This is a genomic window from Acinetobacter sp. Lyrl_1 (assembly GCF_051948795.1).
GTDB classification, from domain to species: Bacteria; Pseudomonadota; Gammaproteobacteria; order Pseudomonadales; family Moraxellaceae; genus Acinetobacter; species Acinetobacter towneri.
Genome location: NZ_JAYJLK010000014.1, coordinates 1 through 53,794, shown reverse-complemented (window position 1 = coordinate 53,794; position 53,794 = coordinate 1). Strand labels below are relative to the sequence as shown.

At 41.7% G+C, this 53,794-nt stretch carries 47 protein-coding genes and 1 riboswitch; of the genes, 33 read left to right on the top strand and 14 right to left on the bottom strand.

All coding sequences use genetic code 11. The features are described 5' to 3' along the window. Positions 1–267 precede the first annotated feature (267 nt). The 5 genes from VF675_RS06655 to VF675_RS06635 all read left to right on the top strand — a co-directional run bounded on the left by VF675_RS06655 (position 268) and on the right by VF675_RS06635 (position 4,460). Positions 268–1,161, top strand: coding sequence for an ELM1/GtrOC1 family putative glycosyltransferase (locus tag VF675_RS06655; protein ID WP_440204978.1), 894 nt, complete (start codon positions 268–270; stop codon positions 1,159–1,161). A gap of 126 nt (positions 1,162–1,287) precedes the next feature. Then, a complete protein-coding gene (locus tag VF675_RS06650) occupies positions 1,288–1,992 on the top strand; it encodes a polysaccharide deacetylase family protein (protein ID WP_440204979.1) in 705 nt (234 codons plus the stop codon). Beyond that, entirely contained in the window at positions 1,989–2,759 is a 771-nt protein-coding gene (locus VF675_RS06645; protein ID WP_440204977.1) for a glycosyltransferase family 2 protein, read from the top strand. The genes VF675_RS06650 and VF675_RS06645 overlap by 4 nt, the downstream gene beginning before the upstream one ends. Beyond that, complete coding sequence (locus VF675_RS06640; protein ID WP_440204976.1) at positions 2,756–3,799, top strand: glycosyltransferase; 1,044 nt, start codon at positions 2,756–2,758, stop codon at positions 3,797–3,799. Before VF675_RS06645 ends, VF675_RS06640 begins: the two co-directional genes overlap by 4 nt. Further along, complete coding sequence (locus VF675_RS06635) at positions 3,792–4,460, top strand: SGNH/GDSL hydrolase family protein (RefSeq protein WP_440204975.1); 669 nt, start codon at positions 3,792–3,794, stop codon at positions 4,458–4,460. The genes VF675_RS06640 and VF675_RS06635 overlap by 8 nt, the downstream gene beginning before the upstream one ends. A gap of 94 nt (positions 4,461–4,554) precedes the next feature. Here VF675_RS06635 and VF675_RS06630 read toward each other — a convergent pair whose 3' ends face one another. The 3 genes from VF675_RS06630 to VF675_RS06620 all read right to left on the bottom strand — a co-directional run bounded on the left by VF675_RS06630 (position 4,555) and on the right by VF675_RS06620 (position 7,632). After that, positions 4,555–4,773: a hypothetical protein gene (locus tag VF675_RS06630; RefSeq protein ID WP_440204974.1), complete on the bottom strand. Its 219-nt coding sequence runs from the start codon at positions 4,771–4,773 to the stop codon at positions 4,555–4,557. Between the two features lie 115 nt (positions 4,774–4,888). Next, complete coding sequence (aspS, locus tag VF675_RS06625; protein ID WP_440204973.1) at positions 4,889–6,673, bottom strand: aspartate--tRNA ligase; 1,785 nt, start codon at positions 6,671–6,673, stop codon at positions 4,889–4,891. Between the two features lie 209 nt (positions 6,674–6,882). Next, positions 6,883–7,632: a DUF4184 family protein gene (locus VF675_RS06620; protein WP_440204972.1), complete on the bottom strand. Its 750-nt coding sequence runs from the start codon at positions 7,630–7,632 to the stop codon at positions 6,883–6,885. A gap of 148 nt (positions 7,633–7,780) precedes the next feature. Here VF675_RS06620 and znuD point away from each other — a divergent pair, with 148 nt between their 5' ends. After that, on the top strand, positions 7,781–9,922 hold the full coding sequence (gene znuD, locus VF675_RS06615) for a zinc piracy TonB-dependent receptor ZnuD (protein WP_440204971.1): 2,142 nt from the start codon (positions 7,781–7,783) through the stop codon (positions 9,920–9,922). A 105-nt stretch (positions 9,923–10,027) separates the two neighbouring features. Next, positions 10,028–11,491, top strand: coding sequence for a phospholipase D family protein (locus VF675_RS06610; protein ID WP_440204970.1), 1,464 nt, complete (start codon positions 10,028–10,030; stop codon positions 11,489–11,491). Positions 11,492–11,559: 68 nt separating this feature from the next. Here the strand turns inward: VF675_RS06610 and VF675_RS06605 are convergent, their stop codons facing one another. Next, positions 11,560–12,012 carry a hypothetical protein gene (locus tag VF675_RS06605; RefSeq protein WP_004975032.1) on the bottom strand — a complete coding sequence of 151 codons (453 nt, stop codon included), beginning with the start codon at positions 12,010–12,012 and terminating at the stop codon, positions 11,560–11,562. Between the two features lie 180 nt (positions 12,013–12,192). Between VF675_RS06605 and VF675_RS06600 the strand changes: the two genes are divergently transcribed. After that, a complete protein-coding gene (locus tag VF675_RS06600; protein ID WP_440204969.1) occupies positions 12,193–12,663 on the top strand; it encodes an RcnB family protein in 471 nt (156 codons plus the stop codon). Positions 12,664–12,814: 151 nt separating this feature from the next. On the opposite strand, the gene VF675_RS06595 is transcribed toward VF675_RS06600, so the two are convergent. From VF675_RS06595 to VF675_RS06580, 4 genes are all read right to left on the bottom strand, one after another. Then, entirely contained in the window at positions 12,815–13,312 is a 498-nt protein-coding gene (locus tag VF675_RS06595) for a phosphate-starvation-inducible protein PsiE (RefSeq protein WP_291333749.1), read from the bottom strand. A 143-nt stretch (positions 13,313–13,455) separates the two neighbouring features. Then, entirely contained in the window at positions 13,456–15,237 is a 1,782-nt protein-coding gene (locus tag VF675_RS06590) for an acyl-CoA dehydrogenase C-terminal domain-containing protein (protein ID WP_440204968.1), read from the bottom strand. Positions 15,238–15,456: 219 nt separating this feature from the next. Further along, positions 15,457–17,259, bottom strand: coding sequence for an acyl-CoA dehydrogenase C-terminal domain-containing protein (locus VF675_RS06585; RefSeq protein ID WP_131260791.1), 1,803 nt, complete (start codon positions 17,257–17,259; stop codon positions 15,457–15,459). A gap of 335 nt (positions 17,260–17,594) precedes the next feature. Then, positions 17,595–18,218 (bottom strand): hypothetical protein, encoded by a 624-nt coding sequence (locus VF675_RS06580; protein WP_440204967.1) that lies wholly within the window; start codon positions 18,216–18,218, stop codon positions 17,595–17,597. Positions 18,219–18,354: 136 nt separating this feature from the next. Here VF675_RS06580 and baeS point away from each other — a divergent pair, with 136 nt between their 5' ends. Next, positions 18,355–20,007: a sensor histidine kinase efflux regulator BaeS gene (baeS, locus tag VF675_RS06575; protein WP_440204966.1), complete on the top strand. Its 1,653-nt coding sequence runs from the start codon at positions 18,355–18,357 to the stop codon at positions 20,005–20,007. 20 nt (positions 20,008–20,027) lie between these two features. After that, positions 20,028–20,714 (top strand): response regulator, encoded by a 687-nt coding sequence (locus tag VF675_RS06570; RefSeq protein WP_168418565.1) that lies wholly within the window; start codon positions 20,028–20,030, stop codon positions 20,712–20,714. A 108-nt stretch (positions 20,715–20,822) separates the two neighbouring features. Here VF675_RS06570 and VF675_RS06565 read toward each other — a convergent pair whose 3' ends face one another. The 6 genes from VF675_RS06565 to VF675_RS06540 all read right to left on the bottom strand — a co-directional run bounded on the left by VF675_RS06565 (position 20,823) and on the right by VF675_RS06540 (position 27,760). Continuing rightward, a complete protein-coding gene (locus VF675_RS06565) occupies positions 20,823–21,209 on the bottom strand; it encodes an MmcQ/YjbR family DNA-binding protein (protein WP_317028320.1) in 387 nt (128 codons plus the stop codon). Positions 21,210–21,315: 106 nt separating this feature from the next. Continuing rightward, positions 21,316–22,761 carry a protein adenylyltransferase SelO gene (locus VF675_RS06560; RefSeq protein WP_440204965.1) on the bottom strand — a complete coding sequence of 482 codons (1,446 nt, stop codon included), beginning with the start codon at positions 22,759–22,761 and terminating at the stop codon, positions 21,316–21,318. Between the two features lie 124 nt (positions 22,762–22,885). Next, positions 22,886–24,052 (bottom strand): acyl-CoA desaturase, encoded by a 1,167-nt coding sequence (locus tag VF675_RS06555; protein ID WP_004975053.1) that lies wholly within the window; start codon positions 24,050–24,052, stop codon positions 22,886–22,888. A gap of 291 nt (positions 24,053–24,343) precedes the next feature. Next, a complete protein-coding gene (locus VF675_RS06550; protein WP_440204964.1) occupies positions 24,344–25,057 on the bottom strand; it encodes a glycerophosphodiester phosphodiesterase in 714 nt (237 codons plus the stop codon). Between the two features lie 155 nt (positions 25,058–25,212). Beyond that, on the bottom strand, positions 25,213–25,797 hold the full coding sequence (locus tag VF675_RS06545; RefSeq protein WP_168418570.1) for a cob(I)yrinic acid a,c-diamide adenosyltransferase: 585 nt from the start codon (positions 25,795–25,797) through the stop codon (positions 25,213–25,215). A 139-nt stretch (positions 25,798–25,936) separates the two neighbouring features. After that, a complete protein-coding gene (locus VF675_RS06540; protein ID WP_440204963.1) occupies positions 25,937–27,760 on the bottom strand; it encodes a TonB-dependent receptor plug domain-containing protein in 1,824 nt (607 codons plus the stop codon). 36 nt (positions 27,761–27,796) lie between these two features. Further along, a riboswitch (cobalamin riboswitch) is annotated at positions 27,797–28,020 on the bottom strand. A gap of 192 nt (positions 28,021–28,212) precedes the next feature. Between VF675_RS06540 and VF675_RS06535 the strand changes: the two genes are divergently transcribed. The 23 genes from VF675_RS06535 (at position 28,213) to der (ending at position 53,708) form a co-directional block, all read left to right on the top strand. Continuing rightward, positions 28,213–28,866, top strand: a complete 654-nt coding sequence (locus VF675_RS06535; protein WP_440204962.1) for a phosphoribosylanthranilate isomerase — start codon at positions 28,213–28,215, stop codon at positions 28,864–28,866. After that, complete coding sequence (trpB, locus tag VF675_RS06530) at positions 28,838–30,082, top strand: tryptophan synthase subunit beta (protein ID WP_004975067.1); 1,245 nt, start codon at positions 28,838–28,840, stop codon at positions 30,080–30,082. Before VF675_RS06535 ends, trpB begins: the two co-directional genes overlap by 29 nt. Positions 30,083–30,256: 174 nt before the next feature. Further along, positions 30,257–30,778, top strand: a complete 522-nt coding sequence (locus tag VF675_RS06525) for a DUF1543 domain-containing protein (RefSeq protein ID WP_096901526.1) — start codon at positions 30,257–30,259, stop codon at positions 30,776–30,778. Positions 30,779–30,981: 203 nt separating this feature from the next. Then, entirely contained in the window at positions 30,982–31,974 is a 993-nt protein-coding gene (locus VF675_RS06520; RefSeq protein ID WP_004975070.1) for a DUF2804 domain-containing protein, read from the top strand. A 179-nt stretch (positions 31,975–32,153) separates the two neighbouring features. Further along, on the top strand, positions 32,154–32,960 hold the full coding sequence (locus VF675_RS06515) for an enoyl-ACP reductase FabI (RefSeq protein ID WP_004975071.1): 807 nt from the start codon (positions 32,154–32,156) through the stop codon (positions 32,958–32,960). A 176-nt stretch (positions 32,961–33,136) separates the two neighbouring features. Continuing rightward, positions 33,137–35,881: a bifunctional [glutamate--ammonia ligase]-adenylyl-L-tyrosine phosphorylase/[glutamate--ammonia-ligase] adenylyltransferase gene (gene glnE / locus VF675_RS06510; RefSeq protein WP_440204961.1), complete on the top strand. Its 2,745-nt coding sequence runs from the start codon at positions 33,137–33,139 to the stop codon at positions 35,879–35,881. Between the two features lie 34 nt (positions 35,882–35,915). Further along, positions 35,916–36,842: a branched-chain amino acid transaminase gene (locus VF675_RS06505; RefSeq protein ID WP_004975074.1), complete on the top strand. Its 927-nt coding sequence runs from the start codon at positions 35,916–35,918 to the stop codon at positions 36,840–36,842. 752 nt (positions 36,843–37,594) lie between these two features. Then, positions 37,595–38,122, top strand: coding sequence for a hypothetical protein (locus VF675_RS06500; protein WP_096901523.1), 528 nt, complete (start codon positions 37,595–37,597; stop codon positions 38,120–38,122). Between the two features lie 98 nt (positions 38,123–38,220). Continuing rightward, complete coding sequence (locus VF675_RS06495) at positions 38,221–38,937, top strand: fimbrial biogenesis chaperone (RefSeq protein ID WP_440204960.1); 717 nt, start codon at positions 38,221–38,223, stop codon at positions 38,935–38,937. A 76-nt stretch (positions 38,938–39,013) separates the two neighbouring features. Beyond that, the gene (locus VF675_RS06490) at positions 39,014–41,242 is read left to right on the top strand and encodes a fimbria/pilus outer membrane usher protein (RefSeq protein ID WP_440204959.1); all 2,229 of its coding nucleotides are present in this window, start codon (positions 39,014–39,016) and stop codon (positions 41,240–41,242) included. Positions 41,243–41,273: 31 nt separating this feature from the next. Further along, positions 41,274–41,699, top strand: coding sequence for a hypothetical protein (locus tag VF675_RS06485; protein ID WP_004975083.1), 426 nt, complete (start codon positions 41,274–41,276; stop codon positions 41,697–41,699). Between the two features lie 266 nt (positions 41,700–41,965). Further along, the gene (locus tag VF675_RS06480) at positions 41,966–43,249 is read left to right on the top strand and encodes a glycosyltransferase family 4 protein (protein ID WP_440204958.1); all 1,284 of its coding nucleotides are present in this window, start codon (positions 41,966–41,968) and stop codon (positions 43,247–43,249) included. A 25-nt stretch (positions 43,250–43,274) separates the two neighbouring features. Further along, entirely contained in the window at positions 43,275–43,826 is a 552-nt protein-coding gene (locus VF675_RS06475; RefSeq protein ID WP_004975087.1) for a phosphatase PAP2 family protein, read from the top strand. A gap of 101 nt (positions 43,827–43,927) precedes the next feature. Further along, positions 43,928–44,128, top strand: coding sequence for a Fe-S cluster assembly protein IscX (gene iscX / locus VF675_RS06470; protein WP_004975089.1), 201 nt, complete (start codon positions 43,928–43,930; stop codon positions 44,126–44,128). A gap of 161 nt (positions 44,129–44,289) precedes the next feature. Continuing rightward, positions 44,290–44,721: a nucleoside-diphosphate kinase gene (gene ndk, locus VF675_RS06465; protein WP_004975092.1), complete on the top strand. Its 432-nt coding sequence runs from the start codon at positions 44,290–44,292 to the stop codon at positions 44,719–44,721. A 136-nt stretch (positions 44,722–44,857) separates the two neighbouring features. Further along, entirely contained in the window at positions 44,858–46,090 is a 1,233-nt protein-coding gene (gene rlmN, locus VF675_RS06460) for a 23S rRNA (adenine(2503)-C(2))-methyltransferase RlmN (RefSeq protein ID WP_004975094.1), read from the top strand. 75 nt (positions 46,091–46,165) lie between these two features. Further along, complete coding sequence (gene pilW / locus VF675_RS06455) at positions 46,166–46,954, top strand: type IV pilus biogenesis/stability protein PilW (RefSeq protein ID WP_373683867.1); 789 nt, start codon at positions 46,166–46,168, stop codon at positions 46,952–46,954. After that, a complete protein-coding gene (locus VF675_RS06450) occupies positions 46,945–47,754 on the top strand; it encodes a helix-turn-helix domain-containing protein (RefSeq protein WP_004975098.1) in 810 nt (269 codons plus the stop codon). Before pilW ends, VF675_RS06450 begins: the two co-directional genes overlap by 10 nt. A gap of 22 nt (positions 47,755–47,776) precedes the next feature. After that, on the top strand, positions 47,777–48,898 hold the full coding sequence (gene ispG / locus VF675_RS06445) for a flavodoxin-dependent (E)-4-hydroxy-3-methylbut-2-enyl-diphosphate synthase (protein WP_004975100.1): 1,122 nt from the start codon (positions 47,777–47,779) through the stop codon (positions 48,896–48,898). Positions 48,899–48,901: 3 nt separating this feature from the next. Then, complete coding sequence (gene hisS, locus VF675_RS06440) at positions 48,902–50,197, top strand: histidine--tRNA ligase (protein WP_004975101.1); 1,296 nt, start codon at positions 48,902–48,904, stop codon at positions 50,195–50,197. A gap of 30 nt (positions 50,198–50,227) precedes the next feature. Further along, a complete protein-coding gene (locus tag VF675_RS06435; protein ID WP_096901519.1) occupies positions 50,228–50,929 on the top strand; it encodes a YfgM family protein in 702 nt (233 codons plus the stop codon). Further along, a complete protein-coding gene (gene bamB, locus VF675_RS06430; protein ID WP_004975105.1) occupies positions 50,929–52,077 on the top strand; it encodes an outer membrane protein assembly factor BamB in 1,149 nt (382 codons plus the stop codon). Before VF675_RS06435 ends, bamB begins: the two co-directional genes overlap by 1 nt. Positions 52,078–52,295: 218 nt before the next feature. Continuing rightward, entirely contained in the window at positions 52,296–53,708 is a 1,413-nt protein-coding gene (gene der, locus VF675_RS06425; RefSeq protein ID WP_154320373.1) for a ribosome biogenesis GTPase Der, read from the top strand. Positions 53,709–53,794 lie beyond the last annotated feature (86 nt).

Below are 53,794 nucleotides of genomic sequence, written 5' to 3'. Positions count from 1 at the left end.
AATCTATTAAGGCAATTTGAACCGTACCGGGTTTGTCGGAGACTCAATATTCTGAGAGACTATTCCGATGAAAAAACCAAACTATACCCCCGAAATTAGAGAAAGAGCGGTTCAATTACTCATTGAATCTGAAAAGGCGGATTCAAGCCCTGTGACAGTTCAATGAAGTTTATATTTCGAGTCATTGAGGATATGTAGCTTTGCTTACTTTAAATGCTTTGATCAAGTAAAATAATGCGATTCTTGCTTTAGATCTGGTGGGTGAATATGCATATTATATATGTGAGTGATGGCAAGGCTGGTCATCGCTCTCAGGCATTAGGTCTTTTTAAGGCAATGCAAAAGCAAACAGATATTGAGCTCACTTTTGAAGAAATTTCGATTGATCAGTTAGCACTGTTGAGTTTGCTGGCCGCATATAAGAAACAAAAACTTGCAGCAGTATCGCAGCCACCAGATTATATTGTTGGGGTAGGCAGTCATACGCAATTCCGTGTTTTTTTGATGGGCAAGGTTTTTCCGCAAGCGAAAACTGTCATTTTAATGAAGCCAAATTTTCCATTGTCTTGGTTTGATCATGTGATTATTCCTGAACATGATGGTGTTACTGAACAGGGCAATGTGATTGTTACACAAGGTGCGCTGAATCCAATTGAAAATGAGCAGCGACACATAGCAAACCGTATTTTAATTGCATTAGGTGGTTCATCTAAACGGCATGTATGGAATGCAGATAAGGTGTTGTCTGCGATTGGGCAGATCGTGCAGCAGAATATGCAGTGTGAGATTATTTTGACGAGTTCTAGGCGTACATCTGCAGATTTTTTAGCGACATTGGCTCAGCAAAGTTTTGCTTCACGACTACAAATTTTTCCAGTTGAAGAAACGCCGCAGGGTTGGATTTTTGAAGAGATGCAAAAAGCGGAAGCGGTATGGGTGACTGAAGATAGTGTGTCTATGATATACGAGGCACTCACCGCAGGTTGTAAAGTAGGGCTTATTCAGATAGATCGAGTGAAAGAGGATCGTATCACACGTTCGGTACAGCATTTGCTTGATCAAAAACTTGTATCGAATGCCAGACAAATTGCTGAATTATATTTTACGCCTGCTTTTAAAGAAGCAGAGCGTGTGGTTGGTCTAATATTAAAAATTAATTAAAATATTGATGTTGGCATATAATATTACCATTCATTGTAATTATTACTCTGAACATTCAGTTTAAGAGGTATATACTTAGTGTTGGTTCTCCATCTAATTATCTTAATTATCTTAATAGCTATCACTATGTATTTATTAGGTAATTATACCTTTTGGTTACCATTACGCAGTGCAAAATTGCCACGTATTGTGATGTTGCATCAAGTAACCCCCCATGCAGAAGCTTCAGGTATGAATATGCCACCGGCTAAATTTGAACAGTTGTTGCAGTATTTGGTAAAAAAACGGGCTATTTTTTGTTTCGTTTCCGAACTTGACCAGTATGAGGGGCAGAGTAATGTTTTTGCCTTATCATTTGATGATGGCTTTCAGGATAACTACCAGTATGCATTTCCTTTACTCAAAAAATATAATGCGAAGGCAACAATTTATTTAGCAACACAAATTGAAGGTATTGAGAAGTTAAATACAGCACAAATTCAAGAAATGTCAGCTTCTGGCTTAATTGAGTTTGGTGCACATACTCAGCATCATGTAAATTTGCTGAAATTGTCTGATGAGGAAGCATTTGCAGAAATGCAGGCATCAAAAAAAGATGTGGAAGTTTTAGTAGGGAAATGTCCAAGCTTTGCTTATCCATTTGGGCGTTTTAATGACAAACATCAACAAATGGCAAAAAAAATTGGTTTTAAAAATGCTGTATCTACACGTAAAAAAGTAGAAGCTTATACAGAAACTAATCAATTTAATATTCCACGTGTCAGTACACATGGCGCAATGAATGCTTTGCAAATACGTATTGCTTTAGCCAAAGGACGTTATAAATTATGATTCCTTGTAGTGTTTATATCGTAACCTTAAATTGTGCTGAATGGCTTGAGAGTACACTCGAAAGTGTAAAAGACTTTTCAGAGGTCATTATTTTAGACTCAGGCAGTACAGATCATACTTATGCTATTGCAGAATCATTTCCCAATACGCGGATTTCTCATCAAGATTGGCAGGGGTATGCGGGTCAAAAAAGCTTAGCTTTGGCGCAATGTAAAAATGATTGGGTTTTAAATTTAGATGGTGATGAAGTTTTATCTTCTGAATTAAAAGCTGAGATTGAGCAAACGATTCAGAGTAATGAGCTTGATGCTTTAATTACACCAATTAACGATGTATTTTTAGGAGTACCTAATAGTAAACATACAAAAAAACATGCCAAGGTGCGTTTTTTTCGTAAGTCTAAAGGGCGATATGACTTAGAAAACAAAGTGCATGAAAATGTGATTGTAGATGGTCAGAGTGCCCGTGCAGAAGGTGATATTTACCATTATGGTGAATCAAGTATTTTTGTTAAAGTTGAAAAGAATAATCAATATTCTGAATTAAAAGCACAAGAAAAATACCAAAAAGGCAAAGTGCCGAGTTTATTAAAGTTGGTTTTAGTTATGCCTCTTACTTTTATAAAGTCTTATTTTATTAGACGCAGCTGCTTAAATGGATGGAGAGGCTTTGTAAACAGCATGGTAAATGCTTTTTATGCATTTTTAAAGGAAGCTAAATTATTTGAGCAACATCAAAAAATAAAAAATAAACAGGATAATCTATGAAGATTGTTCAAGTTTTGGCAACAAGTGGTGGTGTTGGTGGTTTAGAGCAACACACCTTTAATTTGGTTAATGAATTATCTCAGCAACATGAAGTACATATTATTGCACACCCTTGCTACGCGGATAAATTTAATACGCATGTATGTTTTCATGCTGTAGATTTTTCTCGTAGTCGTTGGAATATATTTTTACTTTGCCAGCTAAAATCTATTATTAATAAAATTCAGCCAGATATTGTACATGCACAAGCAGGAAAAGCTGCTGAATTGATCTCTAAAATAAGAACATGGCTAAAACCTGTTAAATTTGTAACAACAGTCCATGGTACGAAAAAGAACAAATCAATTTATACTTTTGCAGATGCCGTTATTGCAGTAAGTCAGGCTTTAACGCAGGGAATTCCTAGTGGAAAAGCGTATGTGGTTTACAATGGTGTAAATACACAACCAAATCTATCTGACGAACAAAAACAACAACTAAAGTCGGAAATCTATACTCAATATTCTTTATTAAATTCTTCTAAAAAAATAGTAATGTGTATTGGGCGTTTAGAACCCGTAAAAAATATAAGTTTATTGCTTCATGCAATGTCTAATATAGATGCACATCTTTTTATTATTGGTGATGGGTCATTGCGCTCAGATTTAGAGCAACAAACAGCAGCACAAAAAATGCAAGACCGTGTTGCTTTTTTAGGTTTTAGAACAGATGCTCGTGATTTAATCCAAATCGCTGATGTTGTTGTATTGTCTTCGGATCGTGAAGGATTTCCATTGGTGATGGTTGAAGCTTTACAAGCAAATAAAACGATGGCATCTACTCGTGTAAATGGTGTTATTGAATGGTTGCCTGAGCCATATCTTGCAAATATTGGACAAGCGAAAGAGTTGCAACAAGCAATAGAAAATGCTTTAACTGTACAAGCACAGGCAGATTTTTTACCTTTATTTGTTAAAGCAAGGGATGAGTTAACCTTGTCAAATATGAGTCTAAAAACCTTATCAATTTATCAACATTTATTGAATTATAGATATGATTGAACAATATAAATATGTGGCATTAGGTGATTGTGTGACTTTGGGAATGCCTTTACAGTATAAACAAGGTTATCCTGAACAAGTTGCTATTGCAATGGGTTGGCAAGTGACGAACTATGGTCATACCATGTCGACTACGCGTGAAGGTTTGCAATATTTTAAAAAGCCAGATGTACAAGCCGCTGATATTTTGTCAATTCAATATGGCATTGTTGATTCTTGGCAAACCTTCAAAGGAGCACCTTTTGTTCTTTATTATCCAGATACCAAATGGCGTAAACTCTTACGTAAAATTGTTAAGAAAATTAAAAAATATGGACGTAAGTTAAACTTTCATGGTTTATTGGGTACGGCTAATGTGGTTCCTTTAGAAGAATACATCGCTAATATTCAATACATGATTCAGAATAGTCAGGCTAAATATATTCTATTACCTGAAATTTATCCGAATAAAGATCTTTCTCGTGAATCACGTATCTTAGAATATAATCAAGCATTAGCTAAACTACATGATGGGAAACGTGTTTTTGTTATTCATTATTTTGATGAGTTAAAACTTCATTTAAATGGTGAATATTATGATGACTCAACCCACTTATCAGGTAGAGGTCATAAATTAGTTGCTGAAAAAATTATTCAACAATTAAATTTTATCCAAATTTAAGCTTTAAGTAGGGGAATGTAATTCCATCAAGGCATAATAAAGTTAATTGTGATTAAATGTTGAGATAAGGTATTTAATATCATTTTTAAATGATTTAATTCTTATCCGCATTCCCCGCCAACACCATATAAATCAGCCCCACAAAAATCACAAATGCACCGCCAATAGAACTTAAGCTAAAGTACAAAATGCGGTCATTGGTGTCTAAGGCAAACAGGTTATTGGCCAAAATATAACGCATGAACAACCATTGAGCGACAGCAAATACAATTAGCATAATGCCACGATTACGAACTGCAGGACGCATAGCCATAGTAACGCTCAACTCAAAATTCAAAACGAAGCGCTATTATGCCACTAGCTTGGCTTTATCTCAATTCATAAAAAAACCCTGCAAATTTGCAGGGTTCTTCTCACATTCTCAAAACTTATTCTTGAGATTCTGCTTTTGGTTTTTCACGTAAACGAATACCCAAATCACGCAATTGAGTCGCTTCAACTGGTGCAGGTGCTTGAGTCAATGGACATTCAGCTGTCTTGGTTTTCGGGAAGGCAATTACATCACGAATAGACGATGCGCCTGTCATCAACATCACCAAACGGTCTAAACCAAATGCCAAACCACCGTGCGGAGGCGCACCGTATTTCAACGCATTCAGTAAGAAGCTGAATTTCTCTTCGGCTTCCTCTTCTTCAATACCTAAAGCTTCAAAAATCGCTTTTTGCATTTCTAAAGTATAAATACGCAGTGAGCCGCCACCAATTTCAGTACCGTTCAACACCATGTCGTACGCGACAGATAAAGCTTCACCTGGGTTGCTCTTCACATCTTCAACGCTTGATTTAGGCAAGGTGAATGGGTGATGCACAGAGGTCCATTTACCATCATCTGTTTCTTCAAACATTGGGAAATCAACCACCCAAAGCGGCGCCCACTCGCAAGTTGCAAGGTTCAAATCGTGACCGATTTTGACACGCAGTGCGCCCATTGCATCGTTGACCACTTTGGCTTTATCTGCACCAAAGAATACGATGTCGCCATTTTCTGCGCCTACACGTTTTAATAAATCAAGCACGATTGGCTCAATAAATTTCACGATTGGAGATTGTAAGCCTTCAATACCTTTTTCAAGTTCATTGACTTTAATATACGCCAAACCTTTCGCACCATAGATGCCAACAAATTTAGTGTATTCATCAATTGCACTACGTGGCAATGAACCCGCGCCAGGAACACGAAGCGCAACAATACGACCTTTCGGATCTTTCGCTGGTCCAGCAAATACTTTGAACTCAACGTCTTGCATCAAATCAGCAACATCTACCAATTTCAGTGGAATACGCAAGTCTGGCTTATCAGACGCATAATCACGCATCGCTTCTGAATATGGCATACGTTGGAATTTGTCGAATTTCACGCCTAGAAGTTCATCGAACATCTTTACGGTCATGCCTTCCATCAAATCCATAATGTCATCGTCACTCATGAACGATGTTTCAATGTCGATTTGAGTAAATTCTGGCTGACGGTCTGCACGTAAATCTTCGTCACGGAAACATTTAGCGATTTGGTAATAACGGTCAATACCGCCCACCATCAACAATTGTTTAAATAATTGTGGAGATTGTGGTAGAGCATAGAAGCTACCGTTAGATACACGGCTTGGCACTAAATAGTCACGTGCACCTTCAGGTGTTGCACGTGTCAAAATTGGTGTTTCAACATCCAAGAAACCATGATCGTCTAAATAGTTACGAATTAGGTTGGTGACTTTAGAACGGAAACGTAAGCGATCTAACATTTCTGGACGACGGATGTCCAAGAAACGGTATTTCAAACGAATTTCTTCTGAAATGTTGGTATTTTCATCGTTCAATGGGAACGGAGGCGTTTCAGATGCTGCAAGAACTTCAATTTCCTTGCCTAAAACTTCAATTTGTCCACTGACCATATTAGTATTTTCTGTGCCTGCATAGCGACGACGTACACGACCTGTGATTTTTAATACAAATTCTGAACGTGCTTTGTCTGCAGTTGCAAATGCTTCTGGAGTGTCTGGGTCAATTACGACTTGCACAAGACCATCGCGGTCACGCATGTCTAGGAAAATTACACCACCGTGGTCACGACGACGGTGTACCCAACCACACAGGGTCACGGTTTGATCAATTTGAGCTTCGGTTAAAGAACCGCAATAATGAGTTCGCATCATAGCGTTAAAAATCCAACTATATGGGTTAAGGAAGCGAATACGTAAACAGCGCACCGCCTTTAGCAAAGGTAGGATTATGCCTCTTTGGGCATGTGGCTACAAGAACCTACTGCAAAAACAGTGGGTTTTTACAAGGAATGTGTCTGAAATAGGATAATGCAGCAAGATTCAGGATAAAGTGATGAGCTTTGACTTTATTTTATCTACCCTTACCGATCCAAAAACAAAAATAACAGACAACCTAAACTGAACATGAGTAATGCCCCTTGGCTAAACTCATTGATGGCACGTCCCATAAAGTAATACAGTTCGGCTTGCCAGGTCGCATCGGGGATATAACGCGCATAATCCCAAAGTGAAAACCCACCACATACAATCGACAAGAGAATGAGAGCGATGGCATAAACGCGAATTTTAGTGCTTACAGAGCTGAGCTGCCGATGCTTGCGATAATAATGCAGGCTCATCCATAACAAAAAAGGCAGCGCCAAAATAGAACTACCAATTTGCAGTATGCGATGCATCGGATAAATACCTGTGCCTAATTGTACCGATTGCGCTAAAAAATCCTGAAAGGCAAAACTACGAAAGTCGTGATGGGTTAAACCATCCCAAATTAAATGGGTGGCATTGCCAATCAGTAAGGCGAGAATCAAGCCACATACAAACCCAAGTACAGGTTTTATCGTGTTTAGATTTAACGGGTGATGCACGCCCACAAAGCGATACAATGCAGGGCGATAGAGTAAATACCACAGCGCACAAAAGACAAGACCCAATAATAAATTTGGATACAGCAATGCTGACCATAAATGTGGAGTGGGATCATGACGCAAAGTAAACAGACGGTGTAAATCTGGCAACATCGTACCTATAGCGAGTGCAGCGATGGGCAGACGTTGTCCTGAAAGCTTGGCGAGTGGTGGGGCAAGTACCGCATGTGAGAGCGTAAAGGGCATACCAATTCAAAGTAAAGAATATAAAAAATCAAAATAAATTGTGGTGAATAGCTTAATTGAGAATACAGAATAACAATGTTTTTTATTGCAATGTTAATGAAATGTTATATTATAACATTAATTATTTTTGCTAATTTGAGCATGGGTCATGTCGTTCCATAAAAATTTAATAACACTTTCCATTTTTTCAGTGCTGGCACCTGCAGCATTCGCCAATACTGAAAGCAGTAGTACACAATTGGAAACCATTCAGCTACAAGCACATCCTTTGGTACAAACTGCTGCAGACTTTGCAGTGGCAGATCATGTGATTGATCAAAAAACTTTGGCAGAGCGCAGTACCACCATTGGTGATGCGATGGCAGATGAGCTAGGCGTATATTCCAATCAATATGGCTCAGGCTCTAGCCGCCCTGTGATTCGTGGACAAGATGGCCCACGGGTTAAAGTGCTGCAACATGCTTCAGAAACGGCCGATGTGTCTACACTTTCACCTGACCATGCCATCACTGTCGATCCAATTTTAGCCAAACAAATTGAAATTATTCGTGGCCCATCAACATTACTTTATGGTGCGGGAATGGTTGGTGGCTTAGTCAATGTGACCGATCAAAAAATTCCAACACAAATGCCAAATAATGGCTTAGAAGGACAGGTAGGTTTACGTTACAACACGGGTAGCGATGAAAAGCTAGCGAGTGCGGGTGTAACTGCCGCATTGAGTGATCAGTTTGCGCTGCGTATTGAAGGTTCAAAACGTAAAGCCAATGATTACATCACTCCAAATTATTGGGTAGAGCATCATCATACAGAAGTACATGTTGAACCAGATGGCTCAACCCATACACATGAACATGAAGAGTTGGTAAAAGAACGTCGTGTAGAAAATACCTTTGCCGAAGGACAAACAGTGAATATTGGTGGATCATGGATTCATGATCGTGGTTTTGTAGGTGTGTCATACAGTAACCGTCAGGACAAATATGGTTTGCCTGGGCATAGTCATGAGTATCATGATTGCCATCCACATGGAAATAAATTGCATTGCGGAAGTCATGACCCTGCATCACAATCAGATCCAAATGCTGTTGAAGAACATGCACATGGTGGCCCATGGGTTGATCTAGAATCACATCGTTATGATTTACGTACCGAGCTTGATCAGCCTTTTGCAGGTTTTGATAAACTACGTGCGCACGCCAGCTTTACTGATTATGAACATGATGAATTAGAAGAAAATAAAGTTATCAGTAACTTTAGAAGTAAAGGCTACGATGCGCGTTTAGAGTTGGTTCATCAACCTGTTGCAGGTTGGGAGGGTGTGTTTGGTACACAGTATAGTCAGCAAAAAATTGATTTAACTGGACAAGTAGAACAACACGGCGATCATTCTCACGAAACCGTGCCTATGCCTGATACCAAAACTCAAAAATATAGTTTGTTCGGTTTAGAGCATAAACAATTTGGCGATGTGCATGTTGAACTCGGTGCACGGGTTGAACATCAAAAAATTGATGTCGATGCAGAGCTAAAAGATTATTCAGATACAGGCGTATCTGCTTCTGCAGCAGCCAACTGGCAGTTTGCACCGAACTATAAACTATCCCTTACAGGCTCACACCAACAGCGTTTACCGTTGGCGCAAGAGCTTTATGCAAATGGCATCCACTTTGCAACCAACACCTATGAGCGTGGAAATGCGAATTTAGATGTGGAAAAGTCGAATAATTTAGAACTTGGTTTGCACTATGAAGCCGATAAACTTGATTATTCGTTGCATGTCTATCACAACTGGTTTGATAATTATATTTATGGTGCAACTACTGACCATAAGGAAACTTTCCGTTTAATTGATTATCAACAAGACAAAGCCAAGTTTTATGGCACAGAAGCCAAACTAGGTTATCAGATCAGCCCAGATTATAAACTCAGTGTATTTGGTGATTATGTCCGTGGTGAGATTGACAATCAAAATGCACCACGTGTACCTGCAGGGCGTTTGGGGACTAAAGTAGATGCCAACTTTGCCGATGGTTGGTCGGGTATGGCGGAATACTACCGTGTATTCAAACAAGACAAAATTGCTGCTTATGAGCAAGAAACAGCAGGCTATAATATGGTCAATGTTGGTGTGGCTTATGCGGGCAACTATGCCAACAAACAAGATTACCGTGTATATTTTAAAGCCAACAACTTGCTAGATGATGAGGTGTATTCGCACAGCTCTTTCTTGTCGAATATTCCACAGGTGGGTCGTAACTTTACAGTTGGCGTGGAATTTGGCTTCTAAAATTCAATTTGCCTTGAGCAGGATGTCTGCGTGAAAACACAGAAATCCTCTTGAAAATCCAAACAATTAAACCTAGTCTGAGCGCATCGGACTAGGTTTTTTGTTATGCGTATCTTTCAGCGAATTCATCAAAAATTGAATTGGTCGCCTCGGGCGTATGTGGGACTTATTATAAGTTTTCTGGCTTTAGGTTATTTGGCGTCTGCGACCTACCACAGCTTAAAACCATTGCCCGAAGGGCTGAATTACACTGGAAAGTTACGTCATGCGCCTATTAAATTTATTGCCGATCAGACCTATATCGACGCGCAAGGTGTTCAGCAACAACAGCATCAAATTTTTAATGAAATTTTAGAGCTGGTTGATGCAGCACAAAGCACCATTGTGTTGGATATGTTCTTATTTAACTCTGAAGTGGGAACGTCTAAACAGCAGCATCAACCGCTAACGCAGCAACTCACCGATGCTTTAATTCATAAACGTCGGATGCAGCCGAATATTGAAATCAAAGTCATTACCGATCCCATTAATTCGGTATATGGCGGCATTGCACCTGAACATTATCGTCAATTGCGTCAGGCAGGTATTGATGTGATTGAAACAGATTTAACCCCGCTGCGCGCATCGAATCCTTTGTGGTCGGGTTTTTGGTATTTCTGCTGTCAGGGTATTCCAAATAATGCCGAAAAGGGCTGGCTACCCAGTCCGTTCGGTAAAGATAAAATTACCTTGCGCAGTTATTTTAGTCTGTTCAATTTTAAAGCCAATCATCGTAAAACCATGGTGGTAGATACCGCCGAAGGCTGGAAAGCATTGGTCACGTCGTTTAATCCACATGATGGCAGTTCACGTCATTCTAACAGCGCGTTATTGGTGACGGGCAATACCGCAGTAGATGTGTTGCAAACAGAACAAGCCGTCGCGCGTATGTCGCAGGGCAATCTGTCTGGGGTGATTGTGGGGGAGTTTGAGGCAGATTCGTCTTATCCTCAAGTGCAAGTCATCACTGAACAAGCCATTTTAGAGGGCAGTTTGACACTGATTCGGCAGACCAAAGCGCAAGAACATCTGGATTTGGCGATGTTCTATTTATCGGAGCGACAAATCATCAAGGCACTGATTGCTGCACAGCAACGTGGCGTACAGGTGCGGGTATTACTGGACCCGAATAAAGATGCTTTTGGACGTGAAAAAAATGGCATTCCAAACCGACAGGTGGCGGCAGAATTACATGCTGCAGGGGTGAAGGTACGTTGGTGTAATACCCAAGGTGAGCAATGCCACAATAAAATGCTGATGAAATCGAATGCCACACAGGCTGAGTTGATTTTAGGTTCTGCTAATTTCACCGCACGTAATTTAAAAAACTATAATTTAGAAAGCAACTTGCGTGTGGTCGGACAGGTGCAAGACCCTGTATTTCAGGATGCTCAACACTATTTTAATACCGCATGGTCAAACCTTGAGGGTAAAAATATGAGTGTGGATTATGCGGTTTATGCCGATGAGTCGAAGTGGAAATATGCGTTGTATCGCTTTATGGAATGGAGTGGTTTATCGACCTTTTGATTTTTTAATTGTATGCCTTGAACTCAAAAATCCCTCTTATTGAAAGAGGGATTTTTTTGAGCCGAATATTACTTTACAGGATTTGGCGGCACCATTTCATCCAAATCTTTATCACTCATTTGATCTAACTCGGCAATATCGGTTTTGATTTTCCATTGTGCTTCATCATCCACAGGATTCGGTAAACGCGCTTCTAACCAATCACAAACCACATCTGGGCTAAATTCTGGATGGTTGCATTGAATTACCCACGATAAAAAATCTTTGGCTTCACCATTCATATACGGTGGCGGTGAAACAGGTAAGAATTGAGTCGGTAAGCGTTCATCTCTGGAAATATAATTCAGCACATGTCCCAATTCCTGCACAGTTTGCCATGCCAACGGGTGTTCTACATCAATTTGAAATTTGAACCACCATGCATGCTGACCGTCTGAACCATAAGCGTCTACACGGGCTTGCTGTACACTTGGAACTTTGCAGAAAAACTGATGAAGGCGGTCAAAATTTAATTCAGGCACGAGGTTTCATCCAATTTCAAAAAAAAATGTATCTTAGCATAGTGGCTGGAGATATTTCATAAATGGCGAGCCGTGTCGGTGAAATCTGCGGAGATGAAAGTTTAAAATTGCTGATTTTTTATTTATTGTTTATCCTTAATTTGAGCTTAGAATAAAAATATGAAAATAGGAGTGCTAGATATGAAAGTGGCGATTTTAACTGCATTGAGTGGCATGCTATTTTTAGGTGTGTCGATGCAGAGCTTGGCCGAAACCAATCGTTGGGCAGGATATACAGGTGTCGATACACAGCGTTATCAACATCGTCCTTATTCGCCACAGCATCATCCTACTTATCCGCAGCATCGACCTTATCATTCACAGCAACCCTATTCCTATCCACCACATTATCCATACCATCAACGACCTGTGCCGCAGTGGGGGCAGCCAACTATTCGGAGTGGTATTAATATTCAATACAATGCACCAAGTACGGTGCAATATAACCACCAAAGCTATAGTTGGGTGAATGGTGAACCGAGCACTGCTCATATTGAAAGTTCGACTTATCAGGTTGTGACCAATTGGCAGCATTTAGGCTTGCCTGCACCGCCACGTGGTATGTATTGGGTTTTTGAACATGGCCGTTATGTGTTGGTGGCAAATCGTTAGAACACCTTAAGTGTTCAAGTGATAAAGAAAAGTATTTGAGTCAAACGCATCATTAGGTGAATCTTCAAAAATCAGCGCGTCATGGTTTATCCTGACGCGCTTTTTTATAGCAGAAGTTTGAGTGGCTTTGAGTGAATTAAGCAATTTTAGTTTAGGCCAGCTCATCATCTTCTGGGCGTGGCGTCTTGCCCGGTGGCAATGGTTTTTCACTGTGTTTATCTCGAATCACCGATGGATAATTCCACGATGCAAAACGCACTACCAGAATTGCAAAGGCCAGAATTAGAATCGAACCCGTAATAATCACCAAGTCCATATCCGCCTTATGGTCATGTTGAATATCGGAAATGAGCAGTCGGGTTAGGGCGGTAATGGCAATATAAATCAGAAAGCGTACTGGCATATGATTGGTTTTAAAGTAAATTCCAACCATGGCACCAAGTTCTAAATAAATGAATAGCAATAAAATATCATCAATCGTGGCATATTGTTTGACGGTCAGAATATCGATCACGGTATGACCAGCTGACCAGATCACCATACAGCCAATGATGAACAGGGCAATATAGTGAAAACTTTCAACAGCTAGGTTGCCAAGTCGGTCGAGGAGAGTTTCTATTTTTTCTACTTTGGAATGTTGTGCTTTCATTTGCTCCCCCTGATAATTTTGATGAATGATAAAAACTCATGCAAAAACTGTGCACAACTACAGGAAAAGCTGCGTAAACATAGTAAAAATAAGAGGTATAAAAAAACGCCTGACGATGCAGACGTTTTTTAGAGACAATCGACTTAAGCTTGACTGGTGAAGTAATCTTCGCTGAAGTCCATAATCACTTCTGCACCCGCTTTTACTTTGGTAATGCGTAATGCAAGTTCTGGTAAAACACGTTGTACAAAGTAGAGTGCCAATGACAATTTGTTTTGATAGAACTCGCCCTCTTTTTGCTTAGCGGCATTCGCAATGCGCGCAAACATATATGAGAAGCTGAGCAAACCTACCGCATGTAAATAATCTACCGCTGCTGCATTCGGGAAATCTACATTTTCTTTGGCTGCATTTAAAACGTATTGGGTCACAGATTCGACTTCGGTCGCTGCATCCAAAGTTGCATCTTTAATGAAGTTCAGGTCTGCATCTAAACCATTGGCAAAATCACGGATTTCTGCAATGTATTCTGCAATAAATTCACCATTGCATTTAATGGTTTTACGACCAATCAAGTCTTGTGATTGTACGCCGTTGGTGCCTTCATAGATTTGCGCAATACGTAAGTCACGTACACATTGTTCCATGCCCCATTCACGAATATAACCGTGACCACCAAATACCATTTGCGCATCTAAAGTGGCTTGGAATGCAGTATCTGTGAGGTAAGCTTTTGCAATTGGTGTTAACAGCGCGACACGGTCATTGGCTGCTTTTACAGCTTCAGGGTCTGTTGAGAACTTAGTGATATCCAGTTGCTGACCCACGTAAACTGCAAATGCACGAGATGCTTCATTATTGGCACGTGCATTGAGCAACATGCGACGAACATCACCATGAACTAAGATGCTATCCGCAGGTTTGCTTGGAGATTTAACACCAGATGCACTACGACCTTGTAAACGATCAGTCGCATATTGAGCTGCATTTTGGTAAGCAAATTCAGAAGCACCAAGACCTTGGATACCCATTGATAAACGTTCATAGTTCATCATCACGAACATGGCTGCAAGACCTTCATTTTCTTTACCGACCAAGAAACCCTTGGCACCGTCAAAGTTCATCACACAAGTCGCAGAGGCTTTAATGCCCATTTTGTGTTCAATTGAGCCTGGGGCTACAGGGTTGCGTTCACCCAATGAACCATCTTCATTCACCAAGAATTTTGGCACGATGAATAAAGAAATACCGCGTGAACCTGCAGGAGCATCCGGTGTTTTCGCTAAAACTAAGTGAATGATGTTTTCTGCGAGGTCGTGATCACCACCTGTAATGAAGATCTTAGTACCTGTAATGTTATAAGTACCATCTTCGTTGCGTTCAGCTTTAGTTTTAATAATCCCTAAATCTGTACCTGCATGCGGTTCAGTTAAGCACATGGTGCCTGACCATTCGCCAGAGTAGATTTTAGGTAAATACGTTTCTTTCTGTTCTTGTGATGCATAACTGCTTAACGCCATGCCTGCACCGACAGACAGTAGTGGATACAATAAGAATGATGGGTTGGTGGCAAAGAGCATTTCATCTGACAATACTGTCAGCATTTTTGGCATGCCTTGACCGCCCCATTCTTCATCTGCGCCTAAACCAATCCAGCCGCCTTCGGCATATTGTTTAAATGCTTCTTTAAAACCAGCAGGGGTAGTCACTTCACCATTGTTATAGATCGCGCCTTCTTCATCACCGCTACGGTTAATCGGCAGCGTCACATTTTGGGCAAATTTTGCCATTTCTTCCAAAATTGCTTCAGCCGTTGCAGCATCAAGGTGAGCGAGGTTTTCATTGTTTTGCCAGAATTGTTCTGCATTGAATACATCATTTAAGATGAATTTCATATCGGCAAGTGGGGCATTATAAATTGGCATGTGAGTTCACCTGTTTATTGTTTGAATCTTGATTCGTTGAGTTCAGTGTAATCTACAATTGTGAATGTTGTAGGCGACTAAAGCGAAAGAATGCTTTATTTATAAAGAAAAAGGACTGTCAATGCTATGACCGTCCTTTCTCAATTTCTGTACTCAAGAGTACAACATTTTGAATATCCCGCTAAATATGTTCAATATTTAGCGAGTTTCAATTTTCGCTTAGAAAGCAAAGTGTTCAGCATCTAATGCAAATAGTGGCTCTACACCTGTTGCAATCACGTCTACGTGTGAGCGAACACGTGGCAAGATTTTCTTGAAGTAGAAACGTGCAGTCGTCACTTTAGCATTGTAGAAGTCTACATCGGTTGTGCCTGCTGCAAGTGCTTCTTGAGCGACCAATGCCATACGTGCCCATAGGTAAGCTAGTGTTACATAACCAGAGAAGTACATGTAGTCTACTGCTGCAGCACCTACTTCCTCAGGGTTTTGCATTGCACGCATACCAATTTGCATGGTCAAATCGCCCCATTCTTTATTGAGCGCTGCGAGCGGTTCAACAAATTCTTGCATTGCTGCGTTGTCTTTGTTGGCTTCTGCAAATTTATGGATGATTTTGGTGAAGTCTTTCAACATTGCACCTTGTGTACCCAAAACTTTACGACCTAACAAATCGATTGCTTGAATTTCAGTTGTACCTTCGTACAAGCATGAAATACGTGTATCACGCACAATTTGTTCCATGCCATGCTCAGAAATGAAGCCATGACCGCCGAAGACTTGCACACCATGTTTTGCAGATTCAGAACCTGTTTCAGTTAAGAATGCTTTTGCAATAGGCGTCAATAAAGACAAGATGTTGTCAGAGAACTTACGTTCTTCTTCAGTTGCACCTTGTTCAACGATATCTGCGTGTAGAGACAACAGATACACTAGTGCGCGACCACCTTCAGCAAACGCTTTTTGAGTCAATAGCATATTGCGTACAGCAGGATGCACAATAATTGGATCTGCTTCTTTTTCAGGAGCTTTCGGACCAGAAAGTGAGCGCATTGCTAAACGGTCTTTGGCATAAGTCAACGCACCTTGGAAAGAACCTTCAGATGCTGCAAGACCTTGTACCGCTGTACCGATACGTGCAGTGTTCATGAACGTGAACATGCAGTTTAGACCACGGTTTTCAGGGCCAATCAAGAAACCTTTCGCATTATCAAAGTTGATGACGCAAGTTGCATTGCCATGAATACCCATTTTGTGTTCGATTGAACCACAACGTACACCATTACGCTCCCCTAAAGAACCATCTGCATTCAGGTTGAACTTAGGAACGATGAACAGAGAAATACCTTTAGTTCCTTTAGGTGCACCAGGTAAACGTGCCAATACGATGTGCACGATATTCTCTGCCATGTCATGTTCACCAGCAGAGATAAAGATTTTCTCGCCCGAGATTGCATAGCTTCCGTCGGCCTGAGGTTCAGCTTTAGTACGGATAATACCCAAGTCAGAACCTGCATGAGATTCGGTTAAACACATGGTACCTGTCCACTCACCTGAAACAAGCTTTGGCAGATAGGTTGCTTTTTGTTCATCTGAACCGTGGTGTTCTAAAGTACGTACAGCACCATGAGAAAGACCTGGGTACATGCCCCATGCCCAGTTTGCTGTACCGACCATTTCTGAAATCACGTTTCCTAGAGAAACAGGTAGACCTTGACCGCCGTATTGTTCTTCAGCAGAAAGAGACGGGAAGCCAAGTTCGATATATTTTTGATACGCTTCTTTAAAGCCCGTTGGTGTAGTCACCACGCCATCATTCCAAGTACAACCTTCACGGTCACCGCTTTGGTTGATTGGAGAAAGTTCATTTTCACAGAAATCTGCCGCAGCTTCCAAATATTGGTCAACCAATTCACGGCTAACGTTTTCTTGGAATGCAGGTAATTTTGCATAGTGATCTTCGGCATTTAATAATTCATGCAAAACGAATTGCATATCACGTAAAGGCGCTTTGTATTGTGGCATATCGGTTTCCTCAATACTGGTTTGACCAGCGTTATATTTTAAATGGATTTCAGCGCATGCCTTCTCAGACATGCCATGTTGGAATGGTTGTAATCGTGCAACATCTTCTAATTCGGTACAAGCATCTGCATAGCATTTCTTGGTGACTGTAAAGTCAAAGATTTTTATCTTGAAATGGCTAAGTTGCTTGAGTGTAAATAGTTTTGCTGAATTTGAAATGATACAAATAGTCAAAAAGCGTAAAGAGATATGTCTGAGTACAGTGGATAAAAAGATCAATAAAAAGGCGCTCAATGAGCGCCTTTAAAACAGTGTGAATTGACTGGTACGATTGCTTAACGTGATGCAGATTGCTTGATTTTTAAAGGTTGAATAGGCTGATTTGGCTGAAAACGTACTAAACATTGACCATTGAGTTGTTGGTCGCCTAGTTTAACCTGAACTTTTTGACCATGGGTTTTACCTTCACAAGCTGTGCGCATTGCTTGTTGATGAGCTTGACGCTGTGCCAATCGTTGATCGTACTGTTTGGTCATTTCAGCACGTTGTGCATCGGTCAGTACTTCACCACGTTGCGGGCGCTGCATATTGGCATGCATAGCTTGATGCTGTTTCATCATATATTGACGTTGTTGTTTAAACGATTGACGGTCTGGCTGAAAGCGCATAGTACAGGTGCCCGAAACTATTTTTTCGCCGAGTTTGAGTTGCAGCTTTGTACCTGCTGCCTTATTGTCACATGCTTGTTGCATCTGGCTACGGAAAGCACGGTGTTCTGCGCGCTTCGCACGATACTGTTCACGTTGTTCTGGGCTAAAACGTGAGTCGGCTACAGCATGATGCTTCATCATACGTGTCTGTTGTCGATCCGTTAAGTCATTGCTGGTTTGACAAGCCGTTAAAGCACCCATCCCCAAAACACTCGCCCCAAGTAACGCGATTTTTGTCATCTGTTTCATCTTACAGCTCCTTAACTGGAATCCGACTTTGCTTAAGTTAAGATTAAATAATAAAGATGAAGAAACAATGGAGAGTTTTTTGACGCGCTGTTGGTTACAATGCTCAAAATGAAGAAAAAATTCTGAGACTGTTCTATTGAAAATTCGCCGCATTCCCATCGCCTTACGCCTGTTTTTAACAGTGCTACTGACGACCTTGCTAATCACCACGGTTAGTTTGGGGGTATTGCATGTCAATATGCAGCGTAACTTCAGTAAATACGTGGCCGACGTAGAAATGCAGAAGCTGGATTTGGTCATCCAAAACTTGGCAGAAGTGTATGCGGTGTACCATGACTGGGGCAATGCCATTCAGGCGCAAATTTTACAAATAGAAGGCGAAGCCGCACCCGATGATTATGACCGTTTATCGCGTTGGTGGTTGCGTCGTCAGTATGATATTGCCTTGCAGCAGCGCTATTTCCAGGAACATAGCTTAGCCAATGTAAATCCGAGTGTGGTTGAGCCGGACCCAATGAAGCGTCAAGCCAATGCAGAAGAGTTACGTTGGTTAGAGCTAAATTTACCTTCGCAGTTTCAGCCTTTTGAGGGGTTAGTATTTCCTTTAAGCGCCAATCAAAATGCATTCCGTTCAGATCGTAAAAACGAAGGGCAGAACAATACAACAGACGCTTCGGGTAAAAAACAGTTTATTTCGATGCCTGACCGTTTGGGCTTGAGTTCACGTTTATCTTTATATGATGCGCAGCGTCAGTTTGTTGTGGGTGAGCCTGCGGAAACTCAGATTTCATATCGTCCAATTATGGTCGGTGAAAAAATCGTGGGCTATTTGGGGTTAAAACCCGTGCTTGAGCAGGAAGATGCGTTAAGTATTAACTTCTTTAGTAAGCAAACTCGTTATTTATTATTGGTTTATGCCTTAAGTATTTTGGCCAGTTTGATTGCTGCCTTATTGTTAGCGACCTATTTTAAAAAGCCAATTCAGCGCTTATTAAATGGCACACGTGAATTGACCAAAGGTCATTATCAGCATCAGGTCACGGTCAAGCGTAATGATGAATTGGGTGATTTATCGACAGAACTGAACCATTTAGCAGTGATTTTAGACCAACATGAAAACTCACGCCGTCAGTGGGTGGCAGATACTTCGCATGAATTGAAAACCCCATTGGCGGTGTTGCAGGCACAAATTGAAGCCATGCAAGATGGTATCCGCAAAGCTACGCCAGAGCATTTGGCAGCCATGATGCATCAGGTCAATAGCCTGAAAAAACTGACGCAGGATTTGTCGGACTTGGCGCAAGCTGAAGCTATGCAATTGAAGTGCTATTTTGCAAGCATAGACCCTTGGCAAGTGATTGAACAGGAAATTGAAAGCTTTAAGCCGAAATTTGAGCAGGCGCAATTGGACTTGGTCGTGTCTGGCGAAGGCACGCAATTACAATTAGATATAGACCGTTTTAAACAAATTATGCTCAACTTATTGAGTAACAGTATTCGCTATACCGAAGCAGGTGGGCAGGTGCATATTCACACCAGTCAAAGCGCAACCGAGTGGACCGTGTATGTAGATGACAGCCCGTTTGGCCTAAGTGATGAACAACTGGCCCGTTTGGGTGAACGTTTTTATCGTGCCGATGATTCACGTACTCGGGCGACAGGTGGTACAGGTTTAGGTTTGGCCTTATCGGTCAAAATTGCCAAAGCATTGGGCGGAGAGTTAAGTTTTGCTCATTCACCGTTGGGTGGTTTACGCTGCAAATTAAGTTTTCCAAAAATCAAATCTTAATGGACTTTAAGGAATCGTGCATGAAACATATCTTACTGGTTGAAGATGAAATTGAACTGGCCCAATTGGTGCGAGATTATTTAGAAGCTGCTGGTTTTGAAGTCAGTATGTTTCATGATGGGCAAGAAGCTTATGACAGCTTTTTGCAGCGTAAACCAAGCTTGATGATTTTAGATTTGATGGTACCACGTATGGACGGCCTGACCATTTGCCGCAAAGTACGTGAACAGTCCGATGTACCAATTATTATGGTCACGGCACGAACAGAAGAAATTGATCGGGTGTTGGGTTTAAACATGGGGGCAGACGATTATGTTTGTAAGCCTTTTAGTCCAAAAGAATTGGTCGCGCGCGTGCAAGCGGTTTTGCGTCGCTTAGAACGCAAAGTTGAGCCTGAAAGCAATGATTTATTCCGCATGGATAAAGCGCAGCAGCGTATTTGGTATCAGCAAAAAACCTTGAATTTGACCCCGACCGAATTTCGTTTATTGGAATTGTTTTTAGAGCATGTGGGGCAGGTGTATTCAAGAGCGCAATTGCTAGATCATATTAACCCTGACAGTTTTGAAGTGGCTGACCGTGTGATTGATAGCCACATTAAAAACTTACGCCGTAAAATTTCTGACGCTGCCGAAACAGGTAATCGGCATGAATGGATTCAAGCAGTGTATGGTGTAGGTTATCGCTTTGAGTATCCAGAAGAGTAAGTCTCAGGTATAGAAAAAGCGAATCTTGGAAGATTCGCTTTTGTTTTCTTAGTTAGATATTATGTTGAAAAAGTGCAGAGCAAATAGCTTTAAAAAATTTTTATTGACTCAAGTTGCACTACGCAAAAGCTCAATCCGTTGTCTTTCTACTTTCTTTAATTTTGCGACTACCAGCTCATAAGAATTTAAGACCAAATCTTGCACCAGTTGTGCATCTAAGTCCTCATCTGCAAAAATTGAAATCCAGTGCTGTTTGTTCATGTGCCAACCTGCACGGATATACGGATAGAAATCGCGTAGCATGGCACCATGTTCAGGCTGCACTTTTAGATTGATGATGGCATGACCATTTAAATACAAACTCAGCATAAACACTTTATCAACCACCTTATGCACCAAACAGCCATCGCCAAAAGGTTCGCTTAAGCTCACTTCAGGTAATTTTTCTGCGGTATTGGCAGCAAGTTGATGCAGTGATTTCTGTGTTTGTGCCATTCATCTTTACCTTAAAAGTTTATCCTGTGGATAACCACATCTTTATCCACAGAAAATGTGTATAACTTTGCTGGAGTTTTAAACGTCCTATTGCTTAAAAATAGCACTAAGATGAGCAGCTCACCATCACTTCGGGTACATCACTTGGCAAGGGTGCTAAATCTTCAGGCTGTTCTAACTCAGGCTGTTTGCTATACGGTTGGCTGAGCAAGGTAAATAAACGCTCAACTTCTGAAAAATCATCGCGTTCTGCCTGCTCAATTGCCTTTTGTGCCATGTGATTGCGTAAAATATAGTGCGGGTTGGCCTGTTGCATGGCGGCATCTAAAGCATCAGTATCTTGATGTTCACGAATCTGTAAATACTGTGCCAAAAAGCTTTCCCACTGACGACGATCTAAACAATCATCCAATATTTCTGTGTATTGTTTATTTTGTAGGCGGATAAAACTTTGGGTGTAATCCAGTTGCTCACTTTGCAAAATGCGTAAGAAATTGGTTGCACAGTCAAAACTGTCTTTATGGAAACTTGGCAGCCCCATTTTTTCACACAAGCCGAGTTTGTAATGTTCTAAAAAAGTTGGTTCAAAATGTTCTAAACATGCTGCCAGTGCATGTTTCCAGTGTTCTTTCTGATCTTGGTTTTGCTCAAGTGGAATTAAATTATTTAGCCAGACCCATAAGTTCCAGTGCGCTACGCTCGGTTGTTGTTGGTAGGTATAGCGCCCTTGGTAGTCCGAATGGTTGTTGATCCAGTTCGGGCGAAAACGCTCCATAAAACCATAAGGGCCAAAATCTAAAGTAGAGCCAGTAATATTTAAATTATCGGTATTCATCACGCCGTGCGCAAAACCGACCAATTGCCATTTGGCAATCATGATAGCGGTACGTTGAATGACTTGTGTAGCAAAGGCGAGTACAGGCTGTTCGGCTGTCAAGCATTCATGATAGTGCCATTCGATACACTTTTGCACAAATTCAGGCAGTAATTCAGGTTGATACTGATTGATCCATTCAAAATGTCCCAAACGAATATGACAGTCTGATGTGCGTAATAGCATTGCGCCAAGTTCTAATTTTTCACGTTGTACGCCTTGAGTAGATGAGGTAAATCCAACTGCATTGCTTGATGGCACACCCAGCGCATTTAAAGCATGACCTGCCAAATATTCACGAATCACTGAACGTAACACGGCACGTCCATCCCCCATACGTGAATAAAGCGTTGCACCTGCACCTTTTAAATGAAGATCAATTGTACGTTGTTGTGTGTCCAAAACTTGCGCAATAAGTAAACCGCGTCCATCGCCCAATTGACCTGCCCACTGACCAAATTGATGTCCCGCATAGACCATTGCCAAAGCAGGAAATTCTTTAAACGTGGTTTGTCCGCTGCAAATTTCAACCCATTGTTGTTGTTCCTCTGCTGTCCATTGCAGTTCTTTTGCCAATGCAGCATTAAAGTGTCCTGCTTTTGCACCTTTTAAAGGTAAAGGCTGCTGCATGTGATAAAGACGGGCGGGCAGGGTCGGATAACGTGGATTAAATTGCATGATGATGAAGCGCTTGGCACAAAGTGAGTTTCACTATAGCAAACTTGGACTTTAAAAACTGTAGCCTAACAATGCAGAAAGCCCTGAACAGGTCAGGGCTTTCGCAGTGCATCAGAACAGAGGTTTATTCAGATACAGGGTTCTTTTTTAGGTTACGCATCAGCAAGTTCAATGTTTCACGATGGTGTGAAAGACGCTGTTCAACCAACTGGAATTCAACTTTTAATTTGTCATCCATTTGGTGAATTTTTTCAGCTACAGACGCTTTTTTCGCCTGAATTTCTTGCTCTTTTAACTTTGCCCAATCGTTCAGAGTTTGAGTAAAGGCATCATATTCTTGCGCAATACGGCTTTTAACTTGACCAATGTCATCGTTCACATTGTGACCATAGACCGCCAAGTCTTGTTCTGCATATTTAAAACGCATCGCCAATTCTGCTTTTTTAATATTAAAGCTTGGAATACGACGCAAGTTTTTCGCTAGGCCTAACTTCGAGCATGTCCAAATTAACCATTTGGTTGGGTCATATTGCCACCATTTTACGCCATTACGATAATCATATTGGAAAATGTGGTGATAGTTATGATAGCCCTCGCCCCAAGTGGCAATTGCTAACCAGAAGTTATCACGCGCGGTGTTTTCGTCAGTATAGGGACGCGAACCCCACATGTGGCACAGCGAGTTAATAAAGAAGGTAACATGGTGGCTTAAAATCAGACGCATTAAACCGCCCAATAACAACACGCCCCACATATCGCCCACAGCCCAACCAATTGGCACCAAAATGCCAACGTGAACTGCAATTACGAGCGGAATATAGTATTTGTGTTGGAACATCACCAACTTGTCATTTAACAAATCTGGCGCATTTTTAAAGTTTGGCTCTGCGGCAGGGTAGTCACGTAGCATCCAGCCCATGTGCGCAAACCAAAAACCATTATTAATTGAATATGGGTCTTTTTCGACATCATCAACATGGCGGTGATGGGTGCGGTGACCTGAACCCCAGAACAAAATACTGTTCTGAACGGCAAATGTTCCCATAATCATTAAAATGATTTTCAAGGGAAGGGTAGCTTCATAAGCACGGTGTGCCCATAAACGGTGATAACCTGCTGTAATACCCAAGCTACTTACGCCAAGTAATACAAACATGCTGATCCAAGCGGCTAAGCTAAAATCATGGTGATAGGCATACCAAGGAATTGCAATCACGGCAACAATAGGTAAGAAAACCAGTGCAAAGATGGCAATCCAGTTGATTGGGGCTTTGGGTAAGGGAGCATTCATCTCCAACAGCACTCCTAGAACCTTTGGGAGGTATAAGTAGACGCTTAATCCGTTATAAAATCATGATCTGCCCGAAGGAAATGATCATAGTATTAAAGTTTATAGGGATTAATTTTTTCGCATATTAGCATGAGCGTATTCACGATCACAGCATTATTGTACAGTTGTATTGTACTGGGTGGTAACAGAATATAATGGTATTTGTAGGTTTTTACGAAAATGTGCGGTATGACAGCCAAACCTGCACAGAAAATCGGTTATTTAAACATATATATGCGCTTAGCCTGCACTTCACAAGTGTTGCATCATTAGTTTTGGATAATCGGTAATTAGACCCTGAACACCCAAATCTTTAAGTTGTTTGGCGCGTTCAATTTGGTTGACTGTCCAAACACTAATATTCAGTTTGGCCTGTTGTGTGGCTTGAATGAGGGCATCGGTGGCGAGTTCGTTCATCCAGCCAATTTGGCAACACCCTAATGCTAAAGCTTGATCAATGGCTTGGTATTGCAAATCATCTTCTACCAACAAACCACGTTTAAAGCGTGATTTTTGTTGTTGTAATGCCCAATGAATTTTAGGATCAAAACTGGTGATGATGGCGTTGTGCTCAAAACCTTGTAAATGTTGCTCTAGGCTTTGAGTGATTTTTTCGGCATCGGTATGTGAGTTGACTGCTTTAACCTCAACCTCAATATGATCAAAATTTTGAATAATGGTCATGGTTTGATTAAGTAGGGGCGTGGTTTCAACTTTATTCCAGTCCGACCACATCACGGCGTGGTTATAATGGTTTAAATCTTCCAGACTACATTCATACAGCGCTTTGTCTTGTCCTGTCGTGCGGATGAATTGATCATCATGCATGACCACTAAGGCGTTGTCTTTGAGTTGACGCACATCAAATTCGACGGCACGAATACCAATATTTTGAATATATTCAAAACCACCAAGCGTGTTTTCAGGTGCTTCGCCACGCGCACCGCGATGACCAATTATGCGCATAATGTGCCCATGAATTGAAAGTTTGCTTTCATTTTGCAAGTACGACGTGACAGAGGGATGACAACTCTTATTTTGGTCAGATGGTGTGAAAATTCAAGCACCATCTGCTGTGATTTTTTAGATGTAAAATCAGGACTTTATTTTAGTTTCCGATGTCAGTTACTAATGCTGTCATTGATATTTTTTTGCCAAAGTACTTCGCTGCCACCTTCGGCGCGTTGCAAGCTGCGCGATGCGACAAATAGCCAGTCAGACAGTCGATTTAGTAATTGCAAAGACGGTGCTTGAATATTTTGATCACGGTTGTGTACGGTCATTAAACTGCGCTCTGCACGACGACATACGGCACGGGCTTGATGTGCATAACTGCATGCCAATGTACCTGCAGGCAGAATAAATTCTTTGAGCATTGGCAGGCTTTCATTCATGCGGTCAATGTCTTGTTCTAGGAACTCAATCGCAAGTGGTTGTACGAGATGGTAATTGGGGATACAGACTTCACCGCCTAAATCGAATAGCCAGTGCTGAATCAGGCTAAGCGATTTGTCCCAAGTGTTTTTGTCTTGAATGTTGCTATGTGTAATTTGTGAGCGCAATACGCCTATGCAGGCATTGAGTTCATCGACATCGCCCAGTGCATGAATGCGTAAGTCGTCTTTGGCGACACGTGAGCCATCGCCCAGTCCTGTTGTGCCTGAATCGCCTGTGCGGGTGTAGATTTTGCTTAAACGGTGGCCCATGATCGTTCCTTGTTTGAAAGTGAAAGTTGCGTTTACTTGGTTGTAAGAAATAAAAGCTGGCGCAATAAAAAAGGATAATGTCGGTCATTACATTATCCATAAACTGCGCTGTTTTAAAGTTTTTGTTGTTATGCGGGTTTTAGTAGCGGAAAGTTACACCTGCTGAAGCGAGGCGACCGCCGTTGATGTAGTAGCTGCCGCTACCGTAAGCGGTTTTATAACCTGTATCACCAATATTCTGAATGTTTGCAAAAACTTTCATATTTGGATTGATGTTATAGAAACCGTGCATATCAATTCTGAGATGCCCTGGAATCGTAATATCATCATAGGCGCTGTTGTCGTATGAGCTATTTGCCATTAGTGTGGTAGAAAAACCAATTTTGTCATCAGCCCAGCCAGTAGTTAAAGCTGCGCTTTGGCGCGGACGACGGCTTAAACTAGCATTCGTTTTTTCGTCTTTTGCATCAACATAGTTATAGCCAAGATTGATATATAGGTTGTCATCTTGCCACTTGATGTAGGCTTCACCACCTTCCATTTTGGCTTTATCAATGTTTTCCATTAAGTTTTTGGTATTGTCATAATCGATTAAGCTATCAACTTTTGTCGAATACAACGAAAATCCAGTAGAAATATTGTAAGCCAATTTCTGATCTAAACCAATTTCATAAGAAATACTTTCTTCTGGATTTAAATCTGGGTTACCACCGTAGGCGTACATATCATTCAACGTTGGCGCTTTAAATGCAGAACCAATATTGGCGTAAATACTGGTTAATGGCAGCAGTTGGTAACGTACGGCACCTTGTGCAACAGTATGTGTGCCAAACTTTTCATTATCTTCAACACGTAGACCAAGCTGTGTATTTAACCCATTGTTTTGATATTGATGTTGTATGTAATAACCAGCAGAATCTATATCACCTTTATAAGGAGAACCATAAGAAATCACATTACCTTGAGTTTCTCTGTAAGTGCTACCTAATAAAATATTCTGGTGAGGCGTAAATTGCCACTGCCCATACAACTCAGCTTCTTGAGTTTTACTATGAATGAAATCAGTTGAACTGTTTTGATCAATATCATCTTTAAATTGTGATAAGCGAGCATTTAAAGAAAGATTAGGATTGAGATTCACACGGCCTTTTAAATTGATAATCTGATTTTTAAAATCTTGGCTGATGTTGTTGCCGTTATTATCGTATTGACTTGTTCCTTGGTTCTCACTGAAATCGACAGATGCAACATAGCCATCCTGTTCAATTCCCAGCTTTGCGCTATAGCCTTTTTGATCAAAGGATGCATTAGACGCATTTTTTGAGTCTTTTACTGGTGTGCCATCAGTCTCTAAACGCTGACCGCGAACCTGAGCATAATAACCGTCTTGGGCGAAGTCTGCACCGATGATGCTTTTATAGGTATTGTTTTCACCCATTTCACCAGTGATGAAAGCACTGTTTTTAGTTGGTGTTTTTGTGATAAGTTGTACAACACCACCAATTGCATCTGTACCGTATAGAACAGATGCTGGGCCTTTAAGAACTTCGATTTGCTTGATGTCGGTTGTATCAATAAATGGAAGCGAAGCAGCGCCAGAGGTTGCTGAATTTAGTCGCACACCGTCACGCAAGACTAATGCTTGATCAGATTCGGCTCCACGTAAGAAAATAGATGATGCTTGACCATAACCGCCGCTTTGAACAACTGTGATCGCTGGGTCAGTCATTAATAAGTCAGGCAGTGATGCAATCGGGGACTGTTCCAGAATTTTTGGCTCAATAATATTAATCCGCGCAGGCACATTGCCAATTTTTTCTTCAGAACGTGTCGCGGTAACGACTAAAGTATCTAAAGATGCATTTACAACATTAGAACTGTCTTGTGCAGATACAGACGTAGAGAAACCCATTGCAAGCGCAATTGCGCCCACTAAAGCAGTAGGCTGAAAAAGAGTAGACATGACTTTGCTCCATACATTCACCCCACGTGAATGATTGAGTTAAGGGCACAACAAGCAGGTCTCCGGACTTCAATGTGCCAAGCATCTTTTAATCAATGATTGCTTCGCTGTATATCCACCTTCCCATATTGTTCATACAGTGGTGTAAATCATCTCATTTAAACAGATATACGTTTCATGGTTACCGTTGCGGGGGCAGTGTTGGACTTTCACCAACTTCCCTAAAGCTCAAAGCTAGGACTCGTTGCATTTGCGCGAAGTATAAAGTCTGTTCGGCATTTAAACAACGGAAATGCAGAATAATCCGCCTGAACTTCCCTCAACCCCTTAAAATTGCATTACAATGATTCGCCCCAATATCTGATTCTGTGAGTGTGAACAGACAATTTAAAAGTCGCGCACAGCAAGATCAGCAAAATGAAGATTGAAAATCAGGATTAGAGTCCAAAACGATGCGTACCCGTGCCAAAATTTGCGGAATCACGCGAATTCAAGATATAAACAGTGTGGTACATGCGGGTGCAGATGCAATTGGCTTGGTGTTTTATCCTCCAAGTCCGCGCCATGTGAACATTGAACAAGCACAATGCTTGCTGCAAAACATTCCCGCTTATGTGCAAGTGGTCGGTTTATTTGTCAATGCAACGGCAGAAGAAATTGCCGCTGTACTCAAACAAGTACCTTTAGATATTCTGCAGTTTCATGGCGATGAAACACCGTTGCAATGTCAGCAAATAGCAGAGCAAGTTGGACGTCGATGGTACAAAGCCATTCAGGTCAAACCCGATTTAAATGTGTTAGATGCAATAAAAAGTTATCAACAAGCAGGTGCAAGCGCAGTATTATTAGACGCGTGGCATCCTGAATTGAAAGGTGGTACAGGACACAGTTTTGACTGGTCAAAATTCCCGAAACTCGATATTCCTTTAATTTTGGCGGGTGGTTTAAACCCTGAAAATATTGAAGATGCAATTCAGACGACTCAAGCCTATGCCGTTGATGTCAGTGGCGGAGTTGAGTCTGCAAAAGGTATTAAAGACCAACAACTCATAGAAAACTTCATGCAAGGAGTCCAACGTGGATCAGCAAAGTACAAATCACAATAACTCAGTGATTGACTATACCCAATTCCCAGATGCAAAAGGGCATTTTGGTATCCATGGCGGACGTTTTGTGTCAGAAACGCTGATGGCGGCTTTACAAGATTTAGAAAAATTGTATTTCCGCATGAAAGATGATCCGCAGTTTTTGGCAGAATTCGACCGCGATCTCGCCTACTATGTAGGTCGTCCTAGTCCTTTGTATTATGCTGAGCGATGGTCAAAAGAGTTGGGTGGTGCGCAAATTTACTTAAAACGTGAAGATTTGAACCATACTGGCTCACATAAAGTGAACAACACCATTGGTCAGGCACTGTTGGCAAAACTGTCTGGTAAAAAACGCATTATTGCCGAAACAGGTGCAGGTCAGCACGGTGTAGCAACTGCGACCATTGCCGCCCGTTTAGGCTTAGAATGTGTGGTGTTCATGGGCGCAGAAGACGTCAAACGTCAGGCCATGAACGTGTATCGCATGCGTTTACTCGGGGCAACGGTTGTACCTGTAGAAAGTGGCTCTAAAACCTTAAAAGATGCCATGAACGAAGCGATGCGTGACTGGGTGACCAATGTCGATTCAACGTATTATGTGATTGGTACTGTGGCAGGCCCACATCCGTATCCACAATTGGTACGTGATTTCCAGTCGATTATTGGTCGTGAAGCGCGTCGCCAAATTCAAGAGCAGGCAGGTCGTTTACCTGATGCATTAGTAGCTTGTGTAGGCGGTGGTTCTAATGCCATGGGCTTGTTCTATCCATTCTTGAACGATGCCGAAGTGAAAATGTACGGTGTCGAAGCTGCAGGTTTAGGCATTGAAACAGGCAAACACTCTGCACCATTGAATGCAGGACACGTGGGCGTATTACACGGTAACCGTACTTATTTAATGTCGGATGCACAAGGTCAGATCATTGAAACCCACTCTATTTCTGCAGGTCTGGATTATCCAGGTGTAGGGCCAGAGCACAGCTTCCTGAAAGATATGCACCGTGTCGATTACGTGCCAATCAATGACCAAGAAGCATTGCAAGGTTTCCGTGATTTAACCCGTATTGAAGGGATTATTCCTGCTTTAGAAAGCTCGCATGCTATGGCTTATGTAAGCAAGCTTGCACCAACGATGGATAAAGACCAAATCATTATTGCGACTGTTTCAGGTCGTGGTGATAAAGACTTAATGACTGTTGCCCGCATTGATGGCGTGGAAATGGTCGATATGTAAATCGCAAGATGCTTGAAATAAAGCATGCTACATTTCAATTCAATCGTGCTGAAGCAATTCGGCACGATTTTTTATTTGGAGGATTGAAAAATTCTCGCTACTTTAAACAATCATGCTTCAAAATCATCAACCTTAAAAGCCATCATGCTTAGGAAATTTGCGTAGGAGTCGGATATGCCCAGTTTATTTATCGTGATGTTAGGCGGGCGTCATGCGCGAGCCAATACTGAAGTGCATGATGTGGTACTTGCGGTAGGCGATTCTTTAGAACAGACCTATCCGCAACTCAAGCAGGCTTGGTTTGCAGAACCGAAAGGTTTGCATATTGACGCATGGGCGCAAATTAATGGTGTTGAGTTTGAAGGTAAATCCTACTATTTAAAATTTACCGATGCGCAGCCGAATCAGGCAGAAAACCGACTGTATTTAATTAATTTAGGTGGATATGATCCGCGTGAGTTTGGCGAGTTACATCGTTATGTACTGGTGGTGGCGCAAAATCCAATGGTGGCAAAACAGCGTGGTAAAGCCTATTTTGCCCAGCACTGGCAAAAACAACATACCGATCGGGTCTTAGAGGTAGATGATTGTATTGCGATAGATCAGGTGCATGGTCGCTATGTGCAATTGGTTGAAGGCTCATTTTCAGGCAATCGTTGGGAAAATACCTATCTGACTTTGAATGCTGATGCTTAAATACCTTCAGAATATTGAGGGGAAGATATCTATTAATTTATATTTTGTATATTTAGTGAACGCTCAAGCCTTAAAATAGTAAAACAATCTATGCTTTTATAGTTTTTTGAACAAAATCATAAGCTGCGGGTTTTTTGTACATGCATTTGTAGGCATAATACGACCAAAGATGAATTGTTTTTAGACAATAGGGAATGTCTTCAATGGATTTAATTCAGGCGAATGGACAACCGCATTATGGACGTTTTAGTGAACTTCCCAAAAAAATTGATTATCAGGCTTATCAATATAAATCACCGTATGGTGAAGTATTGTCGGGTTGGCGTAAACGCTTAAAATATAAAAAGTTTAAATTTTGTAGTATTCAGCACGAACACTATACCATTGGGCTTGCGATTGCCGATATTGCTTGGGCAGGGCACGGTTTTGTCTATATTTATAATCACATGACGGGCGAAGTGCAGGAATGGAATGCGATTAATTTTTTATCGCGTAATACGGTTTTAGATGAGCAACCGTTATTTAATCAAAGTTTTTTTGAAAAATCGCCATTTCAAATTGAAATTCAACATGCCAATGGTGTGCGTTATATCCGCGTGACCAAATATGGTGAAATTAAACTCAGTGCGCGGATATTTTGTGCAGGCACAGACCCGCTAAGTATGTGTAGCCCAACAGGTATTAATGGTTGGACTTACACCCAAAAACTGACCACACTCGGCTGTGAAGGCTATTTTGTTAATAAAACAGGACAAACCATTCAATTCCATGAACGCACCTTTGCTTCTTTAGATGATACCTGCGGTTTTTTACGCCCTGAAACAGCATGGTTTTGGTTGTCGTGCAACTTTTGGGATACCGAAGACCGTCGTGTAGGCTTGAATCTGGCTTCTGGTGTGAATGAAAGTTTTGGCAACGAAAACTGTTTGTGGATTAATGGCGTGCTGTATCCCTTAACAGATGTGTTGTTCCAACCTGAGGATGATGGCTCGTGGAGCATTCGCTCACTGGATCATCGTTTGAATTTAACTGTCAGCACAGGTTGGCGCCGTTATGAAAACCTGAATTTGCGTCTAGTCGGCAGTCAGTTCAGCCAATGGCAAGCTAAAATTAGTGGTACTATTCAACAAGACGATACCGAAATTATTTTGTTAAACGAATACGGCTTGCTTGAACAGCATTATGCCAAGTGGTAGGGCAAGTTTTTAACCAAGATTGTACGTCACCACTTGCAGATCATCATGTGACGTCATCTATCACTCACTTGAATCGCCATTGAGTTTTTACATAAACGGCAAAAAAAGGCGCATTATGCAATTTCACTATGCGTTCAGAATTGGCATGATACTGCGAAATATATCAAGGTGAGTTTCACATGGCACAAGGTCTTTTGGCGGGTAAGCGTTTTTTAATTGCTGGTATTGCAAGTAAATTATCTATCGCATTTGGTATTGCAGAAGCATTGCATCGTGAAGGTGCAGAATTAGCATTTACTTATCCGAATGAAAAACTCAAAAAACGTGTTGATGACTTCGCTGCACAATTTGGCTCAAGCATTGTATTGCCTTGCGATGTAGGCGTAGATGCAGAAATTGAGCAAGCTTTTGCTGACTTGGCAAAGCACTGGGATGGTTTGGATGGTTTGGTTCACTCGATTGGTTTTGCGCCTGCGCATACTTTAGATGGTGACTTTACCGATGTTACAGATCGTGATGGTTTTAAAGTTGCGCATGACATTAGTGCTTATAGCTTTATTGCGATGGCACGTGCTGCAAAACCATTATTACAAGCACGCCAAGGTTGCTTATTGACTTTGACTTATCAAGGTTCTGAGCGTGTGATGCCAAACTACAACGTCATGGGTATGGCGAAAGCATCTTTAGAAGCAGGTGTACGCTACTTGGCTTCAAGCTTGGGTGCTGACGGTATTCGCGTGAATGCAATTTCTGCAGGCCCAATTCGTACGCTTGCCGCATCAGGCATTAAATCATTCCGTAAAATGTTAGACCTCAATGAAAAAGTTGCACCTTTAAAACGCAACGTGACCATTGAAGATGTTGGTAATGCGGCATTATTCCTTTGCTCACCATGGGCGAATGGTATTACTGGTGAAATTCTGTATGTCGATGCAGGTTTTAACACGGTTGGTATGAGCGCAGAATTAATGCTAGATGCTGAATAAGCATTGCATCAAGCAGATAAAACCGAAGTTTAGGCTTCGGTTTTTTTATCGCTGCATTTTAAGTAAGAGGTATTTTGCAGATTGCTGTAATTTTATTTTCTTCTTTGACGCATCTGCTGCTATAAATAGATGAGTTGACAATATTTCAAAATAAAACTGGGTTTTAGGTCTTAAAAATGAATGCGGAACAATTGCAAAAAACGTTACATGCCAGTCAATATGCAGAACAAGTCTTGGCAAATCACGAAAGCCTGTTACAGCAGGATTATGTAATTGACCAATTTCTAAAACCGCTGAGCGCAGACTATATTCATCAATTGGTGATTTCGACTTTACAAGACATTCATGATGAAACCTTGTGGATGAAAACCCTGCGAATTTTACGCGCGCGTTTAATGTTCCGCTGGATTTGGCAAGATGCCAACCAACTCACCGATGTGGTGACGTTGACGCAGGAACTTTCAGACTTTGCTGATATTTGTGTGCAAGTAGCCAAAGATTTTGCACGGATTCCGTTGGTCGCCAAGCATGGCGAACCGATGGGGTATAACGGTAAAGTCCAAGACCTGATTGTGGTCGCCATGGGCAAACATGGCGCGCAGGAACTGAATTTATCCAGCGACATCGACCTGATTTTTGCCTTTGATGAACAAGGCGAAACCAATGGACGCAAGTGTATTGAAGTGCAGCAATTCTGCATTTTATGGGGACAAAAACTGATCTATCTATTAGATCATATCACCGCCGATGGTTTTGTTTTCCGCGTCGATATGCGTTTACGCCCGTGGGGCGATGGTTCTGCTTTGGCGATTAGCCATGTCGCACTGGAAAAATATTTAAGCCAGCATGGACGCGAATGGGAACGCTATGCTTGGATTAAGGCACGTATTATCACAGGTGGGCAAGAAGGTTATGAACTGCTGGAAATGACCCGACCTTTCGTATTCCGCAAATATGTCGATTACACCGCCTTTGAAGCCATGCGCGAAATGAAAGCCATGATTGAGCGCGAAGTGCAGCGTCGTAATATTGAAGACAATATTAAATTGGGCGCGGGCGGTATTCGTGAAGTTGAATTTATTGTGCAGGTTTTTCAGCTGATTTACGGTGGTTCAAAACTAGAATTACAAGACCGCCAGTGTTTGGTGAGTTTGCGCCATTTGGGCGAAGCTGAATTGCTAGAGCCACAAGCCGTACTGGATTTGGAAGATGCCTATTTATTCCTGCGTCGAGTAGAACATGCCATTCAAGCCTTGAATGATCAGCAAAGCCAAGCTTTACCGACTGAACCTGAGTTACGCGCACGCATTAGCGATACTTTGGGCTTTGCCGATTGGGACAGCTTTATGCAGACCCTAAATGAAAAGCGTGTCAAAGTCATTTATCAGTTTGAGCATTTAATTAAAGAAAATGAACCCGATTCTTTGCTGGAAAATTACAGTCAGCTAGAAAAACAGCTCGATGCGGTACTAGACGATCAAGCGAAAAATTTAGTGCATGAGTTCTGGTATGGACACGCCATTAAAAAACTCACCGCCAAAGCTTTACAGCGTTTAAAAACCTTTTGGCCACACTTGATTGAAGCAGTGTTGCAGTCAGAAAATCCACAAATGGCATTGATGCGTTTAATGCCACTGGTCGAATCTGTTCTGCGTCGTACCGTGTATTTGGTCATGCTGATTGAAAGCAAGGGGGCACTGCAACGCTTGGTAAAAATGGCCACAGTCAGCCCGTGGATTTGTGAAGAATTGACGCAATATCCTGTGTTGTTGGATGAGTTTTTATCTATGGATTTTGAATTGCCAAAACGCAGCGATTTGGAAGATTCTTTGCGCCAACAATTGCTGCGCATTGAACTGGATGAAGTCGAAGACCTCATGCGGGTGCTACGTTTATTCAAAAAATCCAACGTCTTGACAGTGGCGGCCAGCGATGTACTGGCAGAAAGTCACTTAATGAAAGTGTCAGATGCGTTAACCGATATTGCCGAAGTGACCGCAAATGCAGCCCTACAACTGGCCTATCAGATGATTGTCAAAAAACATGGTTATCCGCTAGACAGTGAAGGGCAGCGCTGTGGTTTGGAGCATAACGCTTTTGCCATTATTGGTTATGGCAAAGTAGGTGGCATCGAACTTGGTTACGGCTCAGATTTAGACGTGGTTTTTATTCACAACATGGATGAACAAGCCGATACTGATGGCATTAAACCGATCAGTGGCTTTGAATTTGCTATGCGGGTGGCACGTAAATTTGTATCTTTAATGACCACGCAAACTTTAGATGGTCGAGTTTATGATGTCGATACCCGTTTACGTCCTTCGGGAGATGCGGGTTTATTGGTGACCAGTTTACGGGCCTTTGAGCAATATCAACTGAAAAGTGCGTGGCTGTGGGAGCATCAGGCTTTAGTGCGTGCGCGCAGTATTGCGGGTGAGCAATGTTTACGTGACAAGTTTGAAGTGTTGCGTTGTCAGATTTTAACCCAGCCGCGAGATGAAGCTTATGTCCGCAGTGAAGTGCTGAAAATGCGTCAAAAAATGAAAGATCATTTGGGTTCATCTAAAGAGCAAAAAAAAGATGGAATTTTTCATTTAAAACAGGATGCAGGTGGTATCGTTGATATCGAATTTATGGCACAGTATGCGGTATTAGCCTGGAGTGGGTCGAATCCTGATCTCGCCCATTATTCCGACAACGTAAGAATCCTTGAAGATGCCGCAAAAACAGGTTGCTTATCCAGCGACGATGCGACAGCATTGATTCAAGCTTATCTCCGTGAACGAGCCGAAAGCCACCGCTTAGCCCTTGCAAATCAATCCATGCAAGTCAATGCTGCGGACTGGTACGATACCCGTGAGGTCGTTTGCAAGTTATGGCAAAGATTAATTGATCCGACTGCTATGTCTGCGTTGGATTAAAATGACTATTGTATAAACATTTGGAGTGTGTGCCATGAATTTGGCTGATCGTGATGGTTTTATTTGGCAAGATGGACAATTGGTTGACTGGCGTGATGCAAAAATTCACGTCTTAACGCATACCTTACACTACAGTATGGGTGTGTTTGAGGGTGTCCGCGCTTATGAAACGCCAAACGGAACTGCGATTTTCCGTCTTCAGGACCATACTAAGCGTTTGTTAAACTCTGCAAAAATCTATCAAATGAAAGTACCATTTGATCAAGCAGCTTTAGAACAGGCGCAAATTGATGTGGTACGTGAAAACAAACTTTCATCGTGCTATTTACGTCCATTAATTTGGATTGGTTCTGAAAAACTGGGTATTGCTGCAACCAATAACACCATTCATGCTGCTGTTGCGGCTTGGGGTTGGGGTGCATACTTGGGTGAAGAAGCGATGGCTAAAGGTATTCGCGTTAAAACTTCATCGTTTACGCATCATCATCCAAACGTGACCATGTGTAAAGCTAAAGCTTCTGGTAACTACACTTTGTCTATTCTTGCACACCAAGAAGTAGCGCAAGCAGGCTATGACGAAGCGATGTTGATGGATCCACAAGGTTATGTATGCCAAGGTTCTGGCGAAAACGTATTCTTAATTAAAGATGGCGTTTTACATACACCAGACATCGCAGGCGGTGCTTTAGATGGTATTACGCGTCAAACGGTGATCACCATTGCTAAAGACTTGGGTTATGAGGTAGTTGAACGCCGTATTACGCGTGATGAATTCTACATTGCCGATGAAGCCTTCTTTACAGGTACAGCAGCAGAAGTTACCCCAATTCGTGAATACGATGACCGTGTAATTGGCTGTGGTTCACGTGGCCCAATTACCACTGAAATTCAAAAAACTTTCTTTGACGCAGTTCAAGGCAAGAATGACAAATATGCACATTGGTTGACTTACGTTAAATAAGTCACGCGTGTGTACCTGAGTCAACATGATTGACTCAGGTGTGATGACCCCGTTCAGGCAATAGTTTGAATGGGGTTTTATTTTGCCTGCTATTGCGTTATTGAACGGCTAAACATCTTTCGAGATTGGTTTCTCACGTTTCTGATATAGATGAATGATCAACTGTTTCTTCGTTGAGTTGGTGATGTAAAAATTTGATCTTTTGGATAAATTCAGTCGTTTAAAGCATGGGTTTTTATAGCGAAGGGCAATCCCTGTAATTGGTGAGATTTGATGTTAAAAAACGCTCAGTCTGTTGAATGTGATAGGAGATAGTGAATTAAATACGTGAAAAGTGTAGTAAAGATTAGGCTAAAAACTGAATTTTGACCATTCTTTCAAAAATAAACCTACTTAAAATGTAACAAAAGTTAAAATAAAAATGTTGTTAAAGTTAAATAAAAACAATGTGTTGGTTTAAATGTAAATAAATATATTTTTTGGGTATCCCTAGAATTGGTATCACAAGTTTTAGGGAGTGGGCTGCTCCCTAGTTTTTTGCGATGTCATTTAAAACAGTACTTTAATCTCCTAATTAGCTGAATTCCAAGGTTTATTTAATATTGTGTGAATTAGGGCGTATAGATGGCTTTTTGTGAGAAATACCTCAAATAAAGAAGCTCGCTAAGGATTGAGTTTCAATAATTCTAACGATATCTCAAGTGAGTGAATGATTAAAAAATGGTTTTTTATAAGAGTTATGGAGAAGTGACATGTCTAAATTTATTAAAACTGCTGCTGCTTTGATGGTTTTCGGAGCTTTTTCAACGGTAACAATGGCAGGTGGTAATCATCATCCTAAACCAGACCCTAAGCCAACCCCAGTATGTAACGAAGGGCCATGTACAGGAAGTATTCCAATTCAAGTGATTGTGCCTAAGCGCTTTGAACTGAAAGTGAAAACACCAAGTATCTCATTAAAAGATGGTGCAGAATCTTCAGGTCAATTTTTGGTTGGAGCGAATGCAAAGTACAACTTAATGGTCGATACCGATAACCGTGTGGGGAGCAAATCAACCAAATCTCAAGCGATATCAGGTAATCATGCAGTGGGTTTAACCGTTGAAACCACGCTTGCGGGTTCATCGTCTGTGATTCAGTTAAATGATCAGAAAACCAACATTGCGCCAGGTAACAATGGCTGGAATACTTACAATGTCTTGGTTAAAAGTGACAGCGTAGGTATTTCTAAACCAGCGGGTACTTACACCGATAAATACAACATTCGAGTGTCATTCTAATTCGCTTGAACTCAATCTAAATCAGTTGGCTTTACCGACAGGGTGGAGTCAACTTTTTAGTCTAAAGACAAGCGTAATCAGACATTGTTGGGGGATGCATGAAAAAATTATTGAAATATGTGCTGGTCGCAAGTTGTTTATGTGCAGAGGCAGTTTATGCAAATTTGGTGATTTCACCGACTCAAATGTATTTGGGCGATAAAGCACGACAACGCAGTGCAACAGTAGTCATGGAAGCCACCGATCTTACTGAACCGAAAAGCTTTGAAATGTCTGCCTATAAATGGTCGCAAAATGCACAGGGTGAAGATGTGCTAGAACCAGAACAAGACATCTTAATTAATCCTAAAAACTTTGTTTTACAACCGAATGCACAACAAGTGATACGCGTAGGTTTTAGCCGACCACTTTCTAAGGAAGAAATGGCGCAAGAAAAAACTTGGCGCATTGTTTTTAAAGAAATTGCTCCTGTAGTGGAAGAAGACGCCTTACAATTTTTATTCACAATTTCTGTTCCTTTATTTGTAGGTAAGCAAGATGTCATTCAGGTGACTGCAACCCCGCGTTATCAAAATGATCATTTATTTTTAGAGATAGAAAATCATGCTGCATCGCATGTGCAAATTTCTTCAATCAGCATTTTAAACCAACAAAAACAAACCGTTGCAACCACACGTGAAATGAAATATTTGTTAAATCAACAAAAATACAGTTTTGATATGGGGCAAATTAAACTCAGTGATTTGAAAAATTACATACTCAAACTTGAAACAGATAAAAGTGAGCAAGCCATTGAGTTAAAAATGAAGGGCTAAATCATGCATAGAACTCGACTGTTTTTTGCGCTGCAATGTATCCTGTGGGGGATACCATTACCCAGCCAATGCTGAAATGGCGTTGAATAGTGTTTGGCTGAATGGCGTAGATCGTGTCATTGAAAGTTTGGTGTTGCAGCAGGATGGGCAACGCTATATGGAATGCGAGGTCTTGCAGCAACTTGGTTTACAGCAAGACCGTTTACAAAAACACAGTGCACAAACTCAGTTCTGTTCTGTAACCACCAATGAAATTCAGTCTGAACAAGACTTTGCGCTGCAAGCGATTAAATTGACCGTACCTGCCAGCTATTTTATAGATGCACAACTGAGCCAAACCCATGCGATTCCGTCTAAAGCAGAGTTGGGCGGTTTTTTAAATTATAATGTGCTGTATGCACGTTATGATAATTACAATGAATTAAATGGTTTGGCGGAGCTTGGTATTTTTAAAGATTACTGGATTTTTAAAAATGGCATGATGTATCGCAAAGAGGCAGAACAGGATCAAGATAAGCTACTGCGTTTAAATACCAGTTTTGAAATTGAATTTCCATCACGTTATCAGCGTTTAACTTTGGGTGATAACACCAGCGTTTACAATCCTTTATTAGATACATTCAGATTTGGTGGTGTGTCTTTTGGTTCAAATTTTAGTAGTTATCCAGACTTTATTTATTGGAATGTACCCACTTTAAGAGGCAGTGCTGTACTGCCATCCACCGTCGATTTATACATTAATGGCATCAATTTATATCAGCAACAAGTGACGCCTGGGCACTATACCTTAAATACGGGTGCCAATATTCAGCAGTCGGGCGAGGCGCAAGTGGTCGTGGAAGATGTATTGGGAAATCGTACCGTGCAATCTTTTCCAGTTTATGTCACCACGCAACTACTCAAACCAGGACTGAACGAATACAACTTTTCTGCAGGAAAGCTGCGTTATGACTACGACTACGTGTCGGATGATTATCTGGAGTTTTTTGGCAACCTATATTTCAGACGCGGGATCACAGACAGCATGACGTTAGGAACCAATTTAAGTTATAGCAAAGATGTGCAGAATGTCGGGTTGTTATGGACGCAATCTCTCAGTAAATATGCCTTGTTAGATACGCATGCAGCATCTAGCCACAGTGATTGGGGCGATGGTTATACCTTTGGCGCTTCGTTAAGCCGTAATGGAAGTCGGCTTGCACTTGGTGCAAGTCATAAATACTACAGTCCTGAATATCGTGGTTTGGGTTATAGCGATATGACGCAAACAGTGGAATACGACAACTTAGCTTATGTCAGTATTTTCAATATTCCTTTCATTAATACCTTAAATGTGAACTATCTAGAGCGCCGTTATCATCCCAATGCAAATAATAGCTTTGCAGATAGCCAAATACTTACAGTCGGTTTTTCTCGTATGTTTGGGCGTCAAACTTCACTGTCGTTTTCTTATTACAAAGATTTGAAAGTGCAGGATAGCGACGGGGCATATTTAACGCTGAATTATCAATTTGACCAACGCCGCAGTGCGCAGCTTTCACATAATTTTGATGAGCAAACCCAGTTGCGTTATGCACAAAGCAGCCTAACGCAAAATGGTGTGGATTACACCCTTGCTGTGCGTCACCAACAAGCAGAAGGGGATATTGGGGTAAATGCTTATACAGCCCTGAAAATGCCGATGGGCAATTTATATTTAAGCCACGATGAAAGTGAGCGCTTTAGCTACAGTCAAGCCAATTATCAGGGCGCAGTAGTGTGGTTAGACCGTAAATGGGCCATGACCAAATATGTAGACAATGCTTTTGCCTTGGTGAATGTTGGTGATATTCCAAATGTGGAAGTACAGCGCGCCTTAACACCTGTTGGTAAAACCAATCAACACGGCTATGCGTTTGTGCATGACATTGTGCCTTACGTCAATTACGACGTGTCTTTTGATCAAGACCAGTTAGATTTGTATGACAGCTTTGAATATTCAAGCCAAAAAGTGATTGGTATGAATCAACGCGGCTATAAAGTGAATTTCCCTGTTCAGCGTACAGGATTGATCATATTGCGTTTACTCACGCCCGATCAGCAGACCTTTGTGCAGGGCAGTGAAGTGTATTTAAGTGATGATGCAACCGAATTTGTACCTGTGGGCAGCGATGGAAAAGTACATTTATATGGTGTGAAAGCAGGCAGTTATACGCTGAAGGTTAAAACCAAAGGTGGAAAAGTTTGCCATAGTTCACTTGAAGTCCCTCAAATTAAAGCAGGCACTGTTCCACAAACCAGACAGTTAGATTTGATTTGTCAGTAAGTATATCAGCAGGATGATTGAGGATGAGAACATGAAAAAATTAGGGATGGTAAAAAAATTAAGTCTAGTGCTGTGTGGATGCTGGATTTGTTTTCCTGCACAGGCTTGCACCATTGGTTCGGTCAGTGAATCTTTATTGCAAATGAGCTCACAATACCGTAGCCAGACTGCAACCAGTTTTAATGTGCGCTGTGATCGAGGTTATAGCATTCAGTTCAGTAGTCGTAATTTACGTGACAAACATGGCAGCAGTTTTGTGAATAATGGCACACACCGTTTACGCACCAGTATGAGTATTATGGGAGCAAAAACAAATCTGTGGAACACGCCCATCGCAGGGCATGTTTCTACGACAGGACATAAATACAGTGTCGCGGTACGCTTGGATGAACAACCGAGTTTGACAACGCCAGCAGGTCGTTATACCGATGAGTTGTATATTAATTTACTTTTTTAGAGGGCTTCGATGTGCAGCAGATCAGGTATTCAGCAAACAAGATATTCAGCAGGCAGGTATCCAATATCTGCTTTTTTTATCTATTTAGGGTGAATGACAGCAAACGATTTACATTAAATTTATACATAAAACTATGTGTGCAAAACTAGGTATAGGCGATCATCGAGTTGTTAAAAAAATGACAAATGTGTCACCAAAGCATCATATTACTGCAATGCAGCTGCTCTATGCTAGCAAGCATAAAATAAGAATTGAGCAAAAAGGCGATGAGCAATGTATTGGCAAAGCAGAGCAGTAAATTAGAGCGTTACAGCGATGCATTTAAATTTCATTTCAAACAAGATCAAAAACAAAAAAGCAGCCAGCCTACCTCTGAACTCTCAGACCTTGTCCGCCCACGTTTAAAAATTGCCCTTGTAACAGAAACTTGGCCACCTGAAATTAATGGTGTGGCACGTTCACTGTTGCAGCTTTGCAAAGGATTGCAGGAACTTGGACACAAAATTTTATTGATTCGCCCTGAACAAAAACAAGCCTGCACTCAATTCCAACCGTATCAAGAATGTCTGGTAAAAGCACAAGCCATTCCTAAATATCATAATTTACAATTTGGCTGGCCGCAGTGGTCTAAACTTTCGCAGGCTTTAGATGAGTTTCAACCTGATGTGGTGCATATCGTCACTGAAGGCCCTTTAGGGCTTGCCAGTTTACATATTGCAAAATCAAAAAATATTCCAGTATCAAGTGGTTTTCACTCCGCATTTCAAGATTTTAGCCGTTTTTTCGATTTGGCATTTTTACTCAAGCCAATTCAGCACTATCTAAAATGGTTTCATAACAATACCTCGCTGACGTGTGTGCCAAGTAGCCATACTGAAAAATCATTGCGTCAGTTTGGTGTGCAAGGGCCTTTGGTGGTGGTTGGGCGTGGTGTCAATGTTGAATATTTTTCACCAGATTTTCGTTCTACCCAACTGCGAGCAAGCTGGGGTGCGAGTGAAAATACGCGGGTGATGTTGTATGTAGGGCGTTTATCACCTGAAAAAGAAGTCAATCTTATTATTAATGCCTATCAGCGTATGCCAAAAAATACCGAACAGCCTGTGAAATTGGTGATTGTTGGAGATGGGCCAGACCGTGAACGTTTAGAAGCCATGAACGCTCAGGGAGATATCATTTTTATAGGTAGTTTAAGTGGCACAGCACTTGCACAAGCCTATGCCAGTGCCGATGTGTTTGCTTTTGCCAGTCAGGTCGAAACCTTTGGCAATGTCGTGTTAGAAGCTATGGCGAGTGGCTTGCCTGTCATTGCTTATGACTATGCTTGCGCACGTTTACATCTAAAACCGAATGAAACAGGCTGGTTGAGTCCACTCGGTCAGCCAGAAGATTTGGTCGGTCATATCCACCGACTTCCCGATCTTACAACCCTTAGACAGATGGGCGAACACGCCCGCAAAGCGACTTTAAATATTGGCTGGCAGTATCCAGTCCAACAATTTGAGCAGGCGTTATATCTGGTGGCGAAGGAGCTACACATGCCATCTTAGCTATACGCCAAAGAGGAGAGAACTGATGAAGTTTAAAAATGCAAAAATAAGAATGCTGGATCTCGACTTAAAAGGCTGTTTGTATCTTAACCATTTTTCCCACTCTCAGCGGGTGGCACAATTTTTTAAAGTTATTAGCCGTTTGGGCGATGGTGTGTTCTGGTATGTCATGCTCGCAAGTGCATGGATGATGCAGGGCATTGGTTATAGTTTACAAATTATTTATCTGTTGTTAGGCGGATCTGTCGGCACAGGTATTTATAAATATTTAAAACAAAAAACCGTCCGTCCACGTCCGTATCAGGTACACCAAGTGATCCGTTTGGGTGAACGTCCCTTAGATCATTTTAGCTTCCCATCAGGTCACACTTTGCATGCAGTCATGACCACAACGGTTTTGGGTTATATCCAGCCAGTATTGTTGATGTTGATGTTGCCCTTTACGATTTTGGTGGCCGTTTCCCGTATGATTTTAGGCTTGCACTATCCGAGTGATGTGGCAGTCGGGGCGATGATTGGCGGTTCAGTGGCGAGTGCGATTATTTTGGCTGCACCTTATGTAAATATTGTTTTATAAGCTTGGATAAAACCAAATCGAAAATTCAGTGCAGTAATGGCAGGCAGCCCATGCGAAATTTGTTAAAGTAGTCGCTGTCTTGACTAGAATAGGGAATACACATGGGTTTACGTTGGACGGACAGCATCGACATTGCCATTGAGTTATATGAGGCGCATCCCGATGTCGATCCGCAATGGATTCGTTTTACCGATTTGCACGCTTGGGTCTGTGCTTTGCCAGAGTTTCAAGATGATCCCGAAAAATCGACTGAAGGCATCTTAGAAGCCATTCAAATGGCGTGGATTGACGAAGCACGTTAATCTAGCGGTGTGAAGCAAGATTGATTTGCCGATCAAGGTCCTGCACAATGCGCTTCATATCGAAAAAAGCAATTTTTTTACACATCAAAAGCAGAAAATAGCCCATTATTCGGTATAATGCGGCAAAATTTTCGCGTCAACATTGACTTAAGGAGCCAATCATGGCTATTGAACGTACTTTATCTATCGTAAAACCAGATGCTGTTGCTAAAAACCACATCGGTGACATCTTTGCTCGTTTCGAAAAAGCTGGTCTTAAAATCGTTGCGACTAAAATGAAACACCTTTCTCAAGCTGAAGCTGAAGGCTTCTACGCTGAGCACAAAGAACGTGGTTTCTTTGGTGACCTAGTTGCGTTCATGACTTCTGGTCCAGTCGTTGTTTCAGTTCTTGAAGGTGAAAACGCAGTTCTTGCTCACCGTGAAATTTTAGGTGCAACAAACCCTAAAGAAGCTGCACCTGGTACAATCCGTGCAGATTTCGCTGTAAGCATCGATGAAAACGCTGCTCACGGTTCAGACTCAGTTGCATCTGCAGAGCGTGAAGTAAACTACTTCTTTGCTCAAACTGAAGTTTGCCCACGTACTCGTTAATACGCAGTATTCAAACCAGATAAGTGTTATTATGCTTATCTGGTTTTTTATTCTCCGATTTTTATTTTCTGAATAAACCTTTGCTCACCTCTTGAGCTTCTCCTTTCATCTTTAGACATGGTTTAGGTATACACACATGAGTACAGAAGTCCTCGCTGCATCTGCAACAGATGTTCAGCAAGCATCTGCGTCCGCTCCTGCACAGTCTGCGACTGCAGAGAAAGTGAATCTCCTTGGCATGTCACGTCCACAAATGGAAAAATTCTTTGAAGATTTAGGCGAGAAGAAATTCCGTGCAGGGCAGGTGATGAAATGGATTCACCAGTTTTTTGTTACAGATTTTGCTGAAATGACCAATATTTCAGGCAAGTTACGTGAAAAACTGGAAAAGATTTGTGAAATTAAAGCGCCTGAAGTGGTGCATAAAAATTATTCTAAAGACGGTACTCGTAAGTGGGTATTCCGTGTGGGTGATGGTGAAGGCTCATTGGTCGAAACCGTTCTGATTCCTGCCGAAGACAAAACTGGCTCACGTAAAACCCTGTGTATTTCATCGCAAGTAGGTTGTGCACTGGACTGTTCATTTTGTTCTACGGGTAAACAAGGTTTTCAGCGTGACCTAACCCAAGCCGAAATTATTGGTCAGTTGTGGATGGCAAACTATTCCTATATGGAAGATGTGCCTGTGATTGAACGTGAGCGTTCTGTGACCAACGTGGTGATGATGGGTATGGGCGAACCGTTGTTGAATTACGATGCCGTCTTGAACGCCATGCGCATTATGCTAGATGACTTTGCTTATGGCATGTCTAAGCGTCGTGTGACTTTATCGACTTCGGGTGTTGTACCTAAAATTGACCAATTGGCACAAGATATTGATGTGGCTTTGGCAATTTCTTTGCACGCCACCAATAACGAACTGCGTGATGAACTTGTTCCAATCAATAAAAAATATCCATTGGAACAATTAATCGCAGCTTGTCAGCGTTATATTGGAAAAGATGGCAATGAAAGTGCGCGTAAACACGTGACTATTGAATATGTGATGTTAGATGGAGTGAATGACCATCCTGAACATGCGCAGCAAATGATTAAGCTACTCAAGAACCTACCAAGCAAGATTAATTTGATTCCATTTAACCCATTTCCGCACGCTCCGTATGGACGTTCAAGCCGAAATCGAATTATTTCTTTCCAAAAAACTTTGTCTGATGCAGGTTTTGTGTGTACGATTCGTCAGACACGTGGTGATGATATTGATGCCGCGTGTGGGCAATTGGTCGGACAAGTGGCAGACCGCACCCGCCGTGCCGAACAGTGGAAAAAGAAAGTTGCAGCGCAAAATGAAATCATACGCTCGCAAGGATAATGACTTTTATAGATAAGTAACTTGCATCGAACGAAGACGCAAAGGGGATGTCCATTGAATAAGCCTGTATTTAAAATCGCACAAATTACAACTGTTTGTATTTCGGCAATTTTTGCTGCAGCTTGTCAAACCACAGCTCCAACCTTAGGGCAAAAAGACCCTGAAAAAGCGGTGCAAGTACGTACGCAGTTGGCAGCAGAATACTTAAAAAATGGCGATTTAGACTCAGCCAAACGCGCACTTGATCAAGCGCTGGAAAGTGATTCACGTGATTCCACCGCCAATATGATGATGGGTGTGTTGCTGCAACAAGAAGGTAGCAAGCTGAATTTAGAAAAAGCCGATGCATATTTTAAGCGTGCCATTGCCGCTGACCCCAAAAATGCACAAGCGCGTAACAACTATGGTACGTATTTATATCAAGTAGAACGCTATAATGATGCGATTGAGCAGCTCAGCATTGCAGGTGCAACGCTGGGTTATGATCAGCGCTTTAGAGCATTGGAAAATGTAGGTCGTATTTACTTGAAATTAGGCGATGTAGAGAATGCTGAAAAGTCATTCAAACAAGCCTTGCAAGCCAATCGCGATTCTTATGTTTCAATGTTAGAGTTGTCGGAAATTTTATATTTAAGACAACAATTTGCACCCGCACGACAGCTGTATGAACAATTTGTACGTGCTGTGGGGCAAAAAAATCAGGGTGCGCGTGCCTTATGGATTGGGATTCGTTTAGCACGTGCCAATGGCGATCAATTGGGAACTCAGGTTTTAGTGAACCAGCTGCGTGCATTATTTCCCAATAGCCAAGAATACCAACGTTATTTGCAATTACAGTACAGTACTGAGGCCGTATGGAAGTAAATCCTAATTCACCGCAACCCACACAGGGGACAACGCCTGTACCCCATGCATTAGGAAATGTTCAACGTCCAGGTGAGTACCTTCGTCAAATTCGCGTCAATCAAAAACGCGAACTGGATGATGTTTCAAAAGATTTGAAAATTCCATTAAAAACGCTGATGGCGCTAGAGCAAGACGAATATACCGCTTTGCCTGAAGCGACCTTTATTAAAGGTTATTATCGTACCTATGCCAAATATTTACAGGTCGATGCTTCAGCCATTATTCAGCGTTTTGATGAAATTTATGCCAACGATACAGGGTTGTTGCCAAATCACGCCTTGAACAATTCACCCATCAAAATTATGGGAAAACTGCCAGGCTCTAACCGCGATCGCAATAAAAAGTGGCTCACACGTATCGCTGTGATTGTGGCGGTATTGCTGTTGTTGTGGGCATTGGTCGCGCTAATTCAAAACTGGATGTCGTCTGGTCAAGAGGGTGCAGAACCTGAAATTGCAGTACTGCAATCCGATGTGCAAATCATTTCTGACAATGCGACAGGCAGCACGCCTGCACTTGCTTCGGGCGATCAGCTGAATTTGCAATTTGCTCGTCCAACTTCAGTGCATATTGTTGACTCTGCTGGCAATGTTTTAGCGACAGGACGTCAAGCCTCTACTTTAAATTTACAAGGCGAAGCCCCATTTCAAATTCGCTTAGATGATGCGACTGCTGTGTCATTAAGTTTGAACAATGAGTCGATTTCATTATCGCCATATACTGTGAACGGAAAAGCAGAATTCCGTTTATCTCGATAATGCAGCAAGGTAGAGCGATATCATGATTGTAAATCCAATTCAACGCCGTCCGACCCGTAAAATTCGTGTGGGTTCTGTCTATGTGGGTGGTGATGCGCCCATTAGCATCCAAAGTATGACCAATACGGAAACCTGCGATGTTGCTGCAACCGTGGCGCAAATTCAGCGTTGTGTAGATGCGGGCGTAGACATCATGCGTGTTTCTGTACCGACCATGGAAGCCGCAGCTGCATTTGGTGAAATTCGAAAGCAAGTATCTGTGCCGTTGGTGGCAGACATTCACTTTGACTATAAAATTGCGTTGGCAGTTGCTGATGCGGGTGCAGACTGTTTGCGGATTAACCCGGGTAATATTGGTTCGGAAGCTAAAATTCGTGAAGTCGTAGCTGCTGCCAAACATCATGATATTTCTATGCGGATTGGTGTGAATGCGGGATCGCTAGAAAAAGATATTCAGAAAAAATATGGCGAGCCGACAGGCGCAGCATTGCTAGAATCTGCCATGCGTCATATTGATATTTTAGACCGTCTAGATTTTCAGGAATTTAAAGTTTCAGTCAAAGCATCGAATGTGTTTTTAACCATGGATGCTTATCGTTTGTTATCACAACAAATTGATAATCCATTACATTTGGGCGTAACTGAAGCAGGTATTTACCGTACAGGTACCGTAAAATCTGCAATTGCTTTGGGCGGTCTGCTCATGGAAGGCATTGGCGATACCATGCGTATTTCACTTGCGGCAGAACCTGAAGATGAAGTTAAAATCGGTTTTGATATTCTAAAATCTTTAGGTTTACGCTCTAACGGGATTAACTTTATTGCCTGCCCAAGCTGTTCACGTCAGGAATTTAACGTCATTTCTGTAATGCAGGCATTGGAGGAGCGTTTGGAAGATATTCGTACTCCAATGGATGTATCGGTCATTGGTTGTAAAGTGAATGGCCCGGGCGAAGCTAAAGAAGCTGATATTGGTGTGGTGGGCGCAAGTCCGCGTTCATTGGTTTATCGTAATGGTGAAAAGAGCCATTTAATTGATACCAATCAACTCGTTGATGAAATCGAAAGCATGGTTCGTCAGCGTGTTACAGAGCTTGAACAAGCTAAATCTAAAGAGATTATTCGTACAAATTTTTCTGAGTAAGTCATGAGTTCAATTGTTGCAATTAAAGGTTTTAATGACATTCTTCCAACGCAAACACCTGCGTGGAGACGTCTAGAGCAACATTTAGCATCTTTAATGGATGCTTATGGTTATCAACAAATTCGTTTGCCAATGGTTGAGCAAACCAATTTGTTTAAGCGTTCAATTGGTGATGCGACCGATATTGTTGAAAAAGAAATGTACACATTCTTAGACAAGGGTAATCCGCCTGAGTCTTTGACTTTGCGTCCTGAAGGAACTGCAGGTTGTGTACGTGCCATGTTAGAGCACAATTTGCTACGTGGTGCGACACCGCGCGTGTGGTATATCGGCCCAATGTTTCGTTATGAAAAACCGCAAAAAGGTCGTTATCGTCAATTCCACCAATTTGGTGTAGAAACTTTTGGCGTTGCAACACCAGATATGGATGCCGAACTTATTTTAATGACTGCGCGTTTATGGAAACGTATGGGCGTTGCCGATAAAGTTCGCTTAGAGTTGAATACGCTGGGTGAGTCGGATGAGCGCGCAGCGTATCGTGCCGCTTTGGTTGAGTTTTTGGAAGCGCACAAAGCCGATTTAGACGAAGATTCACAGCGTCGTTTAAGTACTAACCCACTGCGTATTTTGGACTCGAAAGATGCTAAAACGCAAAGCATCCTAGAAAATGCTCCAAAATTGCATGATTTTATGGGTGAAGATACGCTGAATCACTTTGCCCAATTACAGCAGTATTTAACCGATGCAGGCATTGAGTTTGTGATTAATCAAAAACTGGTACGTGGTTTAGATTATTACAATAAAACCGTTTTTGAATGGACAACCACGCATTTAGGTTCGCAAGGCACAGTTTGTGCAGGCGGGCGCTATGATGGTTTGGTTGGGCAGTTGAAGGGTAAGGCAGATCAGTCCGTACCTGCCGTGGGCTTTGCCATGGGCATTGAGCGTTTATTGTTGTTGCTTGAACAAGTCGAAGACAATACGCCTGTACGTGATTGTGAAGTATTCTTGTTGGCAGATCCAACAACTCAAGGCAAGGCGTTGGTTTTAGCTGAGCAAATTCGTGACCAATTCGAACAAGCGGGCAGCCAGATTCGCTTAAAAGTTGGTTCACAAGGCTCAATGAAAAGCCAAATGAAAAAAGCCGATCAATCAGGTGCAATCTATGCCTTGATTTTTGGTGAGCGCGAAGCGGAAGCACAGCAATTGGCAGTGAAAACCTTGGCAACTGCTGAGCAAACGACTGTTGCAGTGACCAAAATTGTGCCTTTCATCATTGAAAAATTTTCTTCACAATAAGCCAAATAACATAAGGAAAAGGGTAATCCAATGAGCGCATTGAGTGATGACGAACAACTTGATAGTTTAAAATCGTTTGCGAAAAAATATGGTTCAGCCATGATTAGCGGGATTTTAATTGCGTTGATTGCCTTTTTCGGATGGCAATATTGGCAGAAAAAAACCTTGGCAGAGCAGCAAATGAATACTGCTAAAGTGCAACAACTGATGGATGATGCACGTACAGCAGAAGGCAATCCAGATGCCTTCAGTCAATTGTCTGCAACTGCCGATAAAATTGTGAAAGAAGCCCCTGATTCTGCGCAAGCTATTCAAACTCAATTCTTAATGGCTAAACTCGCTTACGATCAGCAAGATTTTGCTGCCGCAGAAAAAGCCTTAAAGAAAGTTGAAAACTCTAAAGTAAAAGACCAAGGCTTAGTGCAATTGGTTAAGTTGCGTTTGGCTTATGCACAGTTGGCGCAAAAGAAATACGATGAAGCTATTCAAAGTTTGGCCGCGGTGACTGATCCTGCATTTAAAGCGACTGCAGATGAAGCGCGTGGCGATGTTTATGTCGCGAAAAATGACCGTGAAAATGCCCAAAAAGCGTATCAAAGTGCATGGGATACTTTGGTGGAACGTAAACAAGAACGTCAAATTTTACAAATAAAACTCGAAAGTGTTGGTGTTTTGGTGGATGATCCTGAAATTGAACGCCCAGTATTAGAAACACAAGTGGATGAGAGCTAATGAATAGAAAGTATAAAATACCGTTTGCACTGACCGTTTTAACCCTTGCTTTGGCGGGGTGTTCCACCAATAAAATTAAAGTTGCAGAAGTTAAGCCAAATCCACTGCCAAAACTTGAGCAAGCTCAAAGTCTAGTTCCTGTATTTTCACAAAGCGTTGCATCGACTACAGCAGCCGATCCATTGCGCCTGCAATTGGATGCTGAAAACGGTGTAATTTATACTGTTGATCCTAAAGGTGAGATGGCTGCCTATCAAGGCAAACAACGTCTTTGGCAAAAACAAGTGTCTAAGCAAGGCTTAACGGCAGGTGTCAATGCTGCTGAAGGCATTGTGGTTGCAGGAAATGCCAAAGGTCAATTGTTTGCTTTAGATCAGCAAACAGGTGAACAAAAGTGGGTTGCACAGTTAACAGGAGCAATTCTTGCACCATCGTTAATTCAGGCAGGTCGTGTGGTGACTGTAAGTAATGACGGCACGGTATATGCACACAATGCCGAAACAGGTCAATTGGTTTGGACTTACAATTTACCAAACGTACAATTTAGCTTACGTGGCATGGCGGCACCCGTTGCGCTCGATTCACGTACTGTGCTGATTGCTTCTGCAAATGCCTATGTCTATGCACTGGATATTGTTACAGGCGTACCACGTATGCAGCGTCGTGTTGCTATTAGTGAAGGCCGTTCAGATATTCAACGCTTAAATGATATTGATGGCGACCCTGTGGTTGCAGGTCAATTCTTAGTGACCACAAGCTATCAAGGTCAGGTCACTGTATTGGACTTAGCTTCACAACAAGTGATTTGGAGTGAAGACGCAAGCAGTACCAAACGCCCAGAAGTGGCGGGGAATGGTGTATTTGTCAGCACTGCAGATGGCAAAATTGCAGCTTATGAAATCACATCAGGACAAGCACTTTGGGAAAATGACAGTTTACTCAACCGTCGTTTATCTAATCCTGTATTGTTTGGACAATATTTAGTGGTCGGTGATTTAGATGGTGTCTTACACCTCATTGATCCAAGTTCAGGGCAACTGGTTGGACGTTCAAAAACCAATGGCGAAGTCCGTTCATTGCGTGTAATTGACAATCAACTCTATGTCGCAACGCAAAAGGGCGCATTAAGCGTTTGGCAGAACCGCTAATTTTGTTCTGACTTTTATGCTAAAATAGTTGTCCGTATTTTTACGCGGGGTAATTGAATCATCAATGCCCCGTGTTTTTATTTAATAGAGTGGTCGATGTTCTCTCTGTCGTTTGCGTGGTCGCAACGCTGAACCCAACATCCATACTCTGTTCTTTCTTCCACAGTTTCGGATGTACAGACCATTGAAACTGACTGATCTTGAATAAAGGTTAATCTATGAAACCCGTAATTGCGCTCATTGGTCGTCCGAACGTCGGAAAATCAACGCTGTTTAACCAGATCACCAAGAGCCGTGATGCACTTGTTGCCGACTTTGCAGGTCTGACACGTGACCGCAAATATGGTGATGCAAGCTATCAAAATAAATCTTTCATTGTGGTCGATACTGGCGGTATTGGCGAAAGTGAAGGTGGCATCGACTCTTACATGGCTGAACAATCTAAAACAGCCATCCATGAAGCCGATATGATCATTTTTGTGGTCGATGCACGTGCAGGCTTGTTGGCATCGGATGAGCAAATTGCGCGTGAATTGCGTACTTTGGGCAAAAAAGTATTCTTGGTGGCGAACAAAGTAGATGGCGTACATGCCGAAGCCGCTTTGGTTGAGTTCTTTAAACTGGGTATGGGCGAGCCATTGCAAGTGGCTGCCAGCCATGGTCGAGGCGTTCAGCAAATGCTGGAAGACGTTTTGGCAGATGTTCCTGAAGATGAAAACCCAGATGCACATGATCAAGACACAGGTTTGCGTTTAGCCATTATTGGACGTCCAAACGTGGGTAAATCGACACTGGTTAACCGTTTATTGGGTGAAGAACGTGTAGTGGCATACGATCAGCCAGGTACGACACGTGACTCAGTCTATATTCCGTTTGAGCGCAACGAACGTAAATACACCTTGATTGATACTGCAGGTGTGCGTCGTAAAGGTAAGGTCGATGAAATGATCGAGAAATTCTCGATTGTGAAAACCTTGCAAGCCATGAAAGATGCACACGTGGTGGTGATTGTGGTCGATGCACGTGATGGTATTGTCGAGCAAGATTTGCACTTAATTGGTTACGCACTTGAAGCAGGGCGTGCCATGGTGATTGCGATTAACAAATGGGACAATATGTCCGAATATGATCGCAAACAATGTAAGTTAGATGTTGAGCGTCGTTTTGACTTTATTCCATGGGCAAAAATCCACCTAATTTCTGCCTTGCATGGTACAGGCGTGGGTGACTTATATCCATCTATCCACCGTGCGTATGAGTCATCGCACTTAAAAGTGTCACCTGCCAAATTGACGCAAATTTTGAATGACGCAACAGATGCACACCATCCACCTAAAGTGCAAGGTCGCGCCATTAAAATGCGTTATGCACACATGGGTGGACAGAATCCGCCAACCATCGTGATTCATGGTAATAAGGTCGATAAAACACCTGCAGATTACCGTCGTTATTTAGAAAACGTGTTCCGTAAAGTTTATAAGCTAGAAGGTACGCCTGTAAAAATTGAATTTAAAACTTCTGAAAACCCATTTGAAGGACGTAAGTCACAAGTGGATGAACGCACAGCCGCACGTCGTCGTCGTTATGTGCAGAAGTTTAAGAAAGCCGAGAAGAAGTTCAAGCGAGGCTAAGGCTTAAACTTTGACGTGTTTAATAAAAAATCCCGAATGTAAATTCGGGATTTTTTTGAGCAACTTAATTTAAATATAGATAGATG

Excerpts from the sequence above, each read along its gene's own strand:
- VF675_RS06570 (WP_168418565.1), top strand. The coding sequence starts at position 20,028 with ATGAAACATATCTTACTGGTTGAAGATGAAATTGAACTGGCCCAATTG.
- VF675_RS06515 (WP_004975071.1), top strand. The coding sequence starts at position 32,154 with ATGGCACAAGGTCTTTTGGCGGGTAAGCGTTTTTTAATTGCTGGTATT.
- rlmN (WP_004975094.1), top strand. The coding sequence starts at position 44,858 with ATGAGTACAGAAGTCCTCGCTGCATCTGCAACAGATGTTCAGCAAGCA.
- znuD (WP_440204971.1), top strand. The coding sequence starts at position 7,781 with ATGTCGTTCCATAAAAATTTAATAACACTTTCCATTTTTTCAGTGCTG.
- VF675_RS06520 (WP_004975070.1), top strand. The coding sequence starts at position 30,982 with ATGGATTTAATTCAGGCGAATGGACAACCGCATTATGGACGTTTTAGT.
- aspS (WP_440204973.1), bottom strand. The coding sequence starts at position 6,673 with ATGATGCGAACTCATTATTGCGGTTCTTTAACCGAAGCTCAAATTGAT.
- VF675_RS06475 (WP_004975087.1), top strand. The coding sequence starts at position 43,275 with ATGAAGTTTAAAAATGCAAAAATAAGAATGCTGGATCTCGACTTAAAA.
- VF675_RS06550 (WP_440204964.1), bottom strand. The coding sequence starts at position 25,057 with ATGCGCATAATTGGTCATCGCGGTGCGCGTGGCGAAGCACCTGAAAAC.
- VF675_RS06485 (WP_004975083.1), top strand. The coding sequence starts at position 41,274 with ATGAAAAAATTAGGGATGGTAAAAAAATTAAGTCTAGTGCTGTGTGGA.
- VF675_RS06555 (WP_004975053.1), bottom strand. The coding sequence starts at position 24,052 with ATGAATGCTCCCTTACCCAAAGCCCCAATCAACTGGATTGCCATCTTT.
- VF675_RS06590 (WP_440204968.1), bottom strand. The coding sequence starts at position 15,237 with ATGCCAATTTATAATGCCCCACTTGCCGATATGAAATTCATCTTAAAT.
- VF675_RS06630 (WP_440204974.1), bottom strand. The coding sequence starts at position 4,773 with ATGGCTATGCGTCCTGCAGTTCGTAATCGTGGCATTATGCTAATTGTA.
- VF675_RS06500 (WP_096901523.1), top strand. The coding sequence starts at position 37,595 with ATGTCTAAATTTATTAAAACTGCTGCTGCTTTGATGGTTTTCGGAGCT.
- der (WP_154320373.1), top strand. The coding sequence starts at position 52,296 with ATGAAACCCGTAATTGCGCTCATTGGTCGTCCGAACGTCGGAAAATCA.
- VF675_RS06640 (WP_440204976.1), top strand. The coding sequence starts at position 2,756 with ATGAAGATTGTTCAAGTTTTGGCAACAAGTGGTGGTGTTGGTGGTTTA.
- VF675_RS06495 (WP_440204960.1), top strand. The coding sequence starts at position 38,221 with ATGAAAAAATTATTGAAATATGTGCTGGTCGCAAGTTGTTTATGTGCA.
- ndk (WP_004975092.1), top strand. The coding sequence starts at position 44,290 with ATGGCTATTGAACGTACTTTATCTATCGTAAAACCAGATGCTGTTGCT.
- hisS (WP_004975101.1), top strand. The coding sequence starts at position 48,902 with ATGAGTTCAATTGTTGCAATTAAAGGTTTTAATGACATTCTTCCAACG.
- ispG (WP_004975100.1), top strand. The coding sequence starts at position 47,777 with ATGATTGTAAATCCAATTCAACGCCGTCCGACCCGTAAAATTCGTGTG.
- VF675_RS06645 (WP_440204977.1), top strand. The coding sequence starts at position 1,989 with ATGATTCCTTGTAGTGTTTATATCGTAACCTTAAATTGTGCTGAATGG.
- VF675_RS06545 (WP_168418570.1), bottom strand. The coding sequence starts at position 25,797 with ATGGGCCACCGTTTAAGCAAAATCTACACCCGCACAGGCGATTCAGGC.
- VF675_RS06600 (WP_440204969.1), top strand. The coding sequence starts at position 12,193 with ATGAAAGTGGCGATTTTAACTGCATTGAGTGGCATGCTATTTTTAGGT.
- VF675_RS06435 (WP_096901519.1), top strand. The coding sequence starts at position 50,228 with ATGAGCGCATTGAGTGATGACGAACAACTTGATAGTTTAAAATCGTTT.
- glnE (WP_440204961.1), top strand. The coding sequence starts at position 33,137 with ATGAATGCGGAACAATTGCAAAAAACGTTACATGCCAGTCAATATGCA.
- VF675_RS06580 (WP_440204967.1), bottom strand. The coding sequence starts at position 18,218 with ATGAAACAGATGACAAAAATCGCGTTACTTGGGGCGAGTGTTTTGGGG.
- VF675_RS06620 (WP_440204972.1), bottom strand. The coding sequence starts at position 7,632 with ATGCCCTTTACGCTCTCACATGCGGTACTTGCCCCACCACTCGCCAAG.
- VF675_RS06490 (WP_440204959.1), top strand. The coding sequence starts at position 39,014 with ATGGCGTTGAATAGTGTTTGGCTGAATGGCGTAGATCGTGTCATTGAA.
- VF675_RS06525 (WP_096901526.1), top strand. The coding sequence starts at position 30,257 with ATGCCCAGTTTATTTATCGTGATGTTAGGCGGGCGTCATGCGCGAGCC.
- VF675_RS06505 (WP_004975074.1), top strand. The coding sequence starts at position 35,916 with ATGAATTTGGCTGATCGTGATGGTTTTATTTGGCAAGATGGACAATTG.
- iscX (WP_004975089.1), top strand. The coding sequence starts at position 43,928 with ATGGGTTTACGTTGGACGGACAGCATCGACATTGCCATTGAGTTATAT.
- VF675_RS06560 (WP_440204965.1), bottom strand. The coding sequence starts at position 22,761 with ATGCAATTTAATCCACGTTATCCGACCCTGCCCGCCCGTCTTTATCAC.
- VF675_RS06585 (WP_131260791.1), bottom strand. The coding sequence starts at position 17,259 with ATGCCACAATACAAAGCGCCTTTACGTGATATGCAATTCGTTTTGCAT.
- VF675_RS06595 (WP_291333749.1), bottom strand. The coding sequence starts at position 13,312 with ATGAAAGCACAACATTCCAAAGTAGAAAAAATAGAAACTCTCCTCGAC.
- VF675_RS06655 (WP_440204978.1), top strand. The coding sequence starts at position 268 with ATGCATATTATATATGTGAGTGATGGCAAGGCTGGTCATCGCTCTCAG.
- VF675_RS06480 (WP_440204958.1), top strand. The coding sequence starts at position 41,966 with ATGAGCAATGTATTGGCAAAGCAGAGCAGTAAATTAGAGCGTTACAGC.
- VF675_RS06650 (WP_440204979.1), top strand. The coding sequence starts at position 1,288 with ATGTATTTATTAGGTAATTATACCTTTTGGTTACCATTACGCAGTGCA.
- VF675_RS06635 (WP_440204975.1), top strand. The coding sequence starts at position 3,792 with ATGATTGAACAATATAAATATGTGGCATTAGGTGATTGTGTGACTTTG.
- VF675_RS06450 (WP_004975098.1), top strand. The coding sequence starts at position 46,945 with ATGGAAGTAAATCCTAATTCACCGCAACCCACACAGGGGACAACGCCT.
- VF675_RS06540 (WP_440204963.1), bottom strand. The coding sequence starts at position 27,760 with ATGTCTACTCTTTTTCAGCCTACTGCTTTAGTGGGCGCAATTGCGCTT.
- VF675_RS06610 (WP_440204970.1), top strand. The coding sequence starts at position 10,028 with ATGCGTATCTTTCAGCGAATTCATCAAAAATTGAATTGGTCGCCTCGG.
- VF675_RS06565 (WP_317028320.1), bottom strand. The coding sequence starts at position 21,209 with ATGGCACAAACACAGAAATCACTGCATCAACTTGCTGCCAATACCGCA.
- bamB (WP_004975105.1), top strand. The coding sequence starts at position 50,929 with ATGAATAGAAAGTATAAAATACCGTTTGCACTGACCGTTTTAACCCTT.
- VF675_RS06535 (WP_440204962.1), top strand. The coding sequence starts at position 28,213 with ATGCGTACCCGTGCCAAAATTTGCGGAATCACGCGAATTCAAGATATA.